Consider the following 54,306-nt stretch of genomic DNA (forward strand, 5'->3'; position numbering starts at 1 on the left):
GCTGGGCTTGGTTTTTCTTATCTATTTTTAGTATCTAGGATAATGGTGACTGGTCCGTCATTGACCAGCTCAACCTGCATATCCGCTCCAAAGATGCCTGTCTGAATGGGCACTTCTTGCGCTAATTTTTGATTGAAGGCATCATAGAAGTCTGATGCCATATCAGGCTTGGCTGCGCCTGTAAAGGCTGGACGATTGCCTTTCTTGGTGTCCGCAAAGAGGGTAAACTGAGAAATAGAGAGGATTTCTCCTTCAATATCTTTGACAGACAGGTTCATCTTGCCTTCTGCGTCTGAAAAAATCCGCATGTTGACCAATTTTCTAACGGCATAGTCCAAATCTTCCTCTTGGTCCTCTGGTCCAACACCAACCAGCAATAAGAGCCCCTGATTGATTTTTCCATGAATCTGACCTTCGATACTAACTTGGGCTTTTTTAACCCGTTGGATAATGATTTTCATAATAGCCTTTCTAGTAAGAGCTAGGATAATTAGCCGTTGGTCCGTTTGACAGAGTAAACTTCTGGCACACTCTTAATCTTGTCCACGACCGTAGTCAGCGTCGAGAGGTTAGCAATTCCAAAGGACACATGAATATTGGCAAATTTCATATCCTTGGTTGGTTGGGCATTGACCGTTGAGATATTCTTAGTAGTGTTGGAAAGAACTTGCAGTACATCATTCAATAGTCCTGTACGGTTGAGGCCGTAAATATCGATATGGGCCATATACTCCTTATTGGAGCTAGAGTACTGGTCTTCCCATTCCACATCAAGGAGACGTTGCTCGTAGTTTTCTTGAGCACGCAGGTTCATACAGTCCACACGGTGAATAGCCACACCACGCCCCTTGGTAATGTAGCCAACAATATCGTCACCCGGAACAGGATTACAGCACTTGGCAATCCGCACTAGGAGACCTGAGGCACCTTCAATGACCACACCACCTTCATGCTTGACCTTGAGGGTTTCTTTATTTTCAACCTTGACCTCGCCACCTTTGACAAGTTCTTCTGCCTCAGCCTTTGCCTTGGCACGTTCTTCTTCACGACGTTCCTTTTCAGTCAGACGGTTAAAGACAGTAATAGCACCGATTTCTCCAAAACCAATGGCCGCAAAGAGGGAGTCTTCTGTCTTATAGCTGGTCTTTTGCAGGACTTGGTCCATGTGGCGCTTGTCCATGAATTTATTGGCCACATAGCCATTTTCTTGGAACTGAGCCATCAGCATTTCACGACCCTTGTTGACTGACAGTTCCTTATCTTGGTTTTTAAAGAACTGACGAATCTTGTTACGCGCCTTGCTGGTCTTGACCATGTTGAGCCAGTCACGACTCGGCCCAAAGGAGTTAGGGTTGGTGACAATTTCAACCTGATCCCCTGTCTTGAGCTTGGTTGTCAGTGGAACCATGCGACCATTGACCTTGGCACCAGTCGCTTTTTCACCGACCTTGGTATGGATTTCGTAGGCAAAGTCAATCGGTCCTGAATCTTTTGGAAGAGAACGAACCGCACCATCTGGTGTAAAGACGTAAATCTCCTCAGCCAGATAGTTTTCCTTAACTGAATCTACAAATTCCTTAGCATCATCAGCCTGGTCTTGGAGCTCCATCATCTCCTTGATCCAGTTCATCCCAATAGCAGATTCCTTGCTGTTAACCTGCCCCTTAACGCCTTTCTTATAAGCCCAGTGAGCCGCAACCCCGTACTCAGCCACCTCGTGCATGGCCTTGGTTCGAATCTGGAATTCGATCGGCCCTTTTGGCCCATAGACAGTCGTATGGATAGACTGGTAACCATTAGCCTTGCGGTTAGCGATGTAGTCTTTAAAGCGACCAGGCATGGGTTTCCAAAGCTCATGCACATAACCAAGCATGGCATAAACATCACTTTGGGTATCCAAAATACAGCGAATGGCAATCAGGTCATAGATTTCCTCAAACCGTTTTCTCTTATCCTGCATTTTGCGGAAAATCGAGTAAATATGCTTGGGACGACCATAAATTTTCCCTTTTAAGTGACGATCCGTCGTATAGTCCTCTAATTTTGTGACTACCTCATCCACCAAGGCTTCACGCTCTCTGCGCTTTTCCTTCATCATATGGGTAATCTTGTAAAACTCCGTTGGATTGAGATAACGGAAAGATAGGTCTTCCAATTCCCATTTGACACTGGAAATCCCCAGACGGTGAGCAAGAGGTGCATATATTTCCATGGTTTCTTTGGAAATGCGCTCCTGCTTGTCTTTTCTAAGATGTTTCAGGGTCCGCATATTGTGCAAGCGGTCAGACAGTTTGACCAAGATAACGCGGATGTCCTCAGACATGGCCATGAGCATCTTGCGATGATTTTCAGCTAATTGCTCCTCGTGAGACTTGTACTTGACCTTACCGAGCTTGGTCACTCCATCGACAATCACGCGCACATCTGGACCAAACTCTCTTTCCAAATCGTCCAAAGTCGCATCAGTATCTTCCACCACATCATGCAAGAAACCACAAGCTACTGTTACAGCATCCAGCTTGAGTTTGGCTAAAATACCTGCCACTTGGATAGGGTGAATGATATAAGGCTCGCCTGATTTACGATATTGACCACTATGGCATTCAACGGCGTAAACCAAGGCTTTATGTACAAAAGCAACATCTTCTTTTGATAAATATTTTTGCGTTAAAGCGACAACTTCTTCGCCTGTTAAATTCACTTCTTTTGGCATCTCTACTCTCCAATTCTTCCTACCATTTTATCACTTTTTTAAGAATATGAAAACTAGATTGGAACAGAATAAGAAAAAAATAATTCAGAATTGCTTGATAATTCTGAATTATTAGTCTATAATATATTACGAAGTTAGATTTTAAACTTAGGTGATAGAAGGAGAGATAGAAGAACGGAAACCATATTGTAACCGAAAGACTTTCTGACTTCCCCAATTCCATTGAAGATACGAAAGATAAACGGTGGAACTCGTGTCACATACACTGGTACCTTGACTGGATTTTAGAATTAAAATCCTCAAGATACTTTCTTTTATCCTTTAGTTTATAAGGAGAACACCTATGAAAAAAACTACTATTTCTATCTTTGCTCTCCTAGTGTTAGGAGTTAGCTGCCTGTTTCTATTCAGCCAGCAAAGCTATAAAAAAACAGTCGTTCAATACTATGCTAACGACCAGAACCTGCCCAATAGGATAACTTATAGTGAATATAGCGATAAACGAGAAGCCAACTACGGTGGCACTCTAAACATCACATCTATCAAACAAGCTAATGACGGAGTTTATGCAACCTATGAAGGGCAATTGACACCTCTCCAATATTGATAAATTGATAACCAGCCTGTCTTCATCCAGTCATGCTGGTTTTTAAGTTCATTCTAAATCCTTACCTATTTTTCCCAACTGTGCTATACTTAATTTATACTCAATGAAAATCAAAGAGCAAACTAGGAAACTAGCCGCAGGCTGTACTTGAGTACGGCAAGGCGACGTTGACGCGGTTTGGATTTGATTTTCGAAGAGTATTAGTGCATTCTTTGAGATTGGAGCTAACATGAAAATCCATAAAACTGTGAATCCCGTTGCCTATGAAAACACCTATTACCTGGAAGGTGAAAAGCACGTCATTGTAGTAGATCCTGGTAACCATTGGGAAGCTATTCGTCAGACAATAGAAAACATCAACAAACCTATCTGCGCTATTCTCCTTACCCACTCCCATTATGACCATATCATGAGTCTGGACTTGGTTCGCGAAACTTTTGGCAATCCTCCTGTCTATATCGCAGAGAGCGAAGCCAGCTGGCTCTACACTCCTGTCGATAATCTCTCTGGTCTCCCTCGTCACGATGATATGGCAGATGTGGTCGCAAAACCTGCAGAACACACTTTTGTCTTTCACGAAGAATACCAACTGGGGGAATTTCGTTTCACTGTCTTGCCAACACCAGGTCACTCTATCGGTGGTGTTTCCCTAGTCTTTCCTGATGCTCACCTAGTCTTGACAGGAGATGCTCTGTTCCGCGAAACAATTGGACGAACGGATCTTCCAACTGGTAGCATGGAGCAACTTCTTCACAGTATCCAGACCCAACTCTTCACCCTACCAAACTACGATGTCTATCCAGGGCATGGTCCAGCTACGACTATTGCTCACGAAAAGACCTTCAATCCTTTTTTCTAGAAAGATGATGACAATAGATATCGTAATTTAATACTCAATGAAAATCAAAGAGCAAACTAGGAAGCTAGCCGCAGGTTGCTCAAAGCACAGCTTTGAGGTTGCAGATAAAACTGACGAAGTCAGCTCAAAACACTGTTTTGAGGTTGTGGATAGAACTGACAAAGTCAGTAACCATATCTACAGCAAGGCGAAGCTGACGTGGTTTGAAGAGATTTTCGAAGAGTATTAGAATTATAAAAAACGCATAATATCAAGTGTATGAAAGTTTGATATTATGCGTTTTATCATGAAAAGATTTTCTAAATTATCTCCTCAAATTGATTTTTTCACAGTCTAAAATAATTGATAGATAAACTATGAATTGGAGTTATTCTGACTCCTTACGAAAGCTAAATAATCCAGCAGTTAGAGTTAACATTCCAAATAGGGTGGCGAGAATTGAGTGATTTTCTCCAGTATTTGGCAAAGTATTAGCTACTTGTTTCGAAATAGTTTCAGTCTTAGTTGCTAACGGCTCAGCTTGAGTTTTTGTACTACTTGCGTCATTTCCTTTTTGTTCCGTATTATTACTATTTACAACTGGAACAGGAGTTGTACTACCTCCGTTATCACGGCTTGCGGCAACTTTAAAAGTCATAGCATAAATACTAAAGTGATTGGTTTCAAAAGTCACCTTATCGGCATTTTGTTTGAAATCAAGCGCAAACAAGCTGCCGTTTTGATTCACGTAGTAAACATTTTCCACTGGCTGGTTTGCCAACACGCTAACCGTAACCCAGCCGTTTGGCTGAATAGCCTTGCCTCTCGCGTCATACAGATGAATGTCGAAAGCCTTGTATTTTTTTGATTCAAGTGAATTCGACTTGGTTTCTTCTACCCTGATATATCTGACATTTTTGAGTGTTGCTTCTGAACCATATACTTGAACGCTTCCAGCTTCGCTCGAAAGAACACGAGTATTGTTTAGGATGGCTGGATTAAGCGTAGGCGTTACGGGAGTTGTCGGTGTTATTGGAGCAACTGGTGTAACTGGATTTACAGGATTTTCACTTGGCTTCTCAGCTGGTTTTTCGGTGTGGTTCTTAAATAAGAAAACGTAAGTTTGATAAACTTCTGCGTATAAACCAAAATCTCCCTCGCTTCTTCCTCTCTCATTTAGCTGATAACGGTGATAAAGTGGTGTTAACTGCCTATTTTTTGAAAATTGATAGACTTCCACGTCATTGTCTTCTTTTTTAGTGCGGAAAACCATGTAACCTTGACCTGTGATGTTAGTGTTTTTGTTTAGTTCAACATGTCCTGTTTTTCCATCAAAAATACCTGTATAAATTGTATACGCTTCATAGTTTCTACCTTCCAATTCTGGAATTTTCACTCGAATCGGATACATATACATATGGCTTTTCAACATTTCTTCACGAGAAAATTCCCTCCCATTTTCTTCGATCCACCTATTCCCGCCACCTATAAAGTAAGCTAATCTTGGTTTGTTATTGATAAAATCTTTTTCAGCAGTCCATATTCCACTGAAAGTTTCCTTCATATCACTGATAGGAAGTGGTGCTACAATATCAGCGTAGGTAACAACAGGGTGTTCATGAACGCTTCCGTCACGTAGAGGCCATCTTCTCACTGGTTTTCTGTTATTTTCCTGCGGTTGCTCTGCAGGTTTCACTTCTGGTTTTGCTGGATTAGTAGGTTGCGGTTGCTCTGCAGGTTTAACCTCTGGTTGAGGGTTTTCTGCTGGTTTTGGAGTTGGAGTTTCAACCGGCTTATTTTCAGCTGGTTTTGGCTGCACAGTTGGTTCAACTGTCTCCGCTGGTTTCGAAATTCCAGCAGGTTTTTCCGTTTCCGCTGGTTGCGGATCTTTCGGTGTTGGTTTTTCTTCTACTGGTTTATTTTTAGTATAAATAAAATAGTAGCGAAAAAGCTCGTCTCCTTTACCATTTTTGTAGCCGGAACCACGCAATGCATAAGCTGCATCATAACTAACTCTGACAACTTTTGGATCTGGGTCAATATCTGGATGGTCTGCAGCTGATTTTACGACGTGGCTAAAAGTGTAGTCGGAAAATTTTTTTGCTGTTAGTATTCCATCTGCACTATCTTTGTCATGTATGTCCCATATAGACCAGACTTCCGCTCGTTTTGGACTATCAATCCTTGATTCAGTAGTGTATCCATGTTCCTTGACACGATCAGCATCTAAGAAATCTGCTTGGATTTCATATGTTCGAATACTTACATCTGATAATGCTGGCACTGCTCCAGGAGGTGCTCCTGGGATTGGTTTATGGAGCAGTTCATCTATGTCAACTCCGTCTACAGCCCAAAGCTCCTTGTTAGCCTCAGATATCAGTTTATTGTACTCTTCTTGAGTCTTAGCTGCTCCCTTCTTGTATGCCAAATCTTCCGCCACCATCCTCTTCATCTCTTCAGAATCTGTTATAGGTTGTTCTGGTTCAGGCGTTATGATTGGTAGACCTGGCTCAGGTAGCTGATTGGTTGGATCGACGTTGTATTTTTTCTCGATCTCAGCATTTTTCTTATCCTGTGCGATAGCCTCATCCGTTCCATTTGCAAGAATGTTGCCCTCAGTCGAAGGTTTTTCGACGGGAGCAGGCTCTTCTACTGGCTTTTCAGCAGGTTTTGAAACTTCTTTGCCTGGCTTTGGCTTAGCAATTGGATCGAGCATACTGAAATCAACCCAGCTACCATTAGGTTTTGGTGCAGGTGTTGGTTGAGCAGTATTAGGTCTAGCAGCAGCATTTGGCTGCGGCGCAACGTTTTCCTCGGCACGCACCAAAGTTGGCACGGCAGCACTAAGAGTGACAGCAGAGAAAGTGACAATACCTAGTTTAGTTAGTTTATTCATAATTTTTTCCTCCTCAGGAATATAAAATTGCCTTTTTAGGCTTATAAAATGACAAAATCAACTTCCTTTCAAGACCACAAAAGCAAAATTTTGAGCCAACTCATTATCTAAACATTTAATGTCCTTGATAGAAGCCTTAAATAAACGTTCATCCATTAACTGAACAATACGTCTATCACACTATTACATATCTTAATGATTTTTAAATTTCTTGTTGCCAAAAGCTAGCTACCTCCTTTAGAGATAAGGAACTAAGTGTATCGCATAACGACCGTTAGACGATACACAAAAAATGCCAGTCTAATACAGGTTAAAAACACTGTTAAACTCGCATTTTTTTTAATATTTATATTCTTATTTTGAATGTTTCATCAAACGGTCGTTAATCGAAACAAATTTACGGCTTTATTCTACCATTTTTCCCTATTTTTAGCAATGATTTTCTGTTTTTTTTGACGATTGTTCGCCACTTTATTGCGTTCTAACACTTTATATAGGGTTGATGTAGAAATTTGTTCAGCTTTTGCAATATTACGTATGCTTATATTTGAATGTAGATATTTGTTAAGTATGCGCTCCTCCTTTTCTTTTGAAATCCGTTTTGCTCCTAATCTAACACCATTTTCCTTAGCTTTTCGAAGTCCCTCTTTTGTGCGAAACCTCAGATTTTCCAGCTCATTTTCTGCCACAAAGCCTAAAATGATGCAAAGTAACCTGCCAATAAGAGAACCTGTCTCTAGTTTTTCATGCAAACTGACTAGGTGAATATTAGATTCATTAAATAGTTCAATAAGTTCTAGCAGCTTAAACATAGATCGAGTCAGTCTATCTAACTTATAGATAGTGAAAGTAACCTGTTTGCCATCTTTCGAAAAGTCAGAGGCCAGTTTTAAGGCTTTTGTGAGTTCAGGACGAGTATTATTTGCACCAGATTCCTTTTCTATAAAAAGTTTATCGCAATGTTTGAGAGCTTCGATTTGCACTTTCAATCCTAGGTCTTGCTTATGAGTAGATACACGGGCGTAGCCTATGTTGATAGTCTTTTGAGACATAAAAATCCTCCTGTTATCTTGATACAGAGGGATATTTTACTATGAATTTTAAAATAAGAAAAGACTTCAATTTCATAATCCCTATGAACTACACCCCAAAAGCTAGATTATTCTATCTAACTTTTTAGGGTGTACATAGATAGGGAAGGTATAATGATAGGAGTTTTACTTGCTTCTTTTCATTACCAAATAATCACGCGCTCTTCTGGTGAACGCCACATACCGTCTCCTTCTTTGACATCATAGGTTGTAAAGAAATCATCGAAGTTTGGTACTTGCACATTGACACGGAGTTTGGCTGGTGCGTGCACATCGACGCTAGCTAAAAGTTTCATAAATTCTGGTCGACCTTTCATGCGCCAGATGCGACCGAAGTTGTAGAAGAATTCTTCTGCTGAGAAGTCTGGTTCTCTCTTGGCTGCTTCAAGCGCTGCAGCGATTCCTCCCAAGTCAGCCACATTTTCTGACACAGTCAATTTACCGTTGATGGTTGCTCCATAAGAATCCTGTCCATCAAACTGGTCAATAACTTTTTGTGTTTTCTCCTTGAAGGCAGCATAGTCGCTCTCTGTCCACCAATCCTTGAGGCTACCATTTTCATCAAAAGAAGCTCCGTTAGTATCAAAGGCGTGGGAAATTTCATGGGCAATAACCGCCCCGATACCCCCGTAGTTAGCAGAAGATGACTGATGCAAGTCATAGAAAGGAGCTTGTAAAATGGCCGCGGGGAAGACAATTAGGTTCTTCTGTGGATTGTAGTAGGCGTTGACCATATGAGCAGGCATGCCCCATTCTTTGTAGTCTACAGGTTGGTTCCACTTGCTCCAACTGTGCTTGATTTCCACACGCGCAAAGGATAGAGCATTGTCAAAAAGACTAGCATTTTCATCCACTACCTTGTCCTTATAGCGTTCTGGCAATTCTTCTGGATAACCGATATAAGGCTTGATAACATTGAGTTTGACGATGGCCTTGTCACGAGTTTCAGGAGTCAGCCAGTCATTTTTAGCCAAGCGTTCCTTATAGACATCAATCATGGTTGCCACTTTTTTCTCTACATCCGCCTTAGCTTCTGGAGAGAATTTTTCATGGGCATACCAAAGACCCAAGGCTTGTTTGAAAGGACCTTGTGCTAGCTGGTAGGCTGCCTTGACCTTGTCTTTGGCTTCTGGAACTCCTGAAAGCGCACGACTGTAGGCACCTGACAAGACACGGATTTCTTCCGTTAAATAGCTAGTTGAAAGATTCACAACACTTAAAATTAAGGTTGCCTTGAGGAGAGGCCATGCCTCTTCACTATAGAATTGATCTGCTGCTTGCCAGAAACGTTCCTCGTCTACAATAACCTTGTCTGGTACTTGTCCAAGAACAGCTTGGAAGAAGCCATCCAAAGGTAGGGCAGGCGCGAATTTTTTGAAATCTTCGTAAGCATATGGATGGTAAAGTTTAGCATACTCTGAACTTTCTTCATTAGAAAGCACCACTGCCGCAACTCGACGGTCCAATTCAAGTCTTTTTTCTAGCAAATCTTCAATTTCTTCATCAGAGAAATCATATTTCTTGAGGAGATTTGCGCTGCTTTCTTTCCAAAGAGACAAGAGCTCTTCGCGCTGAGGATGGTCTTCTGCATAGTAGGTCGTATCTGGCAGGATTGTGCTTGGAGCACTAGCCCATAAAACGTTGATTCTGGCATCCATAAAGTCTGGCGATACACCAAAAGGTAGGAAGTTAGGTTTTCCAGCAAGTTCAAACTCTGCTAGTCTAGCTGTAAAATCTGCAAAAGTCTCCAATTCTTGGAATTCTTTAAGGAGTGGTAAGACAGGTTTGATACCGTCAGCTTCTCTCTTGTCAAAATCACGAACTAGGCGGTGGTATTTGACAAAGTTTTCTAAGATAGCATCCTCAGGCACTTCTTCTCCTGCCAACCACTTGTCTGTTGTCGCCAACATCAAGTCTTCAATTTCCTGGTCTAAATCGACAAAACCTCCCGTTTGAGACTTATCTGCTGGGATTTCAGCTGTCTTCTGCCATTCTCCATTGATTGCATCATAAAAATCATCTTGATAACGTGTCATCTTGTTCTCGCTTTCATTTGTACTTGTTTTTAGCTTAACAAAAATTAACTGGGAATGCAATTAAAAATGAACTTTCTCTTTCCATCATTTTTCAGTTATTATTTTAATTTTTTTAAAAATTAACTTGACTTAATTTTTTTTTTAAGGTATATTAAGAGGCAGGAGGAATACAAGTTTATGATACGTATCGAAAACCTCAGTGTCTCCTACAAAGAGACGTTGGCACTTAAGGATATTTCACTAGTGCTCCACGGACCAACAATTACCGGTATTATTGGTCCAAACGGTGCTGGGAAATCAACATTATTAAAAGGGATGCTGGGAATTATCCCACATCAAGGTCAGGCATTTCTCGATGACAAGGAAGTTAAAAAATCCTTACATCGAATCGCCTATGTCGAACAAAAAATCAATATCGACTACAACTTTCCCATCAAGGTCAAGGAATGTGTCTCGCTAGGACTCTTTCCCTCTATCCCTCTCTTTCGAAGTTTAAAGGCTAAACATTGGAAGAAAGTGCAAGAAGCCCTTGAAATCGTCGGTCTAGCTGACTATGCTGAACGGCAAATCAGTCAACTGTCTGGAGGTCAATTCCAGCGGGTCTTGATTGCCAGATGTTTGGTACAGGAAGCCGACTATATCCTCTTGGATGAACCCTTTGTTGGGATTGACTCTGTCAGTGAGGAAATCATCATGAATACGCTGAGAGATCTGAAAAAAGCTGGGAAGACGGTTCTCATCGTCCACCACGACCTCAGCAAGGTTCCCCACTACTTCGATCAAGTCTTGCTTGTCAATCGAGAAGTGATTGCCTTTGGTCCAACCAAAGAAACCTTTACCGAAGCCAATCTAAAAGAAGCTTACGGTAATCGACTATTTTTCAATGGAGGTGACCTATGATTGCAGAATTTATCGATGGATTACAAAAATTCCATTTCTTACAAAATGCCTTGATAACAGCCATTGTCATCGGGGTCGTAGCTGGAGCTGTGGGATGTTTCATCATCCTACGCGGGATGTCACTCATGGGAGATGCCATTTCACATGCTGTCTTGCCAGGTGTAGCCCTCTCCTTTATCTTGGGCCTTGACTTCTTCATCGGAGCCATTGTCTTTGGACTACTAGCTGCTATCATCATTACCTACATCAAGGGGAACTCGATTATCAAAAGCGATACCGCCATCGGCATTACCTTTTCTTCTTTCTTAGCCCTCGGTATCATCTTGATTAGTGTCGCTAAAAGTTCAACTGACCTTTTCCATATCCTTTTTGGTAATATCCTGGCCGTCCAAGATACGGATATGTTTATTACTATGGGTGTGGGGGCAGCCATTCTCTTGTTAATCTGGATTTTCTTCAAGCAACTCTTGATAACATCCTTTGATGAACTCTTGGCTAAAGCCATGGGAATGCCTGTCAATTTCTATCACTACCTTCTCATGGTACTCCTGACTCTCGTGTCTGTGACAGCCATGCAAAGTGTCGGAACTATCCTGATTGTAGCCATGCTGATTACCCCAGCTGCAACTGCTTATCTCTATGCTAATAGTCTGAAAAGCATGATTTTCCTTTCCTCAACCTTTGGAGCGACAGCTTCAGTTTTGGGGCTCTTTATCGGCTATAGCTTTAACGTTGCGGCAGGTTCTAGTATCGTGCTTACAGCCGCTAGTTTCTTTCTCATTAGCTTCTTTATCGCTCCAAAACAACGATATTTGAAACTGAAAAATAAACATTTGTTAAAATAAGGGGCAAAACCCCACTAAATTGGAGGATCTAATGAAAAAATTAGGTACATTACTCGTTCTCTTTCTTTCCGTCATTGCTCTTGTAGCATGTACTAGTGGAAAAAAAGATGCAGCTTCTGGTCAAAAACTAAAAGTTGTTGCTACAAACTCAATCATCGCTGATATTACTAAAAATATTGCTGGTGACAAGATTGATCTTCACAGTATCGTTCCTGTTGGCCAAGACCCACACGAATACGAACCACTCCCTGAAGACGTTAAGAAAACTTCTCAAGCTGATTTGATTTTCTACAACGGTATCAATCTTGAAACAGGTGGCAATGCTTGGTTTACAAAATTGGTAGAAAATGCCAAGAAAACTGAAAACAAAGACTACTTTGCAGTCAGCGAAGGTGTTGATGTTATCTACCTTGAAGGCCAAAACGAAAAAGGCAAAGAAGACCCACACGCTTGGCTCAACCTTGAAAACGGGATGATTTTTGCTAAAAATATCGCAAAACAATTGAGCGCTAAAGACCCTAGCAACAAGGAATTCTACGAAAAAAATCTCAAAGAATATACTGAAAAACTAGACAAGCTTGACAAGGAAGCTAAAGAGAAATTTAACAACATCCCTGCTGAGAAAAAACTCATCGTAACTAGCGAAGGATGCTTCAAATACTTCTCTAAAGCCTACGGTGTCCCAAGTGCCTACATCTGGGAAATCAACACTGAAGAAGAAGGAACACCTGACCAAATCAAGACCTTGGTTGAAAAACTTCGTCAAACAAAAACTCCTTCACTCTTTGTAGAATCTAGTGTGGATGACCGTCCAATGAAGACTGTTTCACAAGACACAAACATCCCAATCTACGCACAAATCTTTACTGACTCTATCGCAGAACAAGGTAAAGAAGGTGACAGCTACTACAACATGATGAAATACAACCTTGACAAGATTGCTGAAGGATTGGCAAAATAATACTCTTCGAAAATCTCTTCAAACCACGTCAGCTTCCATCTGCAACCTCAAAACAGTGTTTTGAGCAACCTGTGGCTAGCTTCCTAGTTTGCTCTTTGATTTTCATTGAGTATAAGCCTCTGAAAAACGTCATTCTCACATGAGCTGGCGTTTTTTCTATGCCCATATTTCCGGTCAAATCATTGGAAAATTCCGACTGTTTCAGCTAAAATGGAAGAAAAAAGATTGGAGTATCCTATGGTAACTTTTCTCGGAAATCCTGTGAGCTTTACAGGTAAACAACTACAAGTCGGCGACAAGGCACTTGATTTTTCACTCACTACAACAGACCTTTCTAAAAAATCTCTGGCTGATTTTGATGGCAAGAAAAAAATCTTGAGTGTCGTGCCTTCTATCGATACAGGCATCTGCTCAACTCAAACGCGTCGTTTTAATGAAGAACTGGCTGGACTGGATAATACGGTTGTATTGACTGTTTCTATGGACCTACCATTTGCCCAAAAACGTTGGTGTGGTGCTGAGGGAATTGAAAATGCCATCATGCTCTCAGACTATTTCGACCATTCCTTTGGACGTAATTACGCTCTCTTAATCAATGAGTGGCACCTATTGGCACGCGCAGTCTTTGTCCTCGATACCGACAATACTATTCGCTACGTTGAATACGTGGACAATATCAACTCTGAACCAAACTTCGAAGCCGCAATTGCAGCCGCTAAAGCCCTATAGAAAAAATCCTCTGTCACAAAGAGTTCCCTGCTCTTTGAAACGGAGGATTTTTGTTTACGAGTAAATATAAGTTCAATCAGATAAAAACAACTGCCTTATACTCAATGAAAATCAAAGAGCAAACTAGGAAACTAGCCGTAGGCTGCTCAAGACACTGTTTTGAGGTTGTAGACATAGCTGACGTGATTTGAAGAGATTTTTATTGAGTATTACTCTACAGATTTCAAGGCTTCAAGCATATCAACCTTTCTCAGATGGCGATTAACAAGGAAACCAAGCAAGGTTAAAATGGTGCTTACTGCTACCACTGGGATTACATAGACTTCCCAACCTACCTGCGGATAAAAGAGAATAGTCGCTGGCGAAATCATTTGAATCAAAAACTGGTGTAAATAGAAACCAGCTACCAGACCAAGTACGATTCCCACAAGGGACAGCACAATCGTCTCACGGTAAATGTAGAGAGTGACTTCATTATTATGAAAACCGAGAACCTTGATAGTGGAGAGTTCACGGATTCTCTCAGCCACGTTGATATTGGTCAGATTGTAAAGGATAACAATAGCCAACAGAACCGATACGATGACCAAGATGGTCATAGTCTGATTAAGTGAGCTAGCGACGGAGTCAAAGAGTCGAATGGCTGAAGCATTCTGGACAACGCTGGACACCGCAGCTTGATTCATAAGTAAGCCGGCCTGTCTTTCGATACTAGTAGCACTGGTATCCCTTAACGAGACCAAATAAGTGTTGGCTTGGGGTAACTGTCCGTAAATTTGCTCATAGCTAGCCTGACTCATATAAATAAAGTGCCCAACGTAATTCTCAGCAATGGCAGCGATCTTTAGTTCCTTACCTTCAATTTCTAGAGTCTGCCCAACCTTGACACCTGCCAGCTGGGCGAGTTTAGCTGTAATAACGACGCCATCTTTTAATGTCAGCTCCTGCTGATGATGTTGCAAATGGATAAAGGGAGTCAAATCTTCCTTATCTGTCATCATAAGAGTAATAGTTTGAAGACCAGCCTTGCCTTTGAAATCCTTGTCTAGCATCTTAGAATAAATTTTCTGATAAGCTTGGATATCCTGCCCTTTCAACACTCCTTCTAGCTCTGCTTTATCCTGATTGGTCGCACTAGGATTTTCAGAGACAATCATCTGATACTGTTGGATTTGTTGAAACTGTCTAGATGGAACTCCTGCTACAGAGGATTGGATTCCCAAACCTGCAAAGAGCAGAGCTACAGAACCTGCCACACCAAAGATCGTCATCAACATTCTCTGCTTATAACGGAAGATATTGCGGGCTGTTACCTTATGAGTAAAACTGAGACGGTGCCAGATAAAACCGATGCGCTCCAGTAAGATTTTAGCCCCTTTAACAGGAGGTTTAGGCAGTAAAAGCTGGGCTGCTTCATCATGAAGTTCCCTCCTAGCCACCAGATAGGCTGGTAACACACTCGCCAACCAACTCAAGATAAGAGCCAGTAAGCTATAGGTCCAATAGAACTGAATCTGGGTTTCTCCCACCACCATGCCTTTTGTAATGACACTTGAAATCACACTGGCTAGTAAATAATGGCCAAGTATACTACCTAGAGCTGTTCCGACAGTCCCAGCTACTAGACCGTAGAGGAGAAATTTAGCGATAATATCCTTACTACGATAGCCCAAGGCCTTAAAAATCCCAGCATGTGTTCGCTCTTCATCCACAAAGCGAGTCATGGTCGTAAAGGTCACCATAGCTGCTACGGCATAAAGCACTACAGGAAAGATATTGCCCACTGCCCGAATACTGGCTGAAGCATTACTGTACATGAGGTAGCCTTGACCGCCAGGCATGGTCTGACGATTATAGACCTGATACCTTGGTTCCGCCAAATCATACAAGGCTTGCTGATGTTTTTCTAATTTTTCCTTTTCTTGGGCTAGATTTTGTTCAGCCTGCTTTAGTCTATCCTCTTCTTTGCCCAATTCCTGCTTGGCTTGGGTAAGTTGAGCACTGGCCTGCTCTCTCTGAGCTTGAGGAAGCAAGGCTAGTTGACTTTCCTGAGCCTGTAAACGAGCTTGAGCAGCTGCTAAACGACGCTTGCCTTCCTGCAAATTTGCCTGAGCCTTATCAAGGGTCTCTTGGCCTTTGTCTAAAGACTCTTGGCCTTCTTTTTTCAAGAGTTGCAGACGTGCCTTGCCATTATCTGACAAAGCTTGTTCAAGGTTTTCCTGATGTTGCTTGGATTTTTCTTCATAAGCTACTGAAAAAGCATTTAAGCCTGCTAAATCTTGATATTTCAAACGAGCTATATTGTAAACTTTCTGATCAAACTGACTAGGTAAAATCACCCCATAGGCTGTTAGAGTCCCACTTCCACTTCCTGCGTAGCCCATATCTCGCTGGGAGAGGATTTCAGCTGAATCTACAAAACCAGTAATGGTATAAGTATGGTCTTTTAAAGAGGAATGACCCTCTTCTTTTTCTTTAAAACTAATCTCCTGTCCCACGCTATATTGACTCTGCAGATGACTTGCCAAAGCGATTTCCTGGTCGGACTGAGGAAGTCGTCCCTCTCTTAGCTGAAAGGTTGAAATTCGCTCTGGTTTGGAGTACAGCCGAATGGCATCCTGCCCATTATCCATAGCCACATCTATCAAATAGCCAAACTCGACCTCTGCGCCCTCTATCTGTTCTAGTTCTTCTTGATCTGTTTGATCCAAACCATAATTAGACATAACTGCCAAATCCAAGGTTTGAGCAGTTGTTAAATAAGCATTAGCTGTCGCCTCCATGTTGGGACTGGTTACTTTGAGGCCTACTAAGGCTAGAGATCCTAACATCATCAAGGTTAAGATAGATAAAAAACGCCCCTTGGAGCCTGTGAAGGACTGAATTAAGTCCTTCCAATAGGTTTTTCGCTTGATCATGCTAGTACTCCAAACTGTCGATATCCTGAGGATGCTGGTTGATCACCACATCCTTGACACTGGCATCGTGCATATGAATCACGCGATCAGCAATGGGCGCCAAAGCTCCATTGTGAGTCACGATAATCACCGTCGCTCCCTTTTGACGAGACATATCTTGGAGGATCTTCAAGACTTGCTTACCTGTCTGATAATCCAAGGCTCCAGTCGGTTCGTCACAAAGGAGAATTTTAGGATTTTTAGCTACCGCGCGTGCAATGGAGACTCGCTGTTGCTCCCCTCCAGAAAGCTGGGCTGGAAAGTTATTGAGGCGATGAGACAGACCTACATCTGTCAAGACCTGCTCAGGATTCAAGGCATCTGTCACGATTTCTGAAGCCAACTCCACATTTTCCTTAGCGGTTAGATTGGAAACTAGATTATAAAACTGAAAAACAAAGCCTACATCATTGCGACGGTAATTGGTCCTCTGGTGGGAACTATAGTCTGCAATATTGGCACCATCAATCCAGATTTCCCCTTCATCATTGGTATCCATTCCCCCAAGAAGGTTAAGAACTGTTGACTTGCCTGCACCAGACGCACCTAGAATAATAACCAATTCACCCTTTTCAATCTCAAAATTCACATCACGATTGGCCACAATCTCCGTGTCCCCAACCTGATAACGCTTGTAACAGTGTTTCATCTCAATATAAGCCATTAGACTCACCCTCTCTTAAACAAATTACTTCATATTACCATTATAACGCTTTTTCAACTAGTTGGAAACTGCTTACATTCTCAAATCCTTATTAAAAGGCAGTCTCAAACCACTGCCTTCTAACATCTTCTTAAAAATAAAATTGAACCAGATCGCCTTCTGCTGTTGCTACCGAAATACAATCTTTCTCTATGCATTTCGCTTTTATTGTTTCTTTATCCAATTTAATCACACTCTTCTCAATACCTGGATAAGAGACTCTCAATTCTCCTCCACTTCTTGATAAAATGGTCATCTGTAAGAGTTTTTTATCCTCCCACCTCATGCTCACTTCAAAATGTCCACGTGCCATTAAGCCTGAAACGGAACCTGTTGACCATGCATCAGGTAGGGCAGCTAGAGGTACCAGATAAGCTGTATGAGACTGGAGTAACATTTCTGCCATGCCACTAGTAGCACCAAAATTACCATCTATCTGAAAAGGAGGATGGCTACACCAAAGATTTGGTAAGGTGGATGACTTTAACTGCTCTGCTAATAATTTATAGGCTCGATTGCCATCTCCTAGACGCGCCCAAAGATTGATCTTATTAGCCTTGGACCAGCCTGTTCCCCCATCTCCACGATCATTGAGACTAGCACGCGCGGCTTCAAGATAGTCTTGTCCCTTGTAGCTAAAGAGATTTCCAGGATAGAGTCCCACTAGATGGGAAGCGTGCCGATGTTGAGCCTCCACTTTTTCATTTTGAAAATATTGCTCTTCCTCCTCATACCACTCCCTGATTCGACCAGATTGAGTGATTTGAAGAGGATTAAGCAAGTCAAACTTCTCCTTGACCTCAGTCAACAAAGACTCATCCAGTCCCAATTCCTGAGCAGCCTGAATAAAATCATGGAATAATTGCCAAATCAGAGATTGGTCATAGGTATTGCCAATCGAAATCGGCCCATGTTCTGGGGAATAAGACGGAGAAGACACCCAACGCTGCGCCTGCCTATCCTCATGTAAAAAGGCATTCCAAAAACGAACCGTTTCCCTCAACATGGGATAAATTTTCTCCCTGAGATAGTCTTGGTCCCTATAAAATGAATAGGCTTCATAAACAGTTTGCATCATCCATGCATTGGCAGCTGGTGACCACCCCCAATAGTAATCCCAACCAGGTGCCGTCCAACCAAAGGGAGTCGCTTGAGTATGAACCAACCAACCATTCTCCTCCCCTTCCTGAGAGACGATTCCTGCATACCTTGCAGCCGCTAGACGACCATAGACTCGCAAATCATCTATATAGTTGATGACCGGAAAGACCGCCTCTAAGAGATTGGTAACATAGGCTGGCCAATAATTCATCTGCAGGTTGATATTCAGGTGATAGTCCGAATTCCAAGGAGGATTGTCGACCGCATTCCAGACCCCTTGCAGATTAGCTGGTAGAGCATCTGGACAATCTCTAGAAGAACTAATCAGTAAATACCGTCCATACTGGAAGAACAACTCCTCCAAAGCCTGCCCTTCTTGTGGATTATAATTTTTTAACAAATCATCTGTAGTGGATGCGTCAACCTCAGCTCCCAAATCCAATTGAACACGCTGAAATAAGGCTTGGTAGTCCTCAATATGCCTTGATTTCAATTGGGCATAGCCCTTTTCTTTAGCTGTCTCCACCAAGTCTTTTACCTGTTGCTCTAAATCTATTTTCTTGCGATAATTGCTAGCAGGATTTTGGGCAAAATCTGTCTTAGCCGCCAAGAAGAGATTAGCATAACTGGCTCCTGATATCTGAACCTTATCTGACCAAACTCTAATATCTCCATCCGTTTCCCAAGCTAGATAACTAGCAAACCGCAGGTCATTATCCTTAACTCTTCCCTTCATCAAGATATGAGAATCAGTAATATCCAACTTACACTCCTTGTAATCAGATTTTTCCTGCTCATACTTTCCATCAGAAGCCAAATCACAGGTCAAGGATAGTTCTATAGTAAAATCTAGAGTTTCCAACCCTTCCTTAGTAAAGCGCTGAACCAAGAGATCATCTGGAAAACTAGCAAAGGCTTCACGTTCAAATCTCGTTCCCTTATAGACATAAGAAGTCGTCGCAAGCGCCTTACTGATATTCAGCTGTCTCTGGTAATCCATCACCTGAGATAAAGTCTTACCTTGCTTGCTAAACTCAATATGAATATCCCCAAAGGACAGATAGGTCCCATATTGACTCGTTTTGGACCCGACTAGGTGCTGTTCAGCCAGTTCCTTAGCCCGATTGTAATCTCTCTTTTCCAAATCCTGCCGAATCTCAGCTATAAAAGCATACTGGTCCTGAAGATTTCCACCCTGATAATCTGAACTATTAGAAAGTGGACCTCCAGACCAGAGACTTTTTTCATTAAATTGAATCCGTTCAGCACCTATAAGCCCAAATACTTTAGCCCCTAAAGAACCATTGCCTATCGGTAAGGCCTCTTCTTCCCAACCCTTATATGTTGTTGATGCTGGTTGCTTGTAGGCCAATACATAATCTTGTTTTTTATTCCTTATCATACTTCCATACTAACATAAAAAGCCTAGAAATCAATTCTAGACTTACATTTTTTTATTTTCCAAGGTAGTATTCAGAAACTACGTTCAATTTTTCGTCGAATTCGAATACCAATGGTGGGAAGTTAGGGATTTCCACGTCCATGATTTCGTCATCTGACAAACCTTTGATGTGTTTTACAAGGGCACGGATTGAGTTACCGTGAGCTCCTACGAATACGTTTTTACCATCTTTAAGAGCTGGAGCGATCTTATCTTCCCAGAATGGAAGGGCACGTTCCAAAGTCACTTTCAAGTTTTCAGCATCTGGAATAACTGAATCGTCAAGTGAAGCGTAACGACGGTCTGTGTGAGCTGAGTGCTCATCATCACGGTCCATGTTTGGAGGCAATACATCGTATGAACGACGCCAGATGTGAACTTGCTCATCACCAAATTGTTCAGCAGCTTCAGCTTTGTTTTTACCAGTCAAACCACCGTAGTGACGTTCGTTCAAGCGCCATGATTTTTCAACTGGAACCCACAATTGGTCAGAAGCTTCAAGAGCCAAGTTAGTTGTTTTGATAGCACGTTTCAATACTGAAGTGTAAGCTTGGTCAAATTCGATACCAGCTTCTTTGATCAATTTACCAGCGTCAATCGCTTGTTGTGTACCTTTTTCAGACAAATCAACATCAGCCCAACCAGTGAAAAGGTTAGCTTTGTTCCATTCAGACTCACCGTGGCGAGCAAAAACCAATTTTACCATTAGATGGATTCTCCTTTAAATTTTCCGAGGTTTCCCCTCGTTTATCTATTCTATTTTACACAATTTTTCACAAAAAAGCTAGTCAAAACCAAAAAGGAAAGGACTGTTTGACAATCCTTTTCCTTATTAGTATCATACAACAACCTTATTTCTCTTCAAATCCTTCTGCGACTGCGTCCGCAAAGTTTTCTTCTACGATACTTGCACAGTGGTCACAGATGACTGCGTGGTAGCTGCGTTCTGCTGTTGTTGGGTCGATACGACGGCAACGGTCACATACTTGGCCTGCAGCGCGTTCAACAGTGAAGGCTACATCTTCGAAGCTAACAGCAGCTTCTGGAGCTGGTCCCTCTGCGATGGTCAATTCTGACACGATTAAAAGTTGAGCTACATTGCTGTTTACTGCTTCGAGTAGAGTTTTCACCACTTCGTTTGGATAAACAGTCAAGTGAGCTTCAAGCGATTTCCCGATAACTTTGGCATTACGAGCTTCTTCCAAGGCTTTTTGAGCTTGTCCACGGAAGTCCATGAAGGCAGCCCATGTATCCAAGATTTCTTCTTGATTAGCAAAAGTTTCTGCTTCTGGCAATTCTGACAATTGAACGAAGTCTTCTGCTTCAAACTCAAGGTATGACCAGATTTCCTCTGCAGTGTGAGGGAGGATTGGTGTCAAGAGTTTGGTGATTTTCACAAGAATGTCATAGAAAACGGTCTGCATTTGACGACGTTCCAATGATTTGGCACCTTCGATGTAAACAACATCTTTAGCGAAGTCAAGGTAGAAGGCTGATAAGTCAACGTTGATAAAGTTTACCAAGGCCTTATAGATTGTCAAGAATTCAAAGTTGGCATAAGCATCACGAATGGTCTTGACAAGCTGGTTAAAGCGAATCGTCATGTACTTATCAACTGAACGAAGTTCATCGTAAGCGACTACATCTTGAGTTGGGTTAAAGTCAGATGTATTGGCAATCAAGAAACGAAGGGTGTTACGAATCTTACGGTAAGTTTCAGAGACTTGGCTCAAGATATCCATAGAGATACGTACGTCATTGCTTGAGTCAACACTTGTTACCCAGAGACGCAAAATTTCAGCACCAAATTGTTTTTCAACATCGCTTGGAGCAATGGTATTTCCAAGAGATTTAGACATCTTCTCACCTTTACCATCAAGGGCAAAACCTTGTGACAAGATTTGTTTGTAAGGTGCTACGCCATGGTTGGCAACAGATGTGATAAGTGATGAGTTGAACCAACCACGGTATTGGTCAGAGCCTTCTAGGTAAAGGTCTGCTGGGTAAGTCAACTCAGGACGGTTTACTACCACTCCATTCCATGATGAACCTGAGTCAAACCAAACGTCCATGATATCTGTTTCTTTCTTGAACTCGCCGTTTGGTGAACCTGGATGAGTAAATCCTTCTGGCAAGAGGTCCTTAACATCACGTTCCCACCAAATGCTTGAACCATGTTCCTCAAAGAGTTGAGCCACATGTTCAATAGTTTCAGCTGTCATGATAGCTGTACCATCTTCAGCGTAGAAGATAGGAAGTGGAACACCCCAAGCACGTTGACGAGAGATAACCCAGTCACCACGGTCACGAATCATGTTGTAAAGACGAACTTTACCCCATTCTGAGTGGAATTTCACCTTTTCAATTTCATCCAAGATTTCTTGGCGGAATTTAGAAACTGAAGCAAACCATTGTGGTACTGCACGCCAGATGATTGGTTTCTTAGTACGCCAGTCAAATGGGTATGAGTGAGAGATTTCTTCTTGGGCAAGAAGGAGGTTACCAAGTTTTTCAATAACAGTTGGAACTACCTTTTCATAGAATTGACCTTCAAACTCAGGACCAGCATTCTTCATCATAATACCGCGTTCGTCAACAGTGACTGCAACTTCAAGACCATTAGCAATACCGACATTGTAGTCGTCCTCACCAAAACCAGGGGCTGTATGGACAATACCTGTACCAGAATCAGTTGTAACGTGGTCTCCAAGGATAACCAATTCATCTACAGCTGTATCCCATGGGTGTTCTGTTACGATATGGTTGAGTTCTTGACCATGGTAAGTTGTCAACACTTGGACATCAGCCCAACCAAACTTCTCAGACAAGCTAGTCAATAATTCTGCAGCAACGACAAACTTACGAGCTTCACCAGCAGGTTGAACCAAAACGTAATCAATATCCGCACCAACCGTCAAACCACGAGAAGCAGTGATAGTAAATGGAGTTGTTGTCCAGACAACGATGTAAGTATCTGTATCTAGAACACCTTTGCCATCTTTTACCTTATTGGCATAGTAAAGGGAAGTTGAAACCAAGTCATGGTATTCAATCTCTGCTTCAGCAAGAGCAGACTCAGATGACCAAGACCAGTAAACTGGCTTGGCACCACGGTAGATATAACCTTTATTAGCCATCTCACCAAATACACGGATTTGGGCTGCTTCATAGTCAGGAGTCAAAGTCACATATGGATTTTCCCAATCACCAGAAACCCCCAAACGTTTAAAGTCTTCACGTTGTTTATCTACTTGAGAAAGAGCGTATTCACGACAAAGTTTCAAGTACTCAACCAAGTCCATTTCTTTACGTCTGACACCTTGTTTTGCCAAAACTTGCTCGATTGGCAGACCATGAGTGTCCCAACCAGGGATAAATGGTGCGTAAAAACCTGACATAGATTTTGAACGAACAATGATATCTTTTGAAATCTTGTTCATAGCGTGTCCAACGTGGATATTTCCGTTAGCGTATGGAGGGCCATCATGCAAGGTAAAATGAGGTTTCCCTTGGTTCAATTCTTGACGACGTTGGTACAGTTTTGCATCTTCCCATTCCTTTTGCCAAACTGGCTCTTTGGTCGGAAGGCCTGCACGCATTGGGAAAGCTGTTTTCCCAAGATTAAGGGTATCTTTGAGTTTCATGGTATCTCCTTTATAAATAATAACAAATTAAAAACCACGACTGCCAAAAAGGACGAAAATCGTGGTACCACCTTTATTCGGAAAAAGATTTAATCTTTCTCCCTCTTATCCCGTAACGTGGGGAACGTCAAATCTTACTCCATTCAGACTTGATTGTTTGAGAGGATAATCTTATCATTAGGGATTACAGGACTCACACCATCTCCTGCTCGCTGGAAATATAAGGATAAGATATTGTTCTCAGATCATTTCTTATAAAATTGTAACAGATTCTTGCGGAGCCGTAAAACCTGATTCTGAGTTTACAGCTTCAGTAGCGGGTGTTGAGCCTGAGTAATGGCTTGGGACTACTTCTGGCTCTTCATACATTGGACCAACTGGATGAGCAGGCTCTTCTTCCATTTGAGGACTCACTACAGGAGTTGGATTTTCCACTTCCTGTTTAGCCTGAGCTTCAAATTCAGCCAATTCTTTATTGGCTGCCTCAATACGAGCTTGTAACTCTGCCATTTCTGCTTGAGAGAACTGACGTGTCATATCAATTGGTTCTTCCTCTGGATGTTGCTGCAAGACAGACTCACCCAAGACCTCGCTAACAACTTCTTTAAAGGCTTCATCACTGGTTTGAAGATAAGTAGCTGTTGGACGGAGAATATCTTCCCAATCTGAAGATTCAACAATAGCCAACTGACTCTCAATTGTAGATTTGAGACGTTGGTGGAAGACACGACTCTTGTTCTTCAATTCTTCGGTTTCAACAGCAACTTTCTTAGCATTATCAGCTACCTGACGAAGAATTTCATTTGCCTTGTATTTTGCTTCTTCCAATAATCGATGTGCATCCTGTTCAGCTTGATGAATAATATTATTTGAACGATCGTGTGCTGTTTGTTTCACTCTCTCAGCTGTATCTTGGGCAATCAATACAGACTGGCTCAACGAATCTTTCATCTCATCAAAGTAAGACAAACGCTCTTCCAAATTTTTAATATGTAAATCCTTATCATGATTAGAACGAACCAAATCTTCATAATCACGAACTACAATATCTAAAAATTCATCTACTTCTTCTGGGTCAAAACCTCTAAAACGTGTGCTAAAGGTTTTATCTTTGATTTCTAACGATGTAATTGGCATATTTTTCCTCACTTACTTAATAATAACTGGACTGTTATTTTTTTCTTCTCTTTTTTAGTTTGTCCCTTATCTTGAAGCAACCTCAAGCGTCCAAATTTTCTCACACTAATCAAGTCTCCAACTTGAACGGTATAATCTGATTTATCTACTATATGATAATTTACTTGGACAAGTTTCTTTTCAACCAACTGGTTTGCTTGACTTCTAGATAGTTTTAAAACGCTTGATAAAAGGACATCTAATCTAAAGCTAGACACGCATAAATCTATCTCTCGATACTGTTCTAACTTATCTATTTTATCGGTGAAAGGACGTTCCTCCAGCGAAACGGGTATACGACCAATTTTCTTTAATCCATCTTGGAAGAGAAGAATAAATTGCTGATTAATCATAATCTGCGCCCGTTCATCATCTACTAGGATATCTCCAAAAAGTTTCCGTTCAATCCCTAATTGATTGATGACTGTTCCTAAAATTTTAGCATGCGTTAAATTTTCAAATTTATTGGAATACACAATTTCCTGAAGCGATATTTCAAAATCTGAAAACTCAGGTTGGAAATAGTCTGGATATAGTAAGACCCGAACATACTCACTCAATACAAATTCCCCACTACTACTACAAGAAAGGCCATAGGTTTTGGCTAAAATTTTTAATAGCTTCTCTTGATGAGGATTGATAAAAGGAGTTAAAAAAGGCGCGTAGCTATCTTCCACCTTCTTGATCCATTCCATTCCCTTGTCAAGAAATGGACGATCTTCTATAGAAAAATGCTGGTAAATACCTCTATTCATATTATCATTGCAAGAAAACGCACTAAATTTTCCCCTAAAAATCGAACCAAAACAATCGCAACCCAAACAGATAAATCAAGACCCGCTATCTGTAAAGGCAAGCGTTGCAAGGGAGAAAGCACTGGCTTTACCAATGCTACAATCCAACGACCTAAACTTGATTCATAGGCACCTGGAAACCAAGACATGACAGCAAAGGCTACCAAAATCAGGGAGTAAATATCTACTGCGTTATAAATCATACGAATTAAAAAAATCATTATCGTACTCTATTTCGTCTCATATCAAAATCAAACTCACCTTGTTGATCTTCATCCGGTAAACGAATATCTTCAATATTCACAATAACATTCACTGGTGTCAACAAATACATGGTAGAAGCTACCTTTTTCAAATTTCCAGCTAGAACATGGCAAGCTCCATCCAGATAATCTAAACAACGACGAGCTTGCACTTCAGTCATATATTGAAAATCAATCAAAATACTTTCGTTTCCTGCTAATAAATCAACAATTTCTATCGCATCTTCATATTTTCTAGGATAACGAACATCGATTGTTACTTTTTCAGTAGAATGCTGATTTTGCTTAGCTAACTCTTGTTGACGTGCATGCAGTCTAGTAATATTAGTTTCTTTTGTACTAGTTGTGCTTGTGCGTGGTGTTTGATTCGTTGAAAGAGCCGTGTCCTGTGTAGAATTTACTGGAGTTAAAATGGGCTCATCTCGTTTTTCATTAGGGAGACTTAAATCCTCATCCTCCGTAAAATAATCTATAAATCTATCGAATCTATCTTTTAAAGACATGGTTCTCTCCTACTTAAAAAATGCTGTACCTATACGAACAAAGGTGGAACCGAATTGAATCGCTTCTTTATAATCACGACTCATTCCCATACTTAACTCTGTCATAGGCATATTTGGAATTTGTTTTTCTTGGATTTCTTTTTGTAAATCTTGGGTCGCCTTGAAAATTTCTTTCAACTGCTCACTGCTAGCCTCAAAAGGTGCCATCGTCATTAAACCAACATATTCTATCTTATCTAGTTTGGCTAACTCTGGCAAGATTTCCAGCAGCTCTTCTCTCGAAAAGCCGTGTTTGCTTTCTTCTTTAGAAATATTTACCTGAAGGAAACACTTGATGACTCGGTCACTTCTTTTTTGAATTTCCTCTGCTAGCTTTACTGAGTCCAATGCATGGAAATAATCAACGTATTGAATGACATCTTTCACCTTACGTCTTTGCAAGGTACCAATCAAATGCCAAGTCACATCTCGATCTTTTAAAGCTTGATATTTCTCTAGAAACTTATCTACACGATTTTCACCGATATGATGAACCCCTAGCGGAAGCAAAGCTTCCGCTGTCAGTACATCTACATACTTGGTAACTGCAATGACAGAGACTGAGCCACTCTCGCGATGAGCACTCAAACTTGCTTCTGCGACTTCTCGAAAAACACGTTCTGTATTTTCTTTTACATTCATTTACTTAACGATTTTTGAAAAATGGAGGTGTATCCAACTCATCTTCATCTTGTGAATTTGGAATTTCAAAACGTTCTACCGGTGACACTACTGAATCAGTCGGACGAACAATTGTCTCGCGACGTAAATCCCAATCACCAAAAGCGGATCCTTGAGCTTGTTCCGAGCGACGTTGATTTTGTTTTGGCAATTCAGCCGTTTCTGCCATATCAAAATGACGATCAAAGCCATGTGAATGAGCTGGTCTCACTGTTTCACGGTAGTTGGTAGTAGGTCTAGCTTGTGGAGTCACAACCTTCTCTACACGTTCTTGACGAACACCAGTTGCAACAACTGTTACACGGATCTCATCACGCATACTTTCATCAATTGAAGTACCGAGCCAGATGTTCACTCCTTGACCTGCTGCCTGGTTCACAATTTGTGAAGCCTCTTCTGCCTCAATCAAGGTTAAATCAAGACCACCAGTAACGTTGACGATAACATCTTCTGCTCCATCAATTGTTGTTTCAAGAAGTGGTGAGTAGATTGCCTTACGAGCTGCTTCAACAACACGCTCTTCTCCACTACCGATACCAATACCCATGAGGGCATTGCCTTTGTTTGCCATTACCGTTTTCACATCGGCAAAGTCAAGGTTAATCAATCCTGGATTGGTAATCAAATCGGTAATTCCTTGCACACCTTGACGAAGAACATTATCCGCTTCGCTAAGAGCTTCCAAAAGCGGTGTTTTCTTATCAACAATTTCAAGCAAGTTATTGTTTGAGATAATCAATAGAGTATCTACATGCTCACGAAGTTGATTGATTCCTTCTACAGCAAATTGTCCACGCTTGCTTCCTTCAAAACCAAACGGACGTGTTACAACACCAACTGTAAGAGCACCTAAATCTTTGGCGATACGGGCAATAACAGGAGCAGCCCCAGTTCCAGATCCTCCTCCCATACCAGCAGTGATGAAGACCATATCTGCACCACTGATAGCTTCAGTCAGTGTTTCTTCGCTTTCTTCAGCAGCCTTACGACCAACCTCAGGTTGACCCCCAGCACCTAAACCACGAGTCAATTTAGGTCCCAACTGAATAACAGTCTCAGCTTTTGTACTACTCAAAGCTTGCACATCGGTATTTGCTGCGATAAATTCTACGCCTGTAACACCTTCGTCGACCATACGGTTGATGGCATTGCCACCACCTCCACCGACACCAATTACTTTAATCACTGCGCCTTGGGCAGCAGCTGTATCAAATGAAAATGTCATAATTTATTTTTCCTCTTTATTCGTCAAACATGCTTCCGATCAAGCCACGGAAACGATCTGCTAATTTCGGTTTATTTTGTGAAGTCTGTTGAAAATCTGCAATTTGTTCTGCAGGAGCTACAGGCTCTACTTCTGGAGCAGGGGTTGGTTGAACAGTAGTTGATTGGACAAACTGAGCTGTTTTCTGAATCATGCCCCCAAAACCAAGCGGTTGTTGGAATAGTCCTTCATCCCCCTTGACTGCTCGTTGAGCCAAGAGATGTACTTCTGTCAATTGTCCCGCAAATTCTGACAAGCTAATCACATGAGCAAAGGCTGGATTACGAATCCCAACTTGATTAGGAACATAAAGCTTGACACGAACACCAAAAACTTCTTGCGCAATCTCCACAATACCCGGTAAAATAGCCGTTCCACCAATTAAAACAATGCCACCAGGAAGATCCAATAAATGTCTTCTGTCTAAGTCTTGTTTGATTTGTTCAAAAATATGCTTAATACGTGCAGAAATAATCTCTGACAAGTAATTTTCTGTCACTTCAACAGGTTCTACTTCCCCAATAACCTCTACTTGGAAGGTTTCTTTACTTGCAATAGGAGGATAAGCCTCTCCATAGTTTAATTTTAAACCTTCGGCTAGTTTCTGTGATGTCTTCAAGACTTTAGAGATATCCTTAGTTACATAATCTCCGCCTTCTTGGAGAATATTGGTAAACTGGAGTTCTTGGTTACGGATTGTAGCGACAGTCGTTTGACCTGCCCCCATATCAATCACTGTAGCACCAAATTCACGCTCACCTTCGTTCAAAACTGATTGAACCATTGCTAGTGGTGAAATGATAACATTTTCAACCTGAACACCTGCACGTTCAACTGTCTTACGTAGATTGTGTAAAATAGTGCGAGGGCCTGTATAAAGTAAACCACGCATTTCAAGGCGAACTCCCATCATGCCACGTGGATCACGAATCCCTTGGAAGCCATCAACAATAAATTCCTCAGGGATGAATGTGATAACCTCACGATCAGGTGTCATACTCTTAGTCAAGGCTGATTTGACAACATTTTCGACATCTTGATCCATAATTTCCTTGGTATCAGATGTTACTGGAATCATTCCTTGAGTTGGTTCTACCTGTAAGAGATTAGCTGGCAAACCAACATTCACCGATTTAATTGAAATGCCTGCTTTTTCTTCAGCTTGGGAAATTGCCGATTTGATAGCAGTTGCTGCTGCATCAATATCAACAATAATTCCATCCTTTACACCTTTACTTTTGGCATTACTCACACCAATTACATTTAATTCACCATTTCTCTGCTCGGCTACAAGCACCTTGACAGAGCTTGTTCCAATATCTAGACCTGTAAAAAAGCCTTCTCTAGCCATTACATCGCATCCTCTCTATCTTCCAAGTTTCTAACTTCGTAATATTCAATAGCTAAACGTGGGCATAGCTATTCACAGAATATTATAACACAAAAAATCTCATCGTGCTCAGTTTTTTCCTAAATTTACTAGCCAATTTTTTTGTTTTTCTGTTCAGAAATTCATTCACTGTAAACTTTATCAACAATCTGTCTATTGCCAAAAAAGAAAGCTCATTTCTAAGCTTTCTTTGCAATCATTTTTTCTGCTTCTTGTTCTAAAAATAGTTCCAATATTTTCTTGGTCAAGGTAATCGCTGCCGACAAGGCCAGAGAAACAATTAAATAATTAGCTACTAAGCCGTGATCTCCAACCAATGGCGGTTTTGTCAAGAATCCGTAATCTCCACCTGTTACTAAATTGACTACAAAAATCAAGGCATTTAGTCCAAAGGTCATGAGAAAAATTCCTTTCACATCCAGCAATCGCGCATTATACTGTCTCAATAGATAAACTAGAGAGTTCCCCAAGAGTGCTAAATGCCCAAAGATAAAGGACAAAATCGCAATATGGGGGAAAGGATAGGCATCTGGCACTGGATAAACAAAGGCTGCTAATGTCCCAAATGTTCCTAGCAATGCAAAATACTGCCGATATTTGGACTGCCCAGGAAGCAAAAGTACCACAAACATGGCCATACGACAATGGTAAAAGGGTAAGCTTTCTGACAGTGGCATATGATTAACCCAGTACCAACCATAAAGGAGGATTAACTGAACAGCCTGTAAAATCTGGAAAAATCGTTGGTAAACCTTCTTTTCACGATAACGATAGGCTGTATAAAAGGTCAAGGCCAAGAGTGTAAATATACTGACATACCAAAAAAGGTCAAATTTGGGTGGTTCTGTTGCTTGGGTCGTAAAGAAAATATCCCATAAATTCATCTAGTCTTCCTCATGATTCAAAATTTTCCTGCATATTATTATACCATGCAATGTAAGAAAAATGGATTTAGAAATACGTAAATGTTTGACAAAATTACTTGTCTTCATTTTCTAAACTTTCTACCAGCTTAGCTAGATTCATGGAGTTAGAGCCCTTGAGCAAGATTTGATCATTAGCTCCTAGACTTTCCTTGACCTGCTTAACTAGGTCTTCAAATTGGTCTTGGTTTTCTGTTTTCTTGAAGTAGTAAACGTGGCCGATTGGGAACATTTGACTAGCCAATTGGGCCAATTCTGCAATGTCTTCTCCATAGAAAATAACGGTATCAAGCACATCTGGCGAGAGGCTCAAAATCATCTGATTATGGAGTTGAATAGACTGGTCACCAAGCTCCTTCATATCAGCCAACACTGCAATTTTCTTGCCACCTTCATTGGCTGGAATGGCAGAGAAAGTCTCTAAAATCAGCTTCATAGCAGTTGGATTGGCATTGTAAACATCTGATAGGATGTCTGCTCCATTGGCTGCTTTCTTCCATTCGGTACGGTTACGCGTCAATTCAAGACCTTGGAAGGCCTGACGAATCTGCTCCTCTGAAACTCCTTCTTGTAGGGCAATATAGGACGCAATCATAGCATTAGTGGCATTGTACTTACCAGTCACTGGCAAATCGAGGGCTTGTTCCAAGAAATTAGTCTTAAAGGTCAGACTATCCTTGCGCTCAACCAAGTCTGTGATTTCCAACTCTGCTCCTTGCCCAAAACGGACCACCTTTTTATCAGCTGGCAAGTAGGCCTCTACAATCGGGTCAGCTGGTGCCAAAAGCAAAGAACCTTCAGCCATGCCATCTGCAATTTGCATTTTCCCTTTAGCGATTTCCGAACGATCTTTGAAAAAGGCCAAATGGGCTTCTCCAACCAAGGTCACGATGGCTGTTTTTGGACGAGCCAATTCTGACAAGAGATGAATATCTCCCAAGTGATCCTGCCCCATCTCCAAGACCAACTTTTCTGTTCCTTCAGGCATATGGAGAACTGTGTAGGGAAGTCCAATTTCGTTATTGTAGTTTCCTTGTGTTTTGTAGGTCTTGTAGGTCGTTGACAGTAAATTCGCCAACATATCCTTAGTCGTTGTCTTGCCGTTCGAACCTGTAACTGCAAAGACATCAACAGCCGTTTTTTCAAGATAATAGGCAGCTAGTTGTTGAAAGGCAGTCAAAACATCGTCTACTAAAATATAAGGATGATTTGCGACCTCTTTCTCAGACAAGGTTACTGCTGCACCATTTTCAAAGGCTCTTTCGATAAAGTCATGGCCATCACGCGCACCTTTAAGTGGCACAAATAAATCTCTAGTCCCAATCAAACGACTATCAAACTCAGCCTTTTCTAACTGGATGTCCTCAAAGATGCTGACATCATTTTTGGCTCCTACAACTTGGGCCACTTCATGAATTGTTAATTTCATTTCTACTCCTTTAAAAAGGGTTGAAGTCCCAGAACTCTAATCACCTGGCAGTGATAGTTCTGGCTTCTACCCTCTCTTTCATTTTTATAGCAAATGCGCTTCGCGCTTGTCAAAACTTTCCTTGGCAAGGTCAACCAATCGCTCGATTAGGTCTGGGTAGCTGATTCCCATATTGTCCCAAAGTAGTGGGTACATAGACCACTGGGTGAAACCTGGCATGGTATTAAGCTCGTTTAGGAATATCTCTCCCTTATCTGTATAGAAGAAATCGCAACGAGAGAGACCGAGCCCACCAATCGCACGGAAGGCTGTTTCTGCATTCTGACGCATGACAGCTACCACATCATCACCGATTTTGGCTGGAATATCCATGGTAATCTTGTTATCAATATACTTGGCATCGTAGTCATAAAAGGCAACATCCTTGACTACTTCTCCTGGTAGCGTGCTTTTGACATAGTAGTTGCCTAGTAGACCAACCTCGATTTCACGGGCATTTACCCCTTGCTCTACCAAGACACGACTGTCATATCGGAAGGCAAGTTCCAAAGCCTGACGGAGTTCTTCTTGATTTTCAGACTTAGAAATACCGACACTAGACCCCATGTTTGACGGCTTAGTGAAGACTGGATAAGTCAATTTTTCTTCCACTTCAGCGATTTTAGCAGTCACATCATCCCCTTCAACGATAGCCACATAAGGAACTTGGGCAATGCCAGCAGATTCTAACACACGCTTGGTCGTGATTTTATCCATGGCAAGACTCGATGACAAGATATTGCAGCCGACATACGGCATTTTCAAAACTTCCAAGAATCCTTGGACAGAGCCATCTTCTCCCATCGGACCGTGAAGAACTGGAAAGACAACTGCACCTTCTTCGTAGATGGCACTTGGTACAACTTTCTTATCCCAATCAATGGTCGCATTGGTCATGAGACGGTCCTCTTGACCTGGAGTCTGACTAAATTCCTGCGTTTTGATAAAGTCACCTGACTGACTGATAAAGAAAGTCTTGACTGTGAAACGGTCGTAATTGACCGCACTCATGACACTTTCCGCTGAAAGGACAGAGACTTCGCGTTCCGCACTCCGTCCACCATATAAAAGAATAATCGTTTGTTTCATATTATTTGTCCTAATTCTACTAGAATACTCGCTCTTTAGTATATCATATTTGCTTGTTTTTTTAAAACTTGAACCTGATCCTATTCATCACACTATACAAAAAGAGGCCGATAGGAACGATTTTCAGCCTCCTTAATTTTTTATAAATGAATGGAGTTCGTAAATTTGTCTACACTTACAACTCTGTTCGATTTTCAATAGCCCGTAAGAGGGTCACTTCGTCCGCATACTCGATATCTGCTCCCACAGCGAGACCTCGTGCCAGGCGCGTAACCTTGATCCCAGCTGGCTTGAGTAAGCGGGAAAGATACATGGAAGTTGCTTCCCCATCTGCTGTGGCATTGGTTGCTACGATTACTTCTGAAACTTCACTATCCATCAGACGAGTCATGAGACTCTTGAGATTGATATCATCTGGACTGATACCATTCATAGGAGAAATAAGGCCATGCAGGACATGATAGAGGCCATGGTATTCTTGGATGTTTTCCATGGCCGCCACATCCCGACTATCCTCTAGCACCAAAATCGTTGTCTGGTCACGAGTTGGATCGGTACAGATAGAACAAGGATCGTCGTCTGTCAAACGTCCACAAACGGAACAGTAGGTCAATTCTCTCTTAGCAGAAAGGAGATTTTTTGCAAATTCATTGACATCGTCATCAGACATCCCAATCGTATAAAAGGCCAGACGCGTAGCCGTCTTAATCCCGATACCTGGTAACTTAGAATAACTGTCAATCAGCTTGGCAATGGGTGTTGGATAAAGCATAAATTCCTTTCTAGTTCATTGGATGGTATTTTTGATACAGATTGATAATATCACGCGCAATGGAAGGTCCTACACCATTTGTTAGATTGGTATTATGAGGAAAGACCACTGCAACAGCGATTTGGGGATTATCAGATGGGGCATAGGCCACCGCATTGGTATTGGTTGCTTGCTGACCATCTGCCACATAGCTTTCGGCTGTACCCGTTTTTCCGCTAATAGATACCAAGGCACCATTTGAAAAGGCACGGCCAGTAGTCAAGCCACTAGTCCCATGAGCAACCTGATAAAAACCTTGGTGCAAGATGCTCATATCGGAGTCGGATATATTGACCTTATTCATCTCTGTCGGTTGCAGTTGCTGAATCAAGTCGCCCAGGCCTCCCTTATCATTATTTCCATAAATACCTTCCACAATACGAGGAGCCACACGAACACCATCATTTGCAATAGTTGCTACATACTGAGCCAACTGCATGGGCGTATAGTTATCAAACTGCCCAAAGGCATTGGTGATGTAATTAGCAAAGCTATACTCTTTGGGAACAAATCCAGTAGATTCATCTGGTAGGTCAATTCCGGTCGCAGCCCCCAAGCCATATTCGCCAAAGGTCGCACGAAGTTTTCCCATAGCTGTTTCCAAATTGCTGGTTCCAACAAACATATTTGGTTGATAGGTCTGGCCCATGATTCCAAGAGCGGTTTGAACCATGTAAGCATTAGATGAATACTCCAAGGCTTCCACAGCTGTAATAGGAAAAGATCCATATGCCAATTTATACCAAGAATAAATTGGAGCTGAACCTTGGAAAACAATAGGCTGATCTGTTAAGGTTTGGTTTCCTGATAAAACACCATTTTCCCAACCTGAGCTGATGGTAGCGGCCTTAACTACTGACCCTGGGACAAAGACATTGGTTACCGTTCCCAAGGAATCAGGAGTCAACTCTCCCGTTTTCAGGTCATGTTTGAGTCCTGACATAGACAAAACAGCACCTGTTTTGGGGTTAAGGGCGACTGCATACACACCCTCAGAATACTTGGCTCCACCATTTCCTAGCTCGGAATTGAAATAACTTTTCAGCAAAGCATCCACGCTATCTTGGAAGGCCAAATCAATGGTCAGTTTGATATTGTTTCCCTTACTACCTTCCTCAATTGTGTCCACGCTTTCCATATTGCCATATTTATCCAGATGGATTTCTTTTACCGAGCGTTTTCCTTGTAAGGTCTCTTCATATTGCTTTTCCAAATACGAGGTTCCAACACGGTCATTTAGAGAATAGCCTTTTTTAAGATAGGATTCTGCTTCTTCCGCTGGGAGACCAGCTTTTTCACTGGATACACTCCCTACTATAGAAGAAAGGGAAGTTTCCAAAATCTTTCGATCCCAAGAAGTAGAAATACTAATGCCAGGCATCTCCTTTGAAATAGAGGCAATAACAGCCACCTGAGAATCATTTAGAGGATCTGTCGCAATGGTTCCTGTCGCAAAGTTTCCAACAGCATTTAACTGACTAAAAAGATAGATTTCTTTCTTTTCATCCTCTGTATAGTTTAGTTGACTTGTTGGGACACTATCGACCGCATTGTTATACAGTTCTGATTCGGATAGGCGATTGCCATCTGAATCCAATCGTTTCTCACTTGGGAGAGCTTCCACTGTTTTTTTATAGATTTCAGGATCAGCCAAATAGTAATCAGCCAGCTGGCGTTCTGTCAAATTTGGCGAACTGATGCTCACATAAGTCAGTAACTTTTTAGCTATTTCTTTTAAGTCTGTAGCCGTCATTTTATTGCTACGCGTAAAGGAAACAACCTGTTTTAACGTATTTTCTACCAAAGGTTTTCCACTAGCATCATAGATTTCCCCACGGGCAGAACTGGTTGTGACCTTGGTCTGACTAGCTGAGGCTAGCTTTTTTTCGTAAAAATCCTTGTTCAAAATCTGCATATACAACAAACGACCAATAATGGTCATAAAGAGTAAAATGACGATTGAAAACAATAAATTAAGCCGAATCGGAATCGAATGGCTGTTAAATTTTCTCATACAAATCAGTCTCATTTCTAACTTAAAATCTTACTCTTAATTGTACCACAATTTGAGCAGAAAATTATGGAAAAGAAAGAAGCTTTTTTTCGTTTTTACAGTAAGATACGTTTTTATTTATCCATCCCTATATTATATGTTATAATGAATGTAAAAGTTCAATAATCTAGTCTTTTTCCAACACGACTCATTTAAAGGAGCCTTCCCTATGGACAAACCAGATATCGCAACTGTCATTGATTCACATTTTGAAGAAATGACAGACCTAGAGCAAGAAATCGCTCGCTATTTTTTACAAGCAGAAACCATTCAAGATGACCTTTCCTCCCAACAGGTCACTCAAAAATTACATATCTCTCAGGCTGCTCTGACCCGCTTTGCTAAAAAGTGTGGCTTTACAGGTTATCGAGAATTTATTTTCCAATACCAACATCAGGCAGAAAATCAAGCCAACCAAGTCTCCAAGCACAGTCCACTGACCAAACGAGTCCTCAGAAGTTATAGCAACATGAGGGAACAAACACAAGACTTGATTGACGAAGTCCAACTAGAACGAATTGCCCAGCTAATCGAAGATGCTGAGCGTATCTACTTCTTCGGAACAGGGAGTTCTGGCCTTGTCGCCCGTGAAATGAAATTACGCTTCATGCGTCTGGGTGTGGTCTGCGAAGCTTTGACAGACCAAGACGGCTTTGCCTGGACAACCAGCATCATGGATGAAAATTGTCTCGTACTTGGTTTCTCACTTTCTGGCACAACACCTTCTATTTTAGATAGTCTATTAGATGCCAAGGAGATGGGGGCAAAGACGGTACTCTTTTCAAGTGTTCCCAATAAAGATAGTCAGGCCTACACAGAGACCGTTCTCGTTGCTAGCCACAGTCAGCCTTCCTATATCCAACGAATATCCGCTCAACTTCCTATGCTCTTCTTTATCGATTTGATTTATGCCTACTTTTTGGAAATCAATCGCGAAAGTAAAGAGAAAATCTTTAATAGCTACTGGGAAAATAAAAAACTCAACGGCTATCGTAGACAAAAACGTGTCAGAAAATCCTAGTTTGGCTCAGCCAAACTAGGATTTTTATTCATCACCAAACATATAGCAGATTGAAATAAGATGTGAACAAATCGATTAGGAAAGTCAAATTAATGTATAGAAATATTTTAGCAGTCGTAGCGTACTATTCTTGATTCAATCTACTATACCTCTTCAAGATTGTGAATTAGTCATATCTTGACTTAGTCTTGAATAATTTCATGTAATCACTTTTTGAAGGGAGTAAATAAGCAAGTCTGACGGTATCCTCAACAATTGTATATAATACGATGTAATCCTTACTCAAGGTCAATCCTCGCGTTTGGTAGTGAGGATCTAATTTCTTACCAAATTTTTCATCGGTATCAAATCCAGCTTGGGGGAAAATTTCTAGCCGATTAATATCTTTTCTGATACTCGCCACTTTTCGTCTCGCAGCCTCTACAGAACCGATTTCCTCTACTATATACTGATATATTTTATCCAGACTATCAATCACTCTAGGAGAATACAAAATCCTATATCTTTTATAATCCATAGCGTGTCACGACATCCTCATCTGTCAAGTAATTTCCAGCCTCAATCTTGGCATAACTTTCTTGAACTTTTGCTTGTAATTGTCTAAACAAATACTCCTTCTCTAATTCCTCTTCACTCAGTAAATCTACTTCATTTGTTACGGCAACATTCTTTAAAAATAATCTAAGTGCCGATGAAAGAGAGAGATTTTGTTCTTTTAACACTTCCATGGCATCATTTACCAATTCTCTATTAGCTTGAAAGGTCACAATTTTATTTGAATTCGCTATAGCCATTTTATATAACTCCTTTATATATTTTATTTATTATCTCACGATTATAAAGAAAGTCAAGGGAACTTGATTAGAAAATCCTAGTTTGGCTCAGCCAAACTAGGATTGTTTTGTTTTAAAATGATAGTAGGCACCCAACATCCCTGCTGTATTCTGATGATGAGCAAATTCTAATCTTGTTTTTTCATCTAGGCTTGGCACCAAGGCATCTTTCAAGGCTGTACGGATCTTGGGTTTGAGGATAGCCTCTTGTCCCATGATACCGCCACCGAGAATAACCACTTCTGGATTGGCAACATAGCAAATATTTGCCAGACCTTTTCCTAGATAGTCTACCATACGGTCAATACCAGCCATACAAATCTTGTTGCCTTCAGTGGCTTCCTTGAAAATGCGTCGGCCATTCCACTGGTCAACTGGATCTCCATGACCTGCTGCTACATACTCCACCAAGGCTGTTGTAGAAGCCAAATCTTGGAACGCTCCATCCTGCATATGCATATAACCAACTTCACAGGCTGAATTGCTAAATCCATGGAAGACTTTCCCATCCATAATCAAACAACCACCGATACCTGTTCCAATGGTCAAGCAAAGTGTCACACTCGCTCCCTTTCCTGAACCAGATACTGCCTCAGCCAGACCTGCACAGTTGACATCATTTTCAATTTCACAAGGAATATTAAAGCTAGTCTCGATTTCCTTCTTGAACTGAGTTCCTGCATAGTTGGGAATCTGAGGCCCAGCATAGAAAATCTCACCCTTGTCAGGATCTACCATCCCTGCAGAAGAAATGGCAACACCTGCTACTGGGCCTTTTTCTAAATAGCTGGCTACGATATCTTTGGTTTTTTGTAAGATATGAGGTCCACCCTTATGCGCCTCTGTTGGCATTTCATGCGATTCAACAAGTTGACCTTCTTGGTCGATCAAACCATATTTGATGTTGGTTCCACCGATATCAATTGCAACGTAGTGTGTCATAAATACCTCCTTATGGATTAGAGGAAGCGCTCCTTGGTTTCACGAATCAAGGTTGCAGCTGCTTCTACAACTGGACGATCGTCTTCAGTCACTGGTGTCAATGGTGAACGAACAGAACCAATATTCAACCCTTCATTAATCTTCAAGACTTCCTTAATCACACCATACATATTTCCATGTGCAGCAGTCAATTTGCCAATGATTGCATTGATAGCGTACTGTAATTCACGCGCTGTTTCCAAATCTTTATCTGCAATCAACTGATTGAGTTTCAAGAAGAGTTCTGGCATCGCACCATATGTACCACCGATACCAGCTTTGGCACCCATGAGGCGACCACCTAGGAACTGTTCATCTGGACCGTTAAAGACGATATGGTCTTCCCCACCAAGGCTCACAAAGGTTTGGATATCTTGAACTGGCATAGAAGAATTCTTCACACCGATAACACGAGGATTTTTCAACATTTCAGTGTAGAGACTTGGAGTCAAAGCAACCCCTGCCAATTGAGGAATGTTGTAGATGACATAGTCTGTATTTGGAGCTGCAGAACTAATATCGTTCCAGTATTTAGCGACTGAGTATTCTGGCAAGCGGAAGTAAATTGGTGGAATTGTTGCAATGGCATCTACACCCAAACTTTCAGCGTGGCGAGCAAGTTCCATACTATCCTTGGTATTGTTGCAAGCTACGTGAGCAATGATGGTCAGTTTACCTTTAGCAACTGCCATGACTTCTTCCAAAATCAACTTGCGGTCTTCTACACTTTGGTAGATACATTCACCAGAAGAACCATTGACATAAAGACCTTGAACACCTTTATCAATGAAGTATTGAACCAAGGCACGCGTACGTTCTGAACTTACTTCTCCTTGATCATCATAACATGCGTAGAAGGCTGGAATGACACCTTCGTATTTTTTCAAATCTGACATAGATTTTCTCCTATTATTTTTATTTTCTGCTAAAGCAGATTCTTTCTTTACTTCTTTAGTATACACTTTACCGAAAAGGCTTTCAATATCTTGTAGGCACTTAGATTTTAGTTTCTTGCTTATAGAATAGCGTTTGGAGCGTTTGAAAGTAGTTTCAGAAATAATTGCAAGCCTTACTCATACTTAGCAAATAGCTTTTCCATCACTCCTACTTGTAAAAAAGCAAGGAGTCCAAAACCAAAGAGAATAAAAGCTGATCCTCCCAATAGAAGGGTAAAGGCTGATAGATATAGAATCATCAAAATCAAAAAGATAATTGCAATCATCAAGATAAACCAAGGAGCATTAAAACTAGCCAACATCAATCCTTTTTGAAGAATTTCTTTCCAAGATAGGTCATAACGTGCAGCGATGGGATAGCTAGCCAACATCACGATAGTGAGGAAGATAAGAACGCCTAGACAAATAGCTTTCACCATTTGGAAAGGCATAGCTGTCTGACCCCAGAAGAGATAGAGATCTAGAAGGCTTAACGAGACGATACCCAACTCAAGCAAACCTAATTGGAAACCCAATTTCAGATTTTGCTTAAAAGCTCTTAGATAGATTTTAAAAACAGGCACCCGTCTGCTCTTCTTAACTTCGAACATGGTCTCGTAGAGGCTGATTTTAGCCACTCCAATCGTCACGATGGGTAAACAAGAGACGACAAAAAGAAGATTGACTGTCACGATGTCCAAGACTTTCTCGCTAAAACGCATGAGAAAGTTGTCTGTATCAAATGCTGCCTTGATAAGGCTTACTCCTTTTTGTGCCATGTTTGCTCCTCCTGATTTTTTAATCAATCAAAATTTTAAAGAGATATTTGCGAACCTTGTCTTCCATACCTGCATAGCCATTTGGCTGGTGTGGTTCTCCTGGAAAGAAAATTGCAAAATTGTGATAACCCAACAAGAGTGGGTAGTTTTCATGACAATGAACAAAGCCAATGTCACTCGCTTCGTCGAATGCTACTGCTTCATCTTTGATACGTGAACCGTAACTCGAATATTCATGTCCTTCTACCAGCAAATGCAAATCTGCATAGTTCTTGTGATGTTCAAACTGGTCATTTTCAGCTTGATTGAGGACATTTTCCTGAACAACTAGAAAGACTTTATCTCCATCAATATCATACTTACCTAGTTCGAAAGAATCCTTACGATGTTGGTAGAGATAGTCGATAGCCTTGTCTAGATTGGGATGAATTCCTTTGTAAAAGGTGATGTTTTTCAAATCGTCAAAAATCATACTCTTTCCTTCGTTTCTGATAGTTAACTAAAACCATTCTTAAGTTTATAAGTGTCTAACAAAATCTCCAAGGTAAGAAAATACCCAACATTTTGTAGACACTTATAACTCTATATTCTCTAAATCTATAAAATATACTTCTGTATTTTGATAGATTAATTTTCCTATACTCAATGAAAATTGAAGAGCAAACTAGGAAGCTAACCGCAGACAATACTTAAGTATGGCAAGGTGACGCTGACGTAGTTTGAATTCGATTTTCGCAGAGTATTATCCTTTAACAGCTCCCATAGTAATACCCTGTGTGAAGGATTTCTGGAAGACTAGGAAGACTGTTACGATTGGCACGGCTGCAAGAGCAGCTCCTGCCATAATCAAACCATAGTTGGTTGCCATTTCAGCCTGCATGGTCGCAACCCCAAGTGAGATGGTCAAATTTTGACGTGAAGTCAACATTACCAACTGCATGAAGTAGTCATTCCAAGTATTGATGAAGGTGAAGATTGCAAGAGCTGCAAACCCTGGTTTTACAATTGGGAAGGCTACGCTCCAGAAAGTACGAATCTCACCACAACCATCGATTTTAGCTGATTCAAGCAACTCTGTTGGAATATTTTCACTGAACTGTTTCATGAGGAAAACCCCAAATGGCCATCCAATCAAAGGCAAGATAACTGCCCAAAGAGTGTCATGGATTCCCATGAAGTTGACGATACGTACCAATGGTACAAGAACAACTTGTTTCGGAAGAGCCATGGCAGCAATAAAGATTGCAAATAGAATGCGTTGACCATAGAAACGTTTTTTAGCCAATACATAACCTGCTAGAGATGAAGTTGCACAGACTAGGAACATGGTTACCAATGAGATAAATACTGAGTTCCACATCCATTGCAAGGCAGGGTTCTGCACCATGAGTTGTTGGAAGTTTTCCATGGTTGGCATTTTAGGGAACCACTGAGGTGGAATAACGATTGTATCAGGTTGTGATTTGAATGCCCCTGTCAAAATCCAGTAGAATGGAAAGATGAACAGCACAGTCAACAAGAGCAAAATGATTGTTGAAATAACAGTGAAGGCTGTTAATGGTTTTTTTTCTGTAGATTGCATAGCTGTCTCCTTTCTTTAGTATTCTACGTCGTTTCCAAGTACTTTAAATTGAACAAAGCTTACGATCGCAATCATGACTGCCAAGAAGACACCAATTGTGTTGGCATAGCCGTATTCTGTCAATTGGAAGGCTTTTTCGTAAAGGTAGTACATAAGTGTACTTGTTGAGTAGTTTGGACCACCAGATGTCAAAAGCTGAATCAAGGCGAAACACTGGAATGAGTTAATTGTTGTGATGATTGCAATATAAAGAGTTGTTGGAAGAAGGCTTGGCCATTTAATCTTCCAGAAAACTTGAAACTCAGTTGCACCATCAACACGCGCCGCTTCAACCAGTGAATTGTCAATATTCCCCATAGCAGCGATATAAAGGATAATGGGCTGACCAACTGAAGTTGTCAAGAGGATAATCATAATCGCCATCAATGCCCAGTGCTTATCACCAAGCCATGAAATGTTTTGAGTAATAATATGACTAGATTTCAAAACAAAGTTTAAGATACCTGATAGCGGATCATAGATCCATTTCCAAACAACTGTTACGGCAACACTACCTGTTACAACAGGAAGGAAGAAGACAAAGCGATAGAATGATCTAGCGATAGCATTTTGGTGATAGGTTTGCGATGCTACAAAGAGTGAGAATAGAACAACAACTGGCACAGATCCAATAACCAGGATAACCGTGTTAATCAAAGACTTCATAAAGACAGGGTCTTTAAACATACGAATATAGTTGTTTAAGCCTACAAACTCAAAGTTTGTCATAGAGTAATTAAAGAAACTTGTAATGAATCCCATCACCATAGGAGCCAATACAAAGATGACAAAGAAGAACAACACTGGTGCTAGGAAAGCATAGGAAATCACTGTTTCCCGCATACGAATTTTATTGACTTTCACAGTCGGCACCTCTCTTTCAAATAGAATAATTTTTTGACTTTCTTGAACTGTTTTAAAATCAAAATGAAATTTTTTAAGATTCGCTTATGTAAGAACTTCATTTTAATTTCGTGACAGTTCCTTACATTTCAAACAAAATCCTCCCTTTTCTTACATAGACTATGCACTGGGAAAAGGGAGGAATCAATCTGATTTATACTCTTCGAAAATCGAATTCAAACCACGTCAGCGTTGCCTTGCCGTACTTAAGTACAGCCTGCGGCTAGCTTCCTAGTTTGCTCTTTGATTTTCATTGAGTATTAGTGCTTATTGTTTTGTAGCTTTTTTAATTGTTTCGTTAGCTTTTTCAGTGAAGGCTTTCAAAGCGTCCGCTGGTTTTTCGTCACCATTTGATACAGATTGCAACATTGGGAACCAAAGTGTTCTCATTTCAGCAAAACCATTGATAGTGTTGTAGTATGGTGAGTAGTATTTAGTCCAACCACTGATTGTTTCCATACGTTTGTCTTCATAAAGTTTACCAAATGAAGTACGAACTGGGAAGGCACCTGTACGAACAACGTCTTTTGGACCCCATTCTTTATCATCTGCGATGAATTGAACAAATTTCTTAGATGCAGCAACTTTCTTGTCGTCTTTGTTGTTGAATACTGCAAATCCGTTTACAAGGTATTCAAGAGCTGGTTTGCCTGAATCTGATGGGAATGGTACTTCTACCACTTCTACTTTACTTGCTTCCAAGAGTTTAGCTTGGATACCGTTTTGAGCTGGCGCCCAAAGGATTGTGTAAGATGTTTGACCGTTCGCAAAGTTTTGGATATCTGCTCCACCGTCAAATTGTGAACCGTTGTTCAACAAACCGTCTTTAATCCAGCTAGCTGCTTTTTCAAGACCTTTGACGAATTTAGGATCATCAGTTGTATATTTTGTGACATCTTTATCTGTTACAGAACCGCCGTAAAGGTTTGAGATAAAGGCACGTGTTCCTTGGTCTCCCCCTTGACCAGAACTGAACAATGAACCTGGTGTGTAGCCTTTGTCTTTAAGCGCTTTCAAAACTTTTTCAAAATCATCAGTTGTCCAACCTTCTTTTACAAGGTTTGCAACTCCAGCTTCTTCCAACATTTTCTTGTTCATAGCCATATAGAATGGGGCTGAACTAATTGGATACATATAGGCTTTATCTCCAGCCTTACTTGCTTGTACGATATTTTCATTGTTGACATCTTTGACAAATTCATCTGTGAAAATATCATTCAATTCAGCTAATTTACCATTTTTACCATATTGGATGATACGTCCTGGTGCGTCAAAAAGTACGTCTGGAGCTGTTCCTGCTTCGATAGCTGTTGTGATTTTTTCAGGACCTGACTTGAAGTCGATGGTTTCCAATTTCACTTTTACATCTGGATTTGCTTTTTCAAACGCTTCGATGATTGATTTTTCATATGTTCCAACACCGTCACCAGTTTTTTCTTGAGTGAAAACTGGGAATGCCCACCAAGTGATTTCTGTTTTTCCACTATCGCTACCAGACTTTCCAGCATCTTTACTTCCACCAGAATTACCACATGCAGCAAGGCCAAGAATCGCAGCACCCGCAAGTACTGTACAAGCTAGTTTTCTAAATTTCATTTGTATTCTCCTAATTGATAAGCGTATCCATATTGGATAATGAGTTCTTGCGTTTATATACGTTTTCATTTTATTCGACGCATCCACCACTCTCCTCTGTTTTTAAATTGTGTTATTTAAGACCAGCAACGAAGCGTTCTGTAATCTCTTTTGGTCTAGTAATAGCGCCACCTACAACGATGCCTCGTACTCCATATCCCAGGATTTGTTTGGCTTGTTCTGGTGTATGAATTTTCCCTTCTGCAATGACATCCACGCCAGCATCACAGAGTTTTTTGATTAATTCAAAATCAGGGCCATCCACTTTTGGACTGTAAGATGTATATCCTGATAAGGTTGTTCCGACAAAGTCAATTCCTGCTTCTACAGCTGCTAGTCCTTCTTCGAAGATACTAGTATCAGCCATCAAGAGCTGATGAGGATATTTCTCTTTAACCTGACGAATAAACTCTTGAATTTCCAAACCATCGTAGCGTTCACGCTTGGTACAATCCAGAGCAATCACCTCGATGTCCAGTTCTGCCAATTCATCAACTTCTTTCATGGTAGCCGTGATGAAGGGTTCTTGTGGTGGATAATCTCGTTTAATTATCCCAATGATTGGAAGGTTGGTAACCTCCTTGATTTCCTTGATATCGCGAACACTATTGGCTCGGATACCGACTGCTCCACCTTGCTCAGCCGCTTTGACCAGCAAGGGAATAACTCCTCCCGCTTCTGTATAAAGCGGTTCGTGAGGAAGGGCCTGACAAGAAACGATGATCCCATCTTTGATTTGTGCAATCAAGGCTTCTTTAGTAATCTGTGGCATCCTCTTTCCTCCTTTTCTTTGTTCTTATGAGTTTATTATATATCATTTATGAAGCGCTTTCAATAGTTTGTGATAGAATAGATTTCAGTTTCAAAAACTAGACAAGTCAAACAGCTCCTCTAAAAGTACTTTCAGAGGAGCTAGTTGACCTATAATAGGAGAATACCAAAATTTATTTTACAATTTCTGACAATTTTACTTTGCGATCTTCAAACATAGATTGGGTACAAGCATCTGCAGTAGCAATTGCTTCTAGAGCAGCTTCACCAGTCAATAGTTTTGCAAATTCTTCTGATACTGGAGCTCCTTGCATAATCTCATGCAGATAGCGCATTTCTTTGTCAATGACAGATGATAACCATAACGGAGTACGTTTACCTGGTTTACCATAAGCAATTGCTCCGTCCATCTCTGTACTATGATAGATACGAGTACGATCATCATCTTCTTCTTGAGATTCGTGAATCAAGAAATAGCTTTCTTGTCCATCTAGCTTAAGAGTTCCTTTACAGTTGAATAAGTCTAAGCGGATAGCACCTTTCGTTCCTTGAATCAAAACATAATGTTCACCCCAACGATAAGCTGAACCCCATTCTAACAAGGCAAAACGCTTATTAGAAAATTCCATATTGACAAAAATCATATCATCTTCATCACCGAAATTTTCACCTTCATGGGCTACATTTCCACCTGTCATGGTTACAGTTTCAGGCATGCCACCCATAAGGAATTGAACACAATCCAACTCATGGATGTGGTGATACAAGTGACCACCTGATTTTTCACGAATTTTTTTCCATGATACTGACGGTTGTTGTTCTTCCCAACCATTACGAGCTGTGTGACAATATAGAACGTCTCCGATGACTCCTTGATTAATGAGTTCTTTTGCATGATGGACACCATTAAAGAAATTCATAATATGTCCCGCCATAAAGGTTACATTGTTTTCTTTACATGCATCTACCATTTCGCGACAATCTTGATAAGAAAGCGCAATTGGTTTTTCACAGAAAACATTTTTACCATGTTGTGCGGCCTTAATAACTGGTTCTTTATGAAGATTATTTGGAGTTGCGACAATAACACAATCTACTTCATCGCTAGAAACCAACTCATCTAGGGAGCTTGCTACTTTTGCTCCCAATTCTTCTGCAATCGCCTCTGCATTATCTGGGTCATAGAGAAGAGTAATCTCTGCTCCATCATTCTTTTGCATATAGCGAGCCAATTCAGCTCCAAAATACCCTGTTCCAACAACACCGTATTTAACCATGTTTTTTCTCCTTTATTTTGTTAAATCATTAATTTCCAAATCTATATACTGAACTACATTGCTTAAATGCAATTCATTTCTCGACCATGAATCATATTTTTCAAATAATACACCTATGTGATGATTTGGCAATTCTGTAATCGCAGAATAGGCATAACCATACGAAGGCAAATCAATGTCATAGTGGTATTTCCAATCAATACTATCATCTTCTTCATTGACTAAACCGACAACTAATTGACCTCCCTTACGGCCATTTTTAGAATTTGGTGTACTCAAAATGACTGCTTCTTTTCCATCAATTAATTGAGAGTATTTAATTGCAGATACTTGTGTACCATATGAAGTTTGTTGAATTCCATCGATATACGAAACTTCTGACCATGTTTCTCCAGAATCTCTACTAGTCATATAGGCAATCTTACCTGTAGTAGTTCTAAAGAATGTTCTAATCACACCATCTCTCATTTCAACCATTTGCGCTTCTGCTGTCGCATTCTTAAACGGAATTGAAGCTGAGGATTTCTTCCATGTTTGACCACTATCATCAGAAATGAGATAAGTTAGTTCACCACTGGTATATGTTGCAAAAATTAATCTGTTACTTGATTTTAATGCTAAACCTTGTCCGGGACATAAGTAAGTTCCATTATGTTTTTCTCCTAAGAACGGAGGCAATAACTTAAATTGTTCCCAACTCTCTCCTCTATTCTGACTAGTTGTCATTGCTATATAATTAGTAGGAGTTACCTTAAATAACGAATCTTTGTAGAAAACATTCATAGGAACCTGTTTTCCATTATGCCTTTCTCTTAGAGAGCCACTATCAAAATCAACCGAATATTGTTCGACTGTTAAAGACTTTCCTCCCTCCAAAACTTCATACTTATCATTTATAGTATAATTTGTAGGTTTATTAGTTGTTTCATCATAAACGACACCATTTTCTCTAACTGTATAACGGAAATCATTATCTCCATCCTTCTTTAGTTTTAAATAATAATGACCGTTTATTTCTTTAAAACCTGAATCAGCTTTATTTGCATTATTATTTCCAATACCAGCAGGCATAACATCAGCTAATAATATCGTTTTCCCAGATTTTTTATCTTCAACAATGGATGAATCTATAAATGAAGCACTTCCACTAATTTGGCTATTCTTTAATTTATTATCTCGTGGCCAGTAAACCAACTGCTCCTCATAGTCATTAAACTTCATAGCAAAAGTTGGCTCACTCCACGTTTTCCCATTATCATCACTATAAGAAGTCGCGATATTAATCTTACTTTTAGAATCATGAGTTCCGCCATAACGTGCATCAATACTTGATAGAACTCTTCCACTGCTTAATGTATACAATGTCGGTATTCTAAAATAGTTAGCTTGAGTAGAATCTCCTGATTGGAAAATTAACTGAAATGGATTTGACAAGGGAATAGTTGAAACTTCCTGATCACTAATTGCTTTATTAAATAGACTGATTTCATCAATACTTCCTTTTGCGAGGTAATGATCCTTGCCTTCACGATTAACAGATCCTAGTGTTGCCTTATCTATACCATTTATATTTGAAATTGGCAAAAATGTATCAACTGTTTCAGAGAACACTTCTATCCCATTAACATACATTGTGTATGTTTTATCTTTAGAATCAGATACAAATACTAGTGTATTTTCAACTGCCTGTCCTTTATGCTTTCCCCATAATGAAGCTGGTCTAGAAAATAAATAATTTATTCCCTTTTGGGCGTCTCTTATTTCTACGCCTATCTCACCAGAATCTCTCATGAAAATTGAAAAGTAATTATTTTTAAAGCCTGCTTTACTATTAGATAGGCCAAACAAAGCTTGAAGCGAGTTTGGTTTATCTGCTTTAAATTTCATTACTACTGTCTGACTCTCTCCAGACAATTTATCTAATAACAAAGGGCTGATATCTATACTCTTATTGTTCAGTTGATATGAACTTCCTTGAAAAATAGGAGATATGGACAGTTGACTATAGTTTAATTCATTCGCATGAATCAAAGTGGGAACTCCCATTAAAAGACTAATGCCTACAACAGAAATTCCTAGTTTTGAATAAAGACCTCTCTTATTCATTTTTTTCCTTCTTTCGTCTACTTCACAGATCCTTCTGACAATCCACTTGCAATCTTATTTTGGATAATTGAGAAGAAAATGATTGATGGAAGAACTACAATAACAGATGCAGCCATCATATCTCCCCAGTCTAAAATTTCTGAACCGTTAAGTGATCGAAGGGCTACTGCTACTGTCATCTTTCCTGTATTGTTAATCAAAATCAAAGCATACAGGAATTCATTCCAAGCATTGATAAATGTATAAATAGCTGTTGCTACAATACCTGGTGCTACAATCGGTAGCACAACTTTATAAAAAGTAACAAATTTATTTGCACCATCAATTCGAGCTGCTTCTTCAATTCCAATTGGAACTGTTTGGAAAAATCCAACTAAGAGCCAAACTGCATATGGAACACTAAAAGATAGATAAACCATCATCAAGCCAAATAAACTATTTGTTAACCCAACTTTAGCAATGGCAATTGAATAGGGAATTGCTAACAGAATTGGTGGGAAAATGTAGGTAATGACGAGTAATCTTGACATGATTGCTCCCAATTTAGGGAAGAATCGAACAATACCATAGGCTGCCATAGCAGAAATAATAATCGCAATAACGGTTGTAGCTAAGGCAATGATTAAACTGTTTCGAATGTTATCAATAAAGTGCAAATCGTTGATAACATGAGTGAAATAATCTAATGTAAATTGTTCAGGCCAAAATCGTGTTGGATACTGAGTTAATTCCCCTTTACCCTTGACAGAAGATATGATAATCCATACCAATGGGAAAATTGCAACAATGGTCGCACCAATCAAGAGTACATGTGAGAGAATATCTAAATAAATACCGGATTTCTTCTTCATTATTTTCTACCCTCCTTTTCCCACTTACTGATGATAGCAAAGTAGATAAAGCAAATCGCCACCAAGAAGATAAAGAGCAATACTGTGACTGCTGAAGCACGACCCAACAATTTAGTTCCCCACCCTAGGTTGTAAGCAAAAATTGGAAGCGTCGTTGTGGCATTAGCCGGTCCACCACCAGTAATAAGATAGATGATATCAAAGTTATTAAAGATCCATACAGTTCTCAAAACAACTAGAAGCCCTACAACCACTTTAATATGTGGAAAGACGATAAATTTGAAAACTTGCCAACTTGAAGCACCATCTATCTTAGCAGCCTCAAATTGTTCTTCGGGTACTGTTTGCAAAGCTGAAAGTACATTAACCATAATCATCGGCGCTCCAAACCAAATGTTGATAAACACCAAACATAGGAATGCCCATGTACTATCTGTCAAAAATGCAGGCGTATGTTCCATTAAACCTAATTTTACGATTAGATTAGGTAAATAGCCATAAACCCCGTTTAGAATCCATTGCCAAGAGAAGGCAATAACGATTGTAGGAAATGCCCAAGGAACAATCAATAAGGTCCTATATAATTTCTTGAAGTGGCGTACTCTGTGAAGAGCTAAAGCCAATACAAACCCTACTAAAACTTGACCAACTAATGAGAAAATGGTCCACTTAATTGAATTAAAGAACGCATTAAAGAAGTTGGGATCTGATAGCACAGCTTTATAGTTAGCTAAACCAACAAATTTATAATTGGGCATAATCAAATGCTTATTGGTAAAGCTATAAAAAATACTCGAGAAAAACGGATAAACAAAGAGTAATCCTACGATAATCATAGCTGGCAAAACAAATATCCAGCGAGTTAAATTACGTTCTTTAACCATTCTCCTTCTCCCTTCTTTTACAAGATTGGGCTAGGGCTTTTCAGCTCACTAGCCCACCTATTTTCTAGTCTTTTACATCTACTGAGCAGCCTCAAATAAATCGTTTAATTGTTTTTCTGCTTCTTTTGCTGCTTTCATAGGATCTGTTCCATTTGAAATGATATCTTGGAACATTTGTTCAATAATGTGTTGGTTAGTCAACATACCAGCTTGTACACTTGGTCCATTTTCATAACCAATAGCAGTACCTTTTTTAACAGCTTCAGTAATTACTTCTTCAGCATGTTTAAATTTCTTACGAGTTTCATTTTCTTTATAGGCTGCAGAATCGCTAATCCCCTTAATAGTTGGCAACATACCTACTGGAGTTGAATCAAGGAATTTAACGTAGTCTTCTTCATTATAAAGTGATTCTAAGAATGCTTTAGCAACTTCTGGATGTTTTGAATTTTTCCAAACAACCATTGGAATGTTTGAGGTTTCAATTCCTTGGTCTTTATCAGATTCTTTGATTTTTGGAATAGGATAAGCATCAATCGAATCAATCAATTGAGGACTGTTGGCATTAATTCCTCCAATATGGAAGCCAGAGTTAAAGTCAAATGCTGTTTTTCCTTGATAGAACAAGGTAGCTTGTTGAAGGACATTAAAGTTCAAAGAATCTTGAGGTGAGATTTCTTTATACATTTTAACCCAGTATTTAATACCATCTTGAGCAAGTTGGCTTGTCAAATCTGCTTTAAGATCTTTTGTTAAGAGGCTTCCTCCACCACTACGTACGTAGAAGTTCAAGAAACGTGTTGCCATTAAGTCATTTGTTCCGAACGGAACAGACAAGCCATAAACTCCAGCTTCTTTCAATTTTTTAGAAGCTTCATAGAGTTGATCCCAAGTTTTAGGAACCTCAATATTATGTTCTTTTAACAAATCAGTTCTAACCCACATAACTTGTGCATGTGAATAAAGAGGAACAGAGTAGTAATCATCTCCGATTTTTGCTTCACTTAAGGCAGTTTCGTTAAATTTATCCTGTCCAATACGCTTGATAGAATCATTTAGCGGAACCAAAGCATCTGAGTTGACCATTTCCATTACTTGGTTAGGGAGAGCTGTACTGATATCTGGCACATTCCCATTTGCTAAACCTGTAGTCCATTTAGTATAGAAGTCATTCCAAGAGAATGTTTCAATCTTGATTTTCGTTTTTGGATGCTTTTGCATGAAAGCATCTGCTGATTTTTGAATACTTTCTAAACGTGGTCCTTGAGTAAAGGAGTGCCACATTGTAATCTCACCAGATAATTCTGTCGGTGGTTCAGTACTAGTTGTAGCTTCTTTTTTTCCTGAACAAGCTACCAAGGCAACGGCTGCTAGCGCAACTCCAGCTAAACATAAAAACTTTCTCATTTTTTTCATTGTTCTTCCCTTTCTACATTAAGAAATCGCAACTTTAAAGACAACTTTTTTCACAGGTTCATCATTTATACGAACCTTGGGTTGATGTAAATCTTCTGGAAAAGTGATAAGGCATTCGCCAGCTCTCAAATGAACTAACTGTTCCACTTTCCCTGTGTATAATTCAATATCTTTCTCATCATCATATTCTTGGGTAACGCTTACATTTTCTGGCGACGTAACAGCCATGGCTTCTTCGTTTTCCAAAACTAAATGAATATCCAAATATTTTTGGTGAGTTTCAAAGAAGGCTCCTGCTTGACCGTCTGCTAGATAAGTAAAGCAATTCCCAAATAATCGATCACCATCGATATCAATCGGACCTTCTGTTAAATTTTCTAGTCCTGTTTTTTCTAGAAAATCTATTAATGTTTCAAAATGTGGATTTACTTTCACATAAGTTCCTAAACGACTGATTTTAGTAATAATCATACTCAATCCCCCTTTCTTTATTTTTTATTTAAGACCAGCAACGAAGCGTTCTGTAATCTCTTTTGGTCTAGTAATAGCGCCACCAACAACGATGCCTCGCACTCCATATCCCAGGATTTGTTTGGCTTGTTCAGGTGTATGAATTTTTCCTTCTGCAATGACATCCACGTCAGCATCACAGAGTTTTTTGATTAATTCAAAATCGGGATCATCCACCTTTGGACTGTAAGATGTGTATCCTGATAAGGTTGTTCCGACAAAGTCAATTCCTGCTTCAACGGCTGCCAATCCCTCCTCGAAAGCACTTGACTTGTATCAGCCATCAAGAGCTGGTTAGGATATTTTTCCTTAACCTGACGAATGAACTCTTGAATCTCTAAACCATCATAGCGTTCACGCTTGGTACAATCCAGAGCAATGACCTCTATATCAAGTTCTGCCAATTCATCAACTTCTTTCATAGTAGCAGTGATGAAGGGTTCTTGCGGTGGATAATCTCGTTTAATTATCCCAATGATTGGAAGGTTTGTGACCTCCTTGATTTCCTTGATATCGCGAACACTATTGGCTCGGATACCGACTGCTCCACCTTGCTCAGCCGCTTTGACCAGCAAGGGAATGACTCCTCCCGCTTCTGTATAAAGCGGTTCGTGAGGAAGGGCCTGACAAGAAACGATAATCCCATCTTTGATTTGTTCAATCAAGGCTTCTTTAGTAATCTGTGGCATCCTCTCCCCTCCTTTTCCTTGTTCTTATGAGGTCATTATATACCATTTGTTAAGCGCTTTCAATACTTTGTCATAGAATAGATTTCAGTTTCAAAAGTATTTTATAGAACAGCTGTTTCTGAAAGTAGTTTCAGATAACATAAATATCCGTATCTATTACTCAAAATTACGAATCTTATGATAAACTTCTATATCAATAAAACCAGTCTAGAATTCCCATCTTTTTACAGGACTCCAGACTGGTTTATTTTAGATTAACATAGAAGTTCAAAGTGAGATTTCAGACAAAGTTAACTGTCTTTTTGTTTATAGGAAATTAGTACTCCGAGGATCATTCCCGCAAAACCAAGCAAAACTGTTGTTATTGATTTATTCTCACCTGTATTTGGTAACTTAGACTGTTCGTTATTACTTACTTTATTCTCTAATCGATTAGATTCAGAGTTTTCATTTGTTGATAACAATTTAGGCGACAGTGAAAGTTCCTCAGCCTTGTTATCTTCTGTAGGCTTTTTAAATGGTGGATTGTCAATGGAGTGTCGGAAAGTCATCGCATAAATACTAGAATTATTAGTCTCAAAAATAACCTTTCCATCTTTTTGTTCGAATTCAATAGTGTGTAGTTTTCCTTCTGGATCTACAGCATAAACATTCTCAACGGACTGATCTGTAGCAAAAGTAACAAGAGCTTTTCCTTCAGGTTTAACATATCTGCCATTTACATCCTTCAATTTGATATCAAATGCTTTGTAGTTTAATGAACTTAAATCACTAACTTGAACTTCTTGCATTTGAATACCTATCATATTTTTCAATACTTCTTCTGAAGCTTGAATTTGAATACTTCCTGTTTCATTTTTTAAAATACGTTGTGAACTAGCAATTCCTGTGATAACGTGCTTAGTTTCTGCTTCATCCTTACTGTCTTTATTATTTACTTGTTTATCAGTAGATTTCACTACTGAACTTCCTTCTCCTGCTGTAGATAATACTTCTGTATAATTTTCTACATCATACACAACACTAGTTACTGCATTCACTCCGCCTGTGAAGTCTGGAAGGTGATGAATCTCAGCATCCGCACCATTCACGCCACCTGTAAACTCTGGCTTAGCGACTGTAGGAGCTGGAGAATTACCTAATGTGGATAGGAAACCTCTGTACTCTGGAACTTCTGC

Annotated in this window: 47 protein-coding genes and 1 pseudogene; 8 read left to right on the top strand and 40 right to left on the bottom strand. The window is 40.2% G+C overall.

From position 1 onward, the window contains the following. Positions 1-17 precede the first annotated feature (17 nt). Entirely contained in the window at positions 18-461 is a 444-nt protein-coding gene (dtd, locus tag SMSK564_RS07240; RefSeq protein WP_000691397.1) for a D-aminoacyl-tRNA deacylase, read from the bottom strand. A gap of 29 nt (positions 462-490) precedes the next feature. Further along, positions 491-2,713 carry a RelA/SpoT family protein gene (locus SMSK564_RS07245; protein WP_001123817.1) on the bottom strand — a complete coding sequence of 741 codons (2,223 nt, stop codon included), beginning with the start codon at positions 2,711-2,713 and terminating at the stop codon, positions 491-493. Between the two features lie 379 nt (positions 2,714-3,092). On the opposite strand from SMSK564_RS07245, the gene SMSK564_RS07255 reads away from it, so the two are divergent. The 3 genes from SMSK564_RS07255 (at position 3,093) to SMSK564_RS13665 (ending at position 4,408) form a co-directional block, all read left to right on the top strand. Continuing rightward, the gene (locus SMSK564_RS07255) at positions 3,093-3,320 is read left to right on the top strand and encodes a hypothetical protein (protein WP_313970275.1); all 228 of its coding nucleotides are present in this window, start codon (positions 3,093-3,095) and stop codon (positions 3,318-3,320) included. A 229-nt stretch (positions 3,321-3,549) separates the two neighbouring features. Further along, entirely contained in the window at positions 3,550-4,179 is a 630-nt protein-coding gene (locus tag SMSK564_RS07265; RefSeq protein ID WP_000690866.1) for an MBL fold metallo-hydrolase, read from the top strand. Positions 4,180-4,216: 37 nt separating this feature from the next. Then, entirely contained in the window at positions 4,217-4,408 is a 192-nt protein-coding gene (locus SMSK564_RS13665) for a hypothetical protein (protein ID WP_000693243.1), read from the top strand. A gap of 138 nt (positions 4,409-4,546) precedes the next feature. Here SMSK564_RS13665 and SMSK564_RS07275 read toward each other — a convergent pair whose 3' ends face one another. The 3 genes from SMSK564_RS07275 to pepO form a co-directional block, all read right to left on the bottom strand. Continuing rightward, on the bottom strand, positions 4,547-7,054 hold the full coding sequence (locus SMSK564_RS07275; protein ID WP_001038246.1) for an LPXTG cell wall anchor domain-containing protein: 2,508 nt from the start codon (positions 7,052-7,054) through the stop codon (positions 4,547-4,549). A gap of 410 nt (positions 7,055-7,464) precedes the next feature. After that, positions 7,465-8,106 (bottom strand): recombinase family protein, encoded by a 642-nt coding sequence (locus tag SMSK564_RS07280; RefSeq protein ID WP_000078991.1) that lies wholly within the window; start codon positions 8,104-8,106, stop codon positions 7,465-7,467. A 182-nt stretch (positions 8,107-8,288) separates the two neighbouring features. Next, positions 8,289-10,181, bottom strand: coding sequence for an endopeptidase PepO (pepO, locus tag SMSK564_RS07285; RefSeq protein ID WP_000199251.1), 1,893 nt, complete (start codon positions 10,179-10,181; stop codon positions 8,289-8,291). Between the two features lie 177 nt (positions 10,182-10,358). On the opposite strand from pepO, the gene SMSK564_RS07290 reads away from it, so the two are divergent. From SMSK564_RS07290 to tpx, 4 genes are all read left to right on the top strand, one after another. Further along, positions 10,359-11,081 (top strand): metal ABC transporter ATP-binding protein, encoded by a 723-nt coding sequence (locus SMSK564_RS07290; RefSeq protein ID WP_000619146.1) that lies wholly within the window; start codon positions 10,359-10,361, stop codon positions 11,079-11,081. Further along, positions 11,078-11,926, top strand: a complete 849-nt coding sequence (locus SMSK564_RS07295; RefSeq protein WP_000559776.1) for a metal ABC transporter permease — start codon at positions 11,078-11,080, stop codon at positions 11,924-11,926. The genes SMSK564_RS07290 and SMSK564_RS07295 overlap by 4 nt, the downstream gene beginning before the upstream one ends. Positions 11,927-11,957: 31 nt before the next feature. Beyond that, a complete protein-coding gene (locus SMSK564_RS07300) occupies positions 11,958-12,887 on the top strand; it encodes a metal ABC transporter substrate-binding protein (protein ID WP_000733089.1) in 930 nt (309 codons plus the stop codon). Between the two features lie 237 nt (positions 12,888-13,124). Continuing rightward, complete coding sequence (gene tpx / locus SMSK564_RS07305) at positions 13,125-13,616, top strand: thiol peroxidase (RefSeq protein ID WP_004236519.1); 492 nt, start codon at positions 13,125-13,127, stop codon at positions 13,614-13,616. Positions 13,617-13,825: 209 nt separating this feature from the next. Here tpx and SMSK564_RS07310 read toward each other — a convergent pair whose 3' ends face one another. From SMSK564_RS07310 to pbp2b, 17 genes are all read right to left on the bottom strand, one after another. Beyond that, positions 13,826-16,534: an ABC transporter permease gene (locus SMSK564_RS07310; RefSeq protein WP_000595902.1), complete on the bottom strand. Its 2,709-nt coding sequence runs from the start codon at positions 16,532-16,534 to the stop codon at positions 13,826-13,828. A 1-nt stretch (position 16,535) separates the two neighbouring features. Beyond that, entirely contained in the window at positions 16,536-17,237 is a 702-nt protein-coding gene (locus SMSK564_RS07315; protein WP_000323358.1) for an ABC transporter ATP-binding protein, read from the bottom strand. A 130-nt stretch (positions 17,238-17,367) separates the two neighbouring features. Next, positions 17,368-19,779 carry a glycoside hydrolase family 95 protein gene (locus tag SMSK564_RS07320; RefSeq protein WP_000620715.1) on the bottom strand — a complete coding sequence of 804 codons (2,412 nt, stop codon included), beginning with the start codon at positions 19,777-19,779 and terminating at the stop codon, positions 17,368-17,370. 52 nt (positions 19,780-19,831) lie between these two features. After that, complete coding sequence (locus tag SMSK564_RS07325) at positions 19,832-20,524, bottom strand: phosphoglycerate mutase (RefSeq protein ID WP_000240129.1); 693 nt, start codon at positions 20,522-20,524, stop codon at positions 19,832-19,834. 145 nt (positions 20,525-20,669) lie between these two features. Next, complete coding sequence (gene ileS, locus SMSK564_RS07330) at positions 20,670-23,462, bottom strand: isoleucine--tRNA ligase (RefSeq protein ID WP_000768059.1); 2,793 nt, start codon at positions 23,460-23,462, stop codon at positions 20,670-20,672. A gap of 252 nt (positions 23,463-23,714) precedes the next feature. Beyond that, positions 23,715-24,599 (bottom strand): DivIVA domain-containing protein, encoded by an 885-nt coding sequence (locus SMSK564_RS07340; RefSeq protein ID WP_001123204.1) that lies wholly within the window; start codon positions 24,597-24,599, stop codon positions 23,715-23,717. An 8-nt stretch (positions 24,600-24,607) separates the two neighbouring features. Further along, on the bottom strand, positions 24,608-25,393 hold the full coding sequence (locus SMSK564_RS07345) for a YlmH family RNA-binding protein (RefSeq protein ID WP_001079325.1): 786 nt from the start codon (positions 25,391-25,393) through the stop codon (positions 24,608-24,610). After that, positions 25,390-25,653 (bottom strand): YggT family protein, encoded by a 264-nt coding sequence (locus SMSK564_RS0102360; protein ID WP_000576514.1) that lies wholly within the window; start codon positions 25,651-25,653, stop codon positions 25,390-25,392. The genes SMSK564_RS07345 and SMSK564_RS0102360 overlap by 4 nt, the downstream gene beginning before the upstream one ends. Further along, positions 25,653-26,198, bottom strand: a complete 546-nt coding sequence (locus SMSK564_RS07350; RefSeq protein ID WP_000053377.1) for a cell division protein SepF — start codon at positions 26,196-26,198, stop codon at positions 25,653-25,655. The genes SMSK564_RS0102360 and SMSK564_RS07350 overlap by 1 nt, the downstream gene beginning before the upstream one ends. Positions 26,199-26,207: 9 nt before the next feature. Further along, positions 26,208-26,879, bottom strand: coding sequence for a YggS family pyridoxal phosphate-dependent enzyme (locus SMSK564_RS07355; protein ID WP_001101096.1), 672 nt, complete (start codon positions 26,877-26,879; stop codon positions 26,208-26,210). Between the two features lie 4 nt (positions 26,880-26,883). Next, positions 26,884-28,143 (bottom strand): cell division protein FtsZ, encoded by a 1,260-nt coding sequence (gene ftsZ / locus SMSK564_RS07360; protein ID WP_000144289.1) that lies wholly within the window; start codon positions 28,141-28,143, stop codon positions 26,884-26,886. 16 nt (positions 28,144-28,159) lie between these two features. Continuing rightward, positions 28,160-29,533, bottom strand: coding sequence for a cell division protein FtsA (gene ftsA / locus SMSK564_RS07365; RefSeq protein WP_000090385.1), 1,374 nt, complete (start codon positions 29,531-29,533; stop codon positions 28,160-28,162). A gap of 218 nt (positions 29,534-29,751) precedes the next feature. Further along, complete coding sequence (locus SMSK564_RS07370; RefSeq protein WP_001055238.1) at positions 29,752-30,456, bottom strand: YwaF family protein; 705 nt, start codon at positions 30,454-30,456, stop codon at positions 29,752-29,754. A gap of 94 nt (positions 30,457-30,550) precedes the next feature. Further along, positions 30,551-31,924, bottom strand: a complete 1,374-nt coding sequence (locus SMSK564_RS07375; RefSeq protein ID WP_000778748.1) for a UDP-N-acetylmuramoyl-tripeptide--D-alanyl-D-alanine ligase — start codon at positions 31,922-31,924, stop codon at positions 30,551-30,553. 84 nt (positions 31,925-32,008) lie between these two features. Beyond that, positions 32,009-33,052, bottom strand: a complete 1,044-nt coding sequence (locus SMSK564_RS07380) for a D-alanine--D-alanine ligase (protein WP_000814701.1) — start codon at positions 33,050-33,052, stop codon at positions 32,009-32,011. 175 nt (positions 33,053-33,227) lie between these two features. Next, the gene (gene recR / locus SMSK564_RS07385) at positions 33,228-33,824 is read right to left on the bottom strand and encodes a recombination mediator RecR (protein WP_000966762.1); all 597 of its coding nucleotides are present in this window, start codon (positions 33,822-33,824) and stop codon (positions 33,228-33,230) included. 10 nt (positions 33,825-33,834) lie between these two features. Continuing rightward, the gene (gene pbp2b, locus SMSK564_RS07390; protein WP_080554145.1) at positions 33,835-35,892 is read right to left on the bottom strand and encodes a penicillin-binding protein 2B; all 2,058 of its coding nucleotides are present in this window, start codon (positions 35,890-35,892) and stop codon (positions 33,835-33,837) included. 193 nt (positions 35,893-36,085) lie between these two features. Between pbp2b and SMSK564_RS07395 the strand changes: the two genes are divergently transcribed. Beyond that, the gene (locus SMSK564_RS07395; RefSeq protein WP_000360350.1) at positions 36,086-36,937 is read left to right on the top strand and encodes a MurR/RpiR family transcriptional regulator; all 852 of its coding nucleotides are present in this window, start codon (positions 36,086-36,088) and stop codon (positions 36,935-36,937) included. 166 nt (positions 36,938-37,103) lie between these two features. Here SMSK564_RS07395 and SMSK564_RS07405 read toward each other — a convergent pair whose 3' ends face one another. The 18 genes and pseudogenes from SMSK564_RS07405 to SMSK564_RS0102375 form a co-directional block, all read right to left on the bottom strand. Beyond that, a complete protein-coding gene (locus tag SMSK564_RS07405) occupies positions 37,104-37,454 on the bottom strand; it encodes a type II toxin-antitoxin system RelE/ParE family toxin (RefSeq protein WP_000384972.1) in 351 nt (116 codons plus the stop codon). Beyond that, positions 37,444-37,731, bottom strand: coding sequence for a type II toxin-antitoxin system RelB/ParD family antitoxin (gene relB / locus SMSK564_RS07410; protein ID WP_000951985.1), 288 nt, complete (start codon positions 37,729-37,731; stop codon positions 37,444-37,446). Before relB ends, SMSK564_RS07405 begins: the two co-directional genes overlap by 11 nt. A gap of 96 nt (positions 37,732-37,827) precedes the next feature. After that, a complete protein-coding gene (locus SMSK564_RS07415; protein ID WP_000150252.1) occupies positions 37,828-38,712 on the bottom strand; it encodes an ROK family protein in 885 nt (294 codons plus the stop codon). Between the two features lie 17 nt (positions 38,713-38,729). After that, positions 38,730-39,647 carry a dihydrodipicolinate synthase family protein gene (locus SMSK564_RS07420; protein ID WP_001281519.1) on the bottom strand — a complete coding sequence of 306 codons (918 nt, stop codon included), beginning with the start codon at positions 39,645-39,647 and terminating at the stop codon, positions 38,730-38,732. Positions 39,648-39,820: 173 nt separating this feature from the next. Beyond that, positions 39,821-40,465 (bottom strand): YesL family protein, encoded by a 645-nt coding sequence (locus SMSK564_RS07425; RefSeq protein WP_000057509.1) that lies wholly within the window; start codon positions 40,463-40,465, stop codon positions 39,821-39,823. 19 nt (positions 40,466-40,484) lie between these two features. Further along, a complete protein-coding gene (locus SMSK564_RS07430) occupies positions 40,485-40,937 on the bottom strand; it encodes a NanQ anomerase/TabA/YiaL family protein (protein ID WP_000575442.1) in 453 nt (150 codons plus the stop codon). Positions 40,938-41,207: 270 nt separating this feature from the next. After that, entirely contained in the window at positions 41,208-42,047 is an 840-nt protein-coding gene (locus SMSK564_RS07435) for a carbohydrate ABC transporter permease (RefSeq protein WP_001192008.1), read from the bottom strand. Between the two features lie 15 nt (positions 42,048-42,062). Continuing rightward, positions 42,063-42,929 carry a carbohydrate ABC transporter permease gene (locus tag SMSK564_RS07440; RefSeq protein WP_161800819.1) on the bottom strand — a complete coding sequence of 289 codons (867 nt, stop codon included), beginning with the start codon at positions 42,927-42,929 and terminating at the stop codon, positions 42,063-42,065. 327 nt (positions 42,930-43,256) lie between these two features. Then, positions 43,257-44,585, bottom strand: coding sequence for an ABC transporter substrate-binding protein (locus tag SMSK564_RS07445; protein ID WP_000672106.1), 1,329 nt, complete (start codon positions 44,583-44,585; stop codon positions 43,257-43,259). Between the two features lie 112 nt (positions 44,586-44,697). After that, a complete protein-coding gene (locus SMSK564_RS07450; RefSeq protein ID WP_001135677.1) occupies positions 44,698-45,396 on the bottom strand; it encodes an N-acetylmannosamine-6-phosphate 2-epimerase in 699 nt (232 codons plus the stop codon). A 172-nt stretch (positions 45,397-45,568) separates the two neighbouring features. Then, the gene (locus tag SMSK564_RS07455) at positions 45,569-46,672 is read right to left on the bottom strand and encodes a Gfo/Idh/MocA family protein (protein ID WP_000241736.1); all 1,104 of its coding nucleotides are present in this window, start codon (positions 46,670-46,672) and stop codon (positions 45,569-45,571) included. 12 nt (positions 46,673-46,684) lie between these two features. Beyond that, positions 46,685-48,778 (bottom strand): neuraminidase NanB, encoded by a 2,094-nt coding sequence (nanB, locus tag SMSK564_RS07460; protein ID WP_001042183.1) that lies wholly within the window; start codon positions 48,776-48,778, stop codon positions 46,685-46,687. 17 nt (positions 48,779-48,795) lie between these two features. Beyond that, positions 48,796-49,629: a carbohydrate ABC transporter permease gene (locus tag SMSK564_RS0102365; RefSeq protein WP_000730332.1), complete on the bottom strand. Its 834-nt coding sequence runs from the start codon at positions 49,627-49,629 to the stop codon at positions 48,796-48,798. Continuing rightward, positions 49,629-50,513, bottom strand: a complete 885-nt coding sequence (locus tag SMSK564_RS07465) for a carbohydrate ABC transporter permease (protein WP_000237985.1) — start codon at positions 50,511-50,513, stop codon at positions 49,629-49,631. The genes SMSK564_RS0102365 and SMSK564_RS07465 overlap by 1 nt, the downstream gene beginning before the upstream one ends. Before the next feature lie 78 nt (positions 50,514-50,591). Then, a complete protein-coding gene (locus SMSK564_RS07470; RefSeq protein ID WP_000738776.1) occupies positions 50,592-51,929 on the bottom strand; it encodes an ABC transporter substrate-binding protein in 1,338 nt (445 codons plus the stop codon). An 18-nt stretch (positions 51,930-51,947) separates the two neighbouring features. Further along, positions 51,948-52,400, bottom strand: coding sequence for a YhcH/YjgK/YiaL family protein (locus SMSK564_RS07475; protein WP_000587483.1), 453 nt, complete (start codon positions 52,398-52,400; stop codon positions 51,948-51,950). A gap of 24 nt (positions 52,401-52,424) precedes the next feature. Then, a pseudogene (locus SMSK564_RS07480) lies at positions 52,425-53,128 on the bottom strand (N-acetylmannosamine-6-phosphate 2-epimerase). Between the two features lie 290 nt (positions 53,129-53,418). Next, positions 53,419-54,306, bottom strand: an 888-nt coding sequence (locus SMSK564_RS0102375; protein WP_000407724.1) for an SIALI-17 repeat-containing surface protein, incomplete at its 5' end; no start/stop codon positions are given.

Source organism: Streptococcus mitis SK564, assembly GCF_000148525.1.
In the GTDB taxonomy this organism is placed as follows: Bacteria; Bacillota; Bacilli; order Lactobacillales; family Streptococcaceae; genus Streptococcus; species Streptococcus mitis_H.

What these genes read in the sequence shown, in the direction of transcription:
- dtd (WP_000691397.1), bottom strand. Translation starts at nt 461, where the DNA reads ATGAAAATCATTATCCAACGGGTTAAAAAAGCCCAAGTTAGTATCGAA.
- SMSK564_RS07245 (WP_001123817.1), bottom strand. Translation starts at nt 2,713, where the DNA reads ATGCCAAAAGAAGTGAATTTAACAGGCGAAGAAGTTGTCGCTTTAACG.
- SMSK564_RS07265 (WP_000690866.1), top strand. Translation starts at nt 3,550, where the DNA reads ATGAAAATCCATAAAACTGTGAATCCCGTTGCCTATGAAAACACCTAT.
- SMSK564_RS13665 (WP_000693243.1), top strand. Translation starts at nt 4,217, where the DNA reads ATGAAAATCAAAGAGCAAACTAGGAAGCTAGCCGCAGGTTGCTCAAAG.
- SMSK564_RS07275 (WP_001038246.1), bottom strand. Translation starts at nt 7,054, where the DNA reads ATGAATAAACTAACTAAACTAGGTATTGTCACTTTCTCTGCTGTCACT.
- SMSK564_RS07280 (WP_000078991.1), bottom strand. Translation starts at nt 8,106, where the DNA reads ATGTCTCAAAAGACTATCAACATAGGCTACGCCCGTGTATCTACTCAT.
- pepO (WP_000199251.1), bottom strand. Translation starts at nt 10,181, where the DNA reads ATGACACGTTATCAAGATGATTTTTATGATGCAATCAATGGAGAATGG.
- SMSK564_RS07290 (WP_000619146.1), top strand. Translation starts at nt 10,359, where the DNA reads ATGATACGTATCGAAAACCTCAGTGTCTCCTACAAAGAGACGTTGGCA.
- SMSK564_RS07295 (WP_000559776.1), top strand. Translation starts at nt 11,078, where the DNA reads ATGATTGCAGAATTTATCGATGGATTACAAAAATTCCATTTCTTACAA.
- SMSK564_RS07300 (WP_000733089.1), top strand. Translation starts at nt 11,958, where the DNA reads ATGAAAAAATTAGGTACATTACTCGTTCTCTTTCTTTCCGTCATTGCT.
- tpx (WP_004236519.1), top strand. Translation starts at nt 13,125, where the DNA reads ATGGTAACTTTTCTCGGAAATCCTGTGAGCTTTACAGGTAAACAACTA.
- SMSK564_RS07310 (WP_000595902.1), bottom strand. Translation starts at nt 16,534, where the DNA reads ATGATCAAGCGAAAAACCTATTGGAAGGACTTAATTCAGTCCTTCACA.
- SMSK564_RS07315 (WP_000323358.1), bottom strand. Translation starts at nt 17,237, where the DNA reads ATGGCTTATATTGAGATGAAACACTGTTACAAGCGTTATCAGGTTGGG.
- SMSK564_RS07320 (WP_000620715.1), bottom strand. Translation starts at nt 19,779, where the DNA reads ATGATAAGGAATAAAAAACAAGATTATGTATTGGCCTACAAGCAACCA.
- SMSK564_RS07325 (WP_000240129.1), bottom strand. Translation starts at nt 20,524, where the DNA reads ATGGTAAAATTGGTTTTTGCTCGCCACGGTGAGTCTGAATGGAACAAA.
- ileS (WP_000768059.1), bottom strand. Translation starts at nt 23,462, where the DNA reads ATGAAACTCAAAGATACCCTTAATCTTGGGAAAACAGCTTTCCCAATG.
- SMSK564_RS07340 (WP_001123204.1), bottom strand. Translation starts at nt 24,599, where the DNA reads ATGCCAATTACATCGTTAGAAATCAAAGATAAAACCTTTAGCACACGT.
- SMSK564_RS07345 (WP_001079325.1), bottom strand. Translation starts at nt 25,393, where the DNA reads ATGAATAGAGGTATTTACCAGCATTTTTCTATAGAAGATCGTCCATTT.
- SMSK564_RS0102360 (WP_000576514.1), bottom strand. Translation starts at nt 25,653, where the DNA reads ATGATTTTTTTAATTCGTATGATTTATAACGCAGTAGATATTTACTCC.
- SMSK564_RS07350 (WP_000053377.1), bottom strand. Translation starts at nt 26,198, where the DNA reads ATGTCTTTAAAAGATAGATTCGATAGATTTATAGATTATTTTACGGAG.
- SMSK564_RS07355 (WP_001101096.1), bottom strand. Translation starts at nt 26,879, where the DNA reads ATGAATGTAAAAGAAAATACAGAACGTGTTTTTCGAGAAGTCGCAGAA.
- ftsZ (WP_000144289.1), bottom strand. Translation starts at nt 28,143, where the DNA reads ATGACATTTTCATTTGATACAGCTGCTGCCCAAGGCGCAGTGATTAAA.
- ftsA (WP_000090385.1), bottom strand. Translation starts at nt 29,533, where the DNA reads ATGGCTAGAGAAGGCTTTTTTACAGGTCTAGATATTGGAACAAGCTCT.
- SMSK564_RS07370 (WP_001055238.1), bottom strand. Translation starts at nt 30,456, where the DNA reads ATGAATTTATGGGATATTTTCTTTACGACCCAAGCAACAGAACCACCC.
- SMSK564_RS07375 (WP_000778748.1), bottom strand. Translation starts at nt 31,924, where the DNA reads ATGAAATTAACAATTCATGAAGTGGCCCAAGTTGTAGGAGCCAAAAAT.
- SMSK564_RS07380 (WP_000814701.1), bottom strand. Translation starts at nt 33,052, where the DNA reads ATGAAACAAACGATTATTCTTTTATATGGTGGACGGAGTGCGGAACGC.
- recR (WP_000966762.1), bottom strand. Translation starts at nt 33,824, where the DNA reads ATGCTTTATCCAACACCCATTGCCAAGCTGATTGACAGTTATTCTAAG.
- pbp2b (WP_080554145.1), bottom strand. Translation starts at nt 35,892, where the DNA reads ATGAGACTGATTTGTATGAGAAAATTTAACAGCCATTCGATTCCGATT.
- SMSK564_RS07395 (WP_000360350.1), top strand. Translation starts at nt 36,086, where the DNA reads ATGGACAAACCAGATATCGCAACTGTCATTGATTCACATTTTGAAGAA.
- SMSK564_RS07405 (WP_000384972.1), bottom strand. Translation starts at nt 37,454, where the DNA reads ATGGATTATAAAAGATATAGGATTTTGTATTCTCCTAGAGTGATTGAT.
- relB (WP_000951985.1), bottom strand. Translation starts at nt 37,731, where the DNA reads ATGGCTATAGCGAATTCAAATAAAATTGTGACCTTTCAAGCTAATAGA.
- SMSK564_RS07415 (WP_000150252.1), bottom strand. Translation starts at nt 38,712, where the DNA reads ATGACACACTACGTTGCAATTGATATCGGTGGAACCAACATCAAATAT.
- SMSK564_RS07420 (WP_001281519.1), bottom strand. Translation starts at nt 39,647, where the DNA reads ATGTCAGATTTGAAAAAATACGAAGGTGTCATTCCAGCCTTCTACGCA.
- SMSK564_RS07425 (WP_000057509.1), bottom strand. Translation starts at nt 40,465, where the DNA reads ATGGCACAAAAAGGAGTAAGCCTTATCAAGGCAGCATTTGATACAGAC.
- SMSK564_RS07430 (WP_000575442.1), bottom strand. Translation starts at nt 40,937, where the DNA reads ATGATTTTTGACGATTTGAAAAACATCACCTTTTACAAAGGAATTCAT.
- SMSK564_RS07435 (WP_001192008.1), bottom strand. Translation starts at nt 42,047, where the DNA reads ATGCAATCTACAGAAAAAAAACCATTAACAGCCTTCACTGTTATTTCA.
- SMSK564_RS07440 (WP_161800819.1), bottom strand. Translation starts at nt 42,929, where the DNA reads ATGCGGGAAACAGTGATTTCCTATGCTTTCCTAGCACCAGTGTTGTTC.
- SMSK564_RS07445 (WP_000672106.1), bottom strand. Translation starts at nt 44,585, where the DNA reads ATGAAATTTAGAAAACTAGCTTGTACAGTACTTGCGGGTGCTGCGATT.
- SMSK564_RS07450 (WP_001135677.1), bottom strand. Translation starts at nt 45,396, where the DNA reads ATGCCACAGATTACTAAAGAAGCCTTGATTGCACAAATCAAAGATGGG.
- SMSK564_RS07455 (WP_000241736.1), bottom strand. Translation starts at nt 46,672, where the DNA reads ATGGTTAAATACGGTGTTGTTGGAACAGGGTATTTTGGAGCTGAATTG.
- nanB (WP_001042183.1), bottom strand. Translation starts at nt 48,778, where the DNA reads ATGAATAAGAGAGGTCTTTATTCAAAACTAGGAATTTCTGTTGTAGGC.
- SMSK564_RS0102365 (WP_000730332.1), bottom strand. Translation starts at nt 49,629, where the DNA reads ATGAAGAAGAAATCCGGTATTTATTTAGATATTCTCTCACATGTACTC.
- SMSK564_RS07465 (WP_000237985.1), bottom strand. Translation starts at nt 50,513, where the DNA reads ATGGTTAAAGAACGTAATTTAACTCGCTGGATATTTGTTTTGCCAGCT.
- SMSK564_RS07470 (WP_000738776.1), bottom strand. Translation starts at nt 51,929, where the DNA reads ATGAAAAAAATGAGAAAGTTTTTATGTTTAGCTGGAGTTGCGCTAGCA.
- SMSK564_RS07475 (WP_000587483.1), bottom strand. Translation starts at nt 52,400, where the DNA reads ATGATTATTACTAAAATCAGTCGTTTAGGAACTTATGTGAAAGTAAAT.